General features: G+C 60.5%; 54 protein-coding genes, 1 other RNA gene and 1 pseudogene (2 of these 56 cut by a window edge). 27 read left to right on the top strand and 29 right to left on the bottom strand.

Going from position 1 to position 57,383, the window contains the following annotated elements:
* A protein-coding gene (locus LQ220_RS03860) for a phospholipase D-like domain-containing protein (RefSeq protein WP_230186941.1) crosses the window boundary here: on the bottom strand, positions 1-819 show its 5' portion. Its footprint begins 708 nt before the window's first position; 819 of the gene's 1,527 nt are visible here — the first part of the coding sequence; it begins with the start codon at positions 817-819; its stop codon lies beyond the left edge, outside the window.
* Between the two features lie 147 nt (positions 820-966).
* Here LQ220_RS03860 and LQ220_RS03855 point away from each other — a divergent pair, with 147 nt between their 5' ends.
* From LQ220_RS03855 to LQ220_RS03845, 3 genes are all read left to right on the top strand, one after another.
* On the top strand, positions 967-3,465 hold the full coding sequence (locus LQ220_RS03855) for a zinc-dependent metalloprotease (protein ID WP_230186940.1): 2,499 nt from the start codon (positions 967-969) through the stop codon (positions 3,463-3,465).
* A 102-nt stretch (positions 3,466-3,567) separates the two neighbouring features.
* Positions 3,568-5,907, top strand: coding sequence for a hypothetical protein (locus LQ220_RS03850; RefSeq protein WP_230186939.1), 2,340 nt, complete (start codon positions 3,568-3,570; stop codon positions 5,905-5,907).
* Between the two features lie 3 nt (positions 5,908-5,910).
* The gene (locus tag LQ220_RS03845; RefSeq protein WP_230186938.1) at positions 5,911-7,260 is read left to right on the top strand and encodes an O-antigen ligase family protein; all 1,350 of its coding nucleotides are present in this window, start codon (positions 5,911-5,913) and stop codon (positions 7,258-7,260) included.
* On the opposite strand, the gene LQ220_RS03840 is transcribed toward LQ220_RS03845, so the two are convergent.
* From LQ220_RS03840 to LQ220_RS03820, 5 genes are all read right to left on the bottom strand, one after another.
* Positions 7,257-7,967: a hypothetical protein gene (locus LQ220_RS03840; RefSeq protein ID WP_230186937.1), complete on the bottom strand. Its 711-nt coding sequence runs from the start codon at positions 7,965-7,967 to the stop codon at positions 7,257-7,259. The two genes, LQ220_RS03845 and LQ220_RS03840, sit on opposite strands and share 4 nt — an antisense overlap.
* 54 nt (positions 7,968-8,021) lie before the next feature.
* Positions 8,022-10,151, bottom strand: a complete 2,130-nt coding sequence (locus LQ220_RS03835) for a Wzz/FepE/Etk N-terminal domain-containing protein (RefSeq protein WP_230186936.1) — start codon at positions 10,149-10,151, stop codon at positions 8,022-8,024.
* Positions 10,152-10,213: 62 nt separating this feature from the next.
* The gene (locus tag LQ220_RS03830; protein WP_230186935.1) at positions 10,214-11,575 is read right to left on the bottom strand and encodes an outer membrane beta-barrel protein; all 1,362 of its coding nucleotides are present in this window, start codon (positions 11,573-11,575) and stop codon (positions 10,214-10,216) included.
* Entirely contained in the window at positions 11,565-11,975 is a 411-nt protein-coding gene (locus LQ220_RS03825) for a hypothetical protein (RefSeq protein ID WP_230186934.1), read from the bottom strand. Before LQ220_RS03825 ends, LQ220_RS03830 begins: the two co-directional genes overlap by 11 nt.
* A 146-nt stretch (positions 11,976-12,121) precedes the next feature.
* Positions 12,122-12,601, bottom strand: a complete 480-nt coding sequence (locus LQ220_RS03820; RefSeq protein WP_230186933.1) for a polysaccharide biosynthesis/export family protein — start codon at positions 12,599-12,601, stop codon at positions 12,122-12,124.
* Positions 12,602-13,575: 974 nt separating this feature from the next.
* Here LQ220_RS03820 and LQ220_RS03815 point away from each other — a divergent pair.
* On the top strand, positions 13,576-13,731 hold the full coding sequence (locus LQ220_RS03815) for a hypothetical protein (RefSeq protein WP_230186932.1): 156 nt from the start codon (positions 13,576-13,578) through the stop codon (positions 13,729-13,731).
* Positions 13,732-13,774: 43 nt separating this feature from the next.
* On the opposite strand, the gene LQ220_RS03810 is transcribed toward LQ220_RS03815, so the two are convergent.
* Entirely contained in the window at positions 13,775-15,022 is a 1,248-nt protein-coding gene (locus LQ220_RS03810; protein WP_230186931.1) for a threonine ammonia-lyase, read from the bottom strand.
* Positions 15,023-15,129: 107 nt separating this feature from the next.
* On the opposite strand from LQ220_RS03810, the gene LQ220_RS03805 reads away from it, so the two are divergent.
* From LQ220_RS03805 to LQ220_RS03795, 3 genes are read left to right on the top strand one after another with little or no spacing between them, the layout of a single operon-like run.
* Positions 15,130-15,999, top strand: coding sequence for an NAD(P)-dependent oxidoreductase (locus LQ220_RS03805; RefSeq protein WP_230186930.1), 870 nt, complete (start codon positions 15,130-15,132; stop codon positions 15,997-15,999).
* Positions 15,996-17,660 (top strand): amidohydrolase, encoded by a 1,665-nt coding sequence (locus LQ220_RS03800; RefSeq protein WP_230186929.1) that lies wholly within the window; start codon positions 15,996-15,998, stop codon positions 17,658-17,660. Before LQ220_RS03805 ends, LQ220_RS03800 begins: the two co-directional genes overlap by 4 nt.
* Positions 17,657-18,484 carry a class I mannose-6-phosphate isomerase gene (locus LQ220_RS03795; protein ID WP_230186928.1) on the top strand — a complete coding sequence of 276 codons (828 nt, stop codon included), beginning with the start codon at positions 17,657-17,659 and terminating at the stop codon, positions 18,482-18,484. Before LQ220_RS03800 ends, LQ220_RS03795 begins: the two co-directional genes overlap by 4 nt.
* 80 nt (positions 18,485-18,564) lie before the next feature.
* Here LQ220_RS03795 and LQ220_RS03790 read toward each other — a convergent pair whose 3' ends face one another.
* From LQ220_RS03790 to mscL, 4 genes are all read right to left on the bottom strand, one after another.
* Entirely contained in the window at positions 18,565-18,951 is a 387-nt protein-coding gene (locus tag LQ220_RS03790) for a tetratricopeptide repeat protein (RefSeq protein WP_230186927.1), read from the bottom strand.
* Positions 18,952-19,266: 315 nt separating this feature from the next.
* Positions 19,267-19,617, bottom strand: a transfer-messenger RNA (tmRNA) gene (ssrA, locus tag LQ220_RS03785).
* A gap of 105 nt (positions 19,618-19,722) precedes the next feature.
* Complete coding sequence (locus LQ220_RS03780; RefSeq protein WP_230186926.1) at positions 19,723-19,992, bottom strand: hypothetical protein; 270 nt, start codon at positions 19,990-19,992, stop codon at positions 19,723-19,725.
* 148 nt (positions 19,993-20,140) lie between these two features.
* On the bottom strand, positions 20,141-20,596 hold the full coding sequence (gene mscL, locus LQ220_RS03775) for a large conductance mechanosensitive channel protein MscL (protein ID WP_230186925.1): 456 nt from the start codon (positions 20,594-20,596) through the stop codon (positions 20,141-20,143).
* A 172-nt stretch (positions 20,597-20,768) separates the two neighbouring features.
* Between mscL and LQ220_RS03770 the strand changes: the two genes are divergently transcribed.
* From LQ220_RS03770 to LQ220_RS03755, 4 genes are read left to right on the top strand one after another with little or no spacing between them, the layout of a single operon-like run.
* Positions 20,769-21,332 (top strand): LemA family protein, encoded by a 564-nt coding sequence (locus tag LQ220_RS03770; protein WP_230187257.1) that lies wholly within the window; start codon positions 20,769-20,771, stop codon positions 21,330-21,332.
* A gap of 10 nt (positions 21,333-21,342) precedes the next feature.
* Positions 21,343-22,140: a YgcG family protein gene (locus tag LQ220_RS03765; protein WP_230186924.1), complete on the top strand. Its 798-nt coding sequence runs from the start codon at positions 21,343-21,345 to the stop codon at positions 22,138-22,140.
* Positions 22,140-22,823 (top strand): hypothetical protein, encoded by a 684-nt coding sequence (locus tag LQ220_RS03760; protein WP_230186923.1) that lies wholly within the window; start codon positions 22,140-22,142, stop codon positions 22,821-22,823. Before LQ220_RS03765 ends, LQ220_RS03760 begins: the two co-directional genes overlap by 1 nt.
* Positions 22,820-23,371: an NUDIX hydrolase gene (locus tag LQ220_RS03755; protein WP_230186922.1), complete on the top strand. Its 552-nt coding sequence runs from the start codon at positions 22,820-22,822 to the stop codon at positions 23,369-23,371. Before LQ220_RS03760 ends, LQ220_RS03755 begins: the two co-directional genes overlap by 4 nt.
* A gap of 3 nt (positions 23,372-23,374) precedes the next feature.
* Here LQ220_RS03755 and LQ220_RS03750 read toward each other — a convergent pair whose 3' ends face one another.
* From LQ220_RS03750 to LQ220_RS03735, 4 genes are all read right to left on the bottom strand, one after another.
* The gene (locus LQ220_RS03750; RefSeq protein ID WP_230186921.1) at positions 23,375-23,653 is read right to left on the bottom strand and encodes an ETC complex I subunit; all 279 of its coding nucleotides are present in this window, start codon (positions 23,651-23,653) and stop codon (positions 23,375-23,377) included.
* A gap of 56 nt (positions 23,654-23,709) precedes the next feature.
* On the bottom strand, positions 23,710-26,154 hold the full coding sequence (hrpB, locus tag LQ220_RS03745) for an ATP-dependent helicase HrpB (RefSeq protein ID WP_230186920.1): 2,445 nt from the start codon (positions 26,152-26,154) through the stop codon (positions 23,710-23,712).
* Between the two features lie 47 nt (positions 26,155-26,201).
* On the bottom strand, positions 26,202-26,597 hold the full coding sequence (locus tag LQ220_RS03740) for a hypothetical protein (protein WP_230186919.1): 396 nt from the start codon (positions 26,595-26,597) through the stop codon (positions 26,202-26,204).
* 80 nt (positions 26,598-26,677) lie between these two features.
* Positions 26,678-27,703, bottom strand: coding sequence for a polyprenyl synthetase family protein (locus LQ220_RS03735; protein WP_230186918.1), 1,026 nt, complete (start codon positions 27,701-27,703; stop codon positions 26,678-26,680).
* Between the two features lie 133 nt (positions 27,704-27,836).
* Between LQ220_RS03735 and LQ220_RS03730 the strand changes: the two genes are divergently transcribed.
* Together LQ220_RS03730 and LQ220_RS03725 are read left to right on the top strand one after the other, a co-directional pair.
* On the top strand, positions 27,837-28,115 hold the full coding sequence (locus LQ220_RS03730; RefSeq protein ID WP_230186917.1) for a chorismate mutase: 279 nt from the start codon (positions 27,837-27,839) through the stop codon (positions 28,113-28,115).
* Entirely contained in the window at positions 28,112-29,017 is a 906-nt protein-coding gene (locus tag LQ220_RS03725) for a DMT family transporter (RefSeq protein WP_230186916.1), read from the top strand. Before LQ220_RS03730 ends, LQ220_RS03725 begins: the two co-directional genes overlap by 4 nt.
* Before the next feature lie 195 nt (positions 29,018-29,212).
* Here LQ220_RS03725 and LQ220_RS03720 read toward each other — a convergent pair whose 3' ends face one another.
* The 5 genes from LQ220_RS03720 to LQ220_RS03700 all read right to left on the bottom strand — a co-directional run bounded on the left by LQ220_RS03720 (position 29,213) and on the right by LQ220_RS03700 (position 33,307).
* Positions 29,213-29,797, bottom strand: a complete 585-nt coding sequence (locus tag LQ220_RS03720; RefSeq protein ID WP_230186915.1) for a GNAT family protein — start codon at positions 29,795-29,797, stop codon at positions 29,213-29,215.
* A 166-nt stretch (positions 29,798-29,963) separates the two neighbouring features.
* On the bottom strand, positions 29,964-31,271 hold the full coding sequence (locus LQ220_RS03715) for a HAMP domain-containing sensor histidine kinase (protein WP_354957075.1): 1,308 nt from the start codon (positions 31,269-31,271) through the stop codon (positions 29,964-29,966).
* A gap of 197 nt (positions 31,272-31,468) precedes the next feature.
* On the bottom strand, positions 31,469-32,134 hold the full coding sequence (locus LQ220_RS03710; RefSeq protein WP_230186913.1) for a response regulator transcription factor: 666 nt from the start codon (positions 32,132-32,134) through the stop codon (positions 31,469-31,471).
* Between the two features lie 39 nt (positions 32,135-32,173).
* Positions 32,174-32,488 (bottom strand): PepSY domain-containing protein, encoded by a 315-nt coding sequence (locus LQ220_RS03705; protein WP_230186912.1) that lies wholly within the window; start codon positions 32,486-32,488, stop codon positions 32,174-32,176.
* A gap of 93 nt (positions 32,489-32,581) precedes the next feature.
* Positions 32,582-33,307, bottom strand: a complete 726-nt coding sequence (locus LQ220_RS03700) for an SIMPL domain-containing protein (RefSeq protein ID WP_230186911.1) — start codon at positions 33,305-33,307, stop codon at positions 32,582-32,584.
* Between the two features lie 149 nt (positions 33,308-33,456).
* On the opposite strand from LQ220_RS03700, the gene LQ220_RS03695 reads away from it, so the two are divergent.
* Both LQ220_RS03695 and LQ220_RS03690 read left to right on the top strand, forming a co-directional pair.
* Positions 33,457-33,846 (top strand): MerC domain-containing protein, encoded by a 390-nt coding sequence (locus tag LQ220_RS03695; RefSeq protein ID WP_230186910.1) that lies wholly within the window; start codon positions 33,457-33,459, stop codon positions 33,844-33,846.
* Between the two features lie 46 nt (positions 33,847-33,892).
* Complete coding sequence (locus tag LQ220_RS03690) at positions 33,893-35,683, top strand: ATP-binding cassette domain-containing protein (protein WP_230186909.1); 1,791 nt, start codon at positions 33,893-33,895, stop codon at positions 35,681-35,683.
* 124 nt (positions 35,684-35,807) lie between these two features.
* Here LQ220_RS03690 and LQ220_RS03685 read toward each other — a convergent pair whose 3' ends face one another.
* The 8 genes from LQ220_RS03685 to LQ220_RS03650 form a co-directional block, all read right to left on the bottom strand.
* Entirely contained in the window at positions 35,808-36,338 is a 531-nt protein-coding gene (locus LQ220_RS03685; RefSeq protein WP_230186908.1) for a GNAT family N-acetyltransferase, read from the bottom strand.
* Entirely contained in the window at positions 36,335-37,156 is an 822-nt protein-coding gene (locus LQ220_RS03680; protein ID WP_230186907.1) for a LysR family transcriptional regulator, read from the bottom strand. Before LQ220_RS03680 ends, LQ220_RS03685 begins: the two co-directional genes overlap by 4 nt.
* Positions 37,153-37,551, bottom strand: a complete 399-nt coding sequence (gene apaG, locus LQ220_RS03675) for a Co2+/Mg2+ efflux protein ApaG (protein ID WP_230186906.1) — start codon at positions 37,549-37,551, stop codon at positions 37,153-37,155. The genes LQ220_RS03680 and apaG overlap by 4 nt, the downstream gene beginning before the upstream one ends.
* Before the next feature lie 31 nt (positions 37,552-37,582).
* A complete protein-coding gene (gene metZ / locus LQ220_RS03670) occupies positions 37,583-38,791 on the bottom strand; it encodes an O-succinylhomoserine sulfhydrylase (protein ID WP_230186905.1) in 1,209 nt (402 codons plus the stop codon).
* A 163-nt stretch (positions 38,792-38,954) separates the two neighbouring features.
* Positions 38,955-39,362, bottom strand: a complete 408-nt coding sequence (locus LQ220_RS03665; protein WP_230186904.1) for a hypothetical protein — start codon at positions 39,360-39,362, stop codon at positions 38,955-38,957.
* Positions 39,363-39,463: 101 nt separating this feature from the next.
* A complete protein-coding gene (gene leuB, locus LQ220_RS03660) occupies positions 39,464-40,522 on the bottom strand; it encodes a 3-isopropylmalate dehydrogenase (RefSeq protein WP_230186903.1) in 1,059 nt (352 codons plus the stop codon).
* A 56-nt stretch (positions 40,523-40,578) separates the two neighbouring features.
* A complete protein-coding gene (gene recO / locus LQ220_RS03655) occupies positions 40,579-41,313 on the bottom strand; it encodes a DNA repair protein RecO (RefSeq protein ID WP_230187256.1) in 735 nt (244 codons plus the stop codon).
* 128 nt (positions 41,314-41,441) lie between these two features.
* Complete coding sequence (locus LQ220_RS03650) at positions 41,442-41,666, bottom strand: hypothetical protein (RefSeq protein ID WP_230186902.1); 225 nt, start codon at positions 41,664-41,666, stop codon at positions 41,442-41,444.
* A gap of 163 nt (positions 41,667-41,829) precedes the next feature.
* Between LQ220_RS03650 and LQ220_RS03645 the strand changes: the two genes are divergently transcribed.
* Positions 41,830-42,816 (top strand): M48 family metallopeptidase, encoded by a 987-nt coding sequence (locus tag LQ220_RS03645; protein ID WP_230186901.1) that lies wholly within the window; start codon positions 41,830-41,832, stop codon positions 42,814-42,816.
* Between the two features lie 382 nt (positions 42,817-43,198).
* Positions 43,199-44,512 carry an EAL domain-containing protein gene (locus tag LQ220_RS03640; RefSeq protein ID WP_230186900.1) on the top strand — a complete coding sequence of 438 codons (1,314 nt, stop codon included), beginning with the start codon at positions 43,199-43,201 and terminating at the stop codon, positions 44,510-44,512.
* A 59-nt stretch (positions 44,513-44,571) separates the two neighbouring features.
* On the opposite strand, the gene LQ220_RS03635 is transcribed toward LQ220_RS03640, so the two are convergent.
* Positions 44,572-44,868 carry a hypothetical protein gene (locus LQ220_RS03635; protein ID WP_230186899.1) on the bottom strand — a complete coding sequence of 99 codons (297 nt, stop codon included), beginning with the start codon at positions 44,866-44,868 and terminating at the stop codon, positions 44,572-44,574.
* Between the two features lie 208 nt (positions 44,869-45,076).
* Here LQ220_RS03635 and LQ220_RS03630 point away from each other — a divergent pair, with 208 nt between their 5' ends.
* From LQ220_RS03630 to LQ220_RS24985, 10 genes and pseudogenes are all read left to right on the top strand, one after another.
* Positions 45,077-46,495: a sugar transferase gene (locus tag LQ220_RS03630; RefSeq protein ID WP_230186898.1), complete on the top strand. Its 1,419-nt coding sequence runs from the start codon at positions 45,077-45,079 to the stop codon at positions 46,493-46,495.
* 132 nt (positions 46,496-46,627) lie between these two features.
* Positions 46,628-47,893 (top strand): nucleotide sugar dehydrogenase, encoded by a 1,266-nt coding sequence (locus LQ220_RS03625; RefSeq protein ID WP_230186897.1) that lies wholly within the window; start codon positions 46,628-46,630, stop codon positions 47,891-47,893.
* A gap of 47 nt (positions 47,894-47,940) precedes the next feature.
* Positions 47,941-49,290 carry a glycosyltransferase gene (locus tag LQ220_RS03620; RefSeq protein ID WP_230186896.1) on the top strand — a complete coding sequence of 450 codons (1,350 nt, stop codon included), beginning with the start codon at positions 47,941-47,943 and terminating at the stop codon, positions 49,288-49,290.
* 5 nt (positions 49,291-49,295) lie between these two features.
* Positions 49,296-50,597 (top strand): hypothetical protein, encoded by a 1,302-nt coding sequence (locus LQ220_RS03615; protein WP_230186895.1) that lies wholly within the window; start codon positions 49,296-49,298, stop codon positions 50,595-50,597.
* A complete protein-coding gene (locus tag LQ220_RS03610) occupies positions 50,590-51,948 on the top strand; it encodes a hypothetical protein (RefSeq protein ID WP_230186894.1) in 1,359 nt (452 codons plus the stop codon). Before LQ220_RS03615 ends, LQ220_RS03610 begins: the two co-directional genes overlap by 8 nt.
* Positions 51,945-53,024, top strand: coding sequence for an acyltransferase (locus LQ220_RS03605; protein WP_230186893.1), 1,080 nt, complete (start codon positions 51,945-51,947; stop codon positions 53,022-53,024). Before LQ220_RS03610 ends, LQ220_RS03605 begins: the two co-directional genes overlap by 4 nt.
* 45 nt (positions 53,025-53,069) lie before the next feature.
* Positions 53,070-53,789 (top strand): polysaccharide biosynthesis/export family protein, encoded by a 720-nt coding sequence (locus LQ220_RS03600; RefSeq protein WP_230186892.1) that lies wholly within the window; start codon positions 53,070-53,072, stop codon positions 53,787-53,789.
* Positions 53,790-53,826: 37 nt separating this feature from the next.
* Positions 53,827-56,049: a polysaccharide biosynthesis tyrosine autokinase gene (locus LQ220_RS03595; RefSeq protein ID WP_230186891.1), complete on the top strand. Its 2,223-nt coding sequence runs from the start codon at positions 53,827-53,829 to the stop codon at positions 56,047-56,049.
* Between the two features lie 2 nt (positions 56,050-56,051).
* Positions 56,052-57,140, top strand: coding sequence for a hypothetical protein (locus tag LQ220_RS03590; protein WP_230186890.1), 1,089 nt, complete (start codon positions 56,052-56,054; stop codon positions 57,138-57,140).
* A pseudogene (locus LQ220_RS24985) lies at positions 57,137-57,383 on the top strand (O-antigen ligase family protein) (its annotated part continues 857 nt past the right edge of the window); the annotation flags it as partial. The gene LQ220_RS03590 and the pseudogene LQ220_RS24985, both read left to right, overlap by 4 nt.

The raw sequence follows: 57,383 nt of genomic DNA, 5'->3' as shown, positions 1-57,383 counted from the left end.
CGCAATCAGCGTCTCGTACAGCCGCTCGATCTCTAGGACAGCGGGGCGCTTTTTCATCTCCGGATAGCTCCGGGCGATGGCCAGATTTACCTTTTCGAGTGTCGGCTTAACCGATGCAGGCCATTGCGACGTGATGGTGTCGAGCGGCTTCAGCGTCTGCCCGCAGGCTGCCTTCCAGCGCTCCCGTGTCAGTTCGCCGATTGCGGCGGCGGCCTTGCCATCGAACAGGCTGGTGGCGTCGTGCCAGGGTTTGTACGGCGTCTTGCTGCCCGGCAAAGTGCGGTCAGGATTATCGTCGGCGTGATCGCGCGTGTCCCAGCGTTCGCTGGTCATGTCGATGCCGCCGCAAAAGGCCAGGCTGTCGTCGATCGACACGACTTTCTGATGATGCGACGCGGCGAAAGGGTGCACGCTGTCGATCCGCGCCGTGATCCGTTTGTGCGCTTTCCAACGAAGAAGTGTCGCCAGCGTGTTGCCTCTAAAAACGGCCTTCACCATGCCCACGTCCCAGCGGAGAAGATAGATTTGCAGGTCCGGGTTGCGGTCCACAAGCCAGATGATGAAGTCCGACAATTGTGTCGGCCCTTCATCCGTCTCGCCGGGATGGCACAGGTTGATCCGTGCGTCGAAATCCCAGCCGATCAGCATGATGCGTTTTTTTGCGCCGAGCATCGCCTGACGCGCGGCGGCAAAATAGTCGTCGGCATCGACGATCAGTGAAAAATGGTCGGCTGGCTCGATCCGCCAGCAATTGTCGCCGGGGGTCAGCAATTGCGTGGTCGCGAAGGCGCCTGCCCGTCCGTCGTTCGCCCGCGTCATCACACCCCCAAAATCGAACCTTCTGCGTAACGACCGGATGGCCCGTTCGTTCCGTATTGTCCCATCGCCGTGAATGACAAATAGGGATAGCGGATTGCGATAGACTCAACCGTTCCCCAGAGCGACTGAACAATTGGAGATGGGCAAATGGCAGCGGTCATGGCGGCAGAGCGAAGCAACAGAGCGCGGATACGCAGATTATGTGGCGTAGCGTTGATTGCGCTGGCGTTTTCCAGTGCCGCCCCCTCCCCCCTTTCGGCTGCGCCCGGTGCAGCGGCAACGGCCCCTGCGGCTCGGATGGACGGGTTCATTCCCTTCACCTTCGAGGCGGCGCGCGGGAAAGTGTTGATGGAAATCTCCGCCTTCGACACCGATGTGCTGTATTATGTGTCTGCGGCGACGGGCGGCGGTTCGGTCGAGCTCCCGCTCGATCGGGGAGTGCTGGACAGCGCCGTCATCCATTTTCAGCGGGCGGGCGGCAAGGTTCTGGTCGTCGAACAGAACCTCAAATACCGGTCGCTCAATGGTGACGACGCCCATAAACAGGGCGTTGCGGATTCCTTCCCCACTTCGGTGCTTGCGGCATTGCCGGTGGAGTCCAGCACCGGGGGTCGAGTAGTTGTCGACGCGACATCCTTGTTCATGCGGGATGCGGCGAACATCGAAGCGGCGATGAAGCGCGCCAATCAGGGCAGCTTCAAATTCGATGCGGCCCGCAGCAGCTTTTATCCCGCGCGCATGAAAGCGTTCCCGGAAAACACCGAGATCGAGACGGTGGCAACCTTTGCCGCCGATGCGCCCGGCAATCTGGTGCGCAATGTCACGCCCGACCCGCGCAGTTTCACGATCCGTATCCATCACAGTTTCCTGAAAGCACCGACCGGTTACGTCCCGCGCGAGTCCGATCCGCGGATCGGGATATTCGGCCCCAGCTTCCACGACTACTCCAAACCGATCAGCGAAGGACCGGAAGAACGCTGGATATCGCGCTGGCGGCTGGAGAAAAAAGACCCGTCCGCCGCGATGAGTGAGCCGATCAAACCCATCGTTTATTATTTCGACCCCGCGATCCCCGCCGACACCCGGCAGGCGATGAAGGAAGGACTGTTGTGGTGGAACAAGGCGTTCGAAGCCGCTGGTTTCATTAACGCTATACAGGCGAAAGACGCGCCGCCGGACATGGACCCGATGGACATCCGCTACGCCTATGTCCTGTGGATCAATCGCGACGAGCGCGGCTTTTCCAGCAGCGGCAACTACAGCGATCCGCGCACCGGCGAAGTGCTGGGGTCGAAGACGCATATGGACACGCACCGTATCCGCAGCATCGGCAATTACTGGGATGCCTATAGCGGCGGGCTGCCAGAGGACGGCAGCGGGATAACGGTTGCGGACCCCAATTTGCTGACGCCCGATGGCATGGCCAATATGCCGAAGGGCCAGCGTGACATGGCGCTGTTGCGGCAGGCATTGCTGACGGCGCATGAACTGGGTCACACTCTGGGCTTTGGACATAATTTCGCGTCCAGCCTGAACGATCGCGCGTCGGTGATGGAATATCCCACGCCGCGCGTGAAAGTGACCAACGGCAAACTGGACCTGTCGGAATCCTTCCAGAAGGCCATCGGTGCGTATGATGTCTACATGACACGCTATTCCTACACGCCATTGCCAGCCGCGCAGGAGAAGCAGGGGCTCGATGCGATCATCGCCAATATGCGTGCGGATGGTATAATTTATGTGCCGGACAGCGACCCCCGCTGGACATGGTATGACGACCGCGCGACCCCGGTCGAAAACCTGACAGAGAGCATGGCCGCGCGAAAAATCATGCTCGCCAATTACGGGCCGCAAATGTTGCAGCCGGGCGAAGCCATCGGATCGTTGCGCAATATCCGGTTGTGGATGGCCTATCTGCATCAGCGTTACGCCATAGAATCGGCGGTCAAATATATTGGCGGGCAATTCCAGAACATCGTGGTGAAGGGCGAAACGCTTCCCCCAACGCAGTTCATTCCCGGCAAGGAGCAGCGCGATGTCCTGCGGCTGTTGATGGAAGCCATCGAGCCGGACAATCTGGCCCTGCCGGAAACGCTGCTGGCACAACTGACGCCCGATCCGGGCGACAATCTGGAAGACCTGTCCAACGACGATATGTTCGACCAATTGCGTGCGGCGCGAATTTTGGCGGCGCTGGTTATCGAGCCGCTGTTCGCGCCGGATCGCGGCGCGCGGCTGGTATCGCTTGGCGTTCGTCAGGCCGATGCCGTGACCTTGCCGGAAATGGTCGATGCCGTGATGGCGCATACGTGGAATGCATCGGGAGACGGCAGTGCTTCGTCTCGCGCGTTGCGTCGCGTGACGCAGAAAGTCGCACTCGATTCGATGATGGTGCTGGGGGCCAGTACCGAAACGGCGCCTGAAGCACGCGCCTATATCCTTGATCGGCTTGCTCTTCTGGCCGATGCACTGAAGGGACGGAAGGACAGCGATCCGCTGACCGCCGCGCACTACCGCCAGTCGGCACGTGACATCGCGCACTATCTGGACGATCCGGAAAAGAACGCGCCCAAGGCCGTGTCGCCCGGCTGGGGCAAGGGGCCGCGGTCACGCTTCCCCATGCCGCCGGGGCCGCCATTGGGGTGATATAAGCGCGATAATTCACAGGCTCTGCACCCTGCATCTGTGCTAAGCCTATCGAATGAAGTGCTTTCATGGGCGATTGGCTAAGCGTGGGCTATGGGCCGGATGAAGGCGACTGCTATGGTGCCGCTGTCGGCTATAGCGGTGGTTGCATCGTTGCTATCGCTTTCGGCATTACTGGCGAAGGGCGACACGCCCTTCGCACCGTTGGCGGCCTCCCCTCGCGCCGATTCACCTGTTGCGGGTGAACGGTATCGCTGGCGTCCGGTCGCTGTCGGTGGCGGGGGATTTATCACTGGCCTGTCGAGCGACGACCGCGGCCTGATGCGCGTGATCCGCACGGACGTCTATGGGGCGTATCGCTGGGACGCAGCGGAGGATCGCTGGGTGCAACTGGTGACGGCGCAGGCCATGCCAAAGGGTGCGCGCGTGCAGGATGGCATGGCCGAAGGCGTGTACGAAATTGTTGTCGCGCCATCCGATCCGCAACGTCTGTACATGGCGATCCGGGGTGCGGTCTATCGATCGCATGATGGTAGCAAAAGCTGGCAGGGGCCGGATGTCGGTGCGCCCTTATTTCAGTTCGACGCCAATTCCGAATTTCGCTTTCATGGGCCTTTCATGGCTGTCAGCCCAACCGACCCGGATCATGTGCTGTTCGGAACGGCGGCGCAGGGTCTTTGGCAATCGCACGATGGCGGGGGGACATGGGCAGTCGTTCCGTCCGTTCCGAAGCCCGCAGACATGCGCCCTGCACCGGGGCAGCAATCGCCGGGCGTCATGATCTGGTTTCAGCCGCAGGCAAAGGGCGCGCGCATCTGGGCAGTGTCGCCGGGGCACGGCATGTTGGTGTCGGACGATGGCGGCGCGACGTTCCGCCCCCTGCCCAACCGCCAGACCACCGGGCCTGTATTCATTACGCAGGGCAGCTTTGCGCACGATGGCAGTTTCATCGCCACCGATTCGGAAAAGCAGACGATGTGGCGTTATAGCGATGGGGGCTGGACGAACCTGAACGTGGCGGGCGCCATCGGCAAGGCGCCCTTTGTCGGCGTTGCGACCAGTCCGCAGGACGGGCGCATCGTGGCGATGAGCCAGGCAGGCCAAAGCTGGTGCTCGACCGACAATGGCCGTCGCTGGCAGGCCATGACGCGCAACGTGTCGGCCGGTAAAGGCGATGTGCCTTGGTTGCGCGTCGCCAATCAGAATTTCTTTGCGTCAGGCCCAATCCGGTTCGACGCGGCGAAACCAGGGCGGCTTTGGCTGGCACAAGGTCAGGGGCCGTTTTTCGCCGATCTGGGCAAAGGTTGCGGACGGGCCGACTGGCAAGGGCAAGCGCGCGGGGTCGAGGAAATCGTCACCACCGATATCGTTCAGGCACCGGGGCAGGCACCGCTGTTCGCGGGGTTCGATTTCGGCATCCATGTGAAACCCGATCTCAATGCCTATTCGACGACTTACGGTCCCAAAGAGCGCGTCATCATTGCCGCTCCGCAAGTGGCGTGGACTCCAGCCAGAGCAGGTTTCTACGTCACTAACGCATCGGACACGCGCGATTGCTGCGCGGAGGATGGCGATGCGGTCCTCGCGGGATACAGCATGGATGGCGGGAAAAGCTGGAGCAAATTTGCCACCCTACCCCAACCGCCCGGTACAAAAGCCGATGATCCCTGGCGCATGTCCTTTGGCACCATTGCCGTGGCCGCCGACACCATCGACAACATCATATGGGCACCGGCGTATAACCGGGCGCCCTTCTACACACTGGATCGAGGGAAAAGCTGGCGGCGGGTCGTGTTGAAAGGCGAAAAGCTGCCGCATACCGGATCCTATGCGCAGAAATGGACGCAGCGGAAGACACTGGCCGCCGACAGGGTAAGGGCTGGCACATTCTATCTGGTGCATAGCGGCGAAGGCGATAACGCCGCGCTGGTCGGATTGTGGCGCACGAGCGATGGTGGAAGAAGCTGGACGCGGCGGTTCCGCGGGGAAATTGCGCCCGCCAGCCAATATTCTGCAAAATTACGGGCCGTTCCGGGCAAGGCAGGGCAACTTTTCTTCACCAGCGGCGTATCTGGTGACGGCGATACTGCATTGCGGCGGTCGACCGACGGGGGAGACCATTGGCAAGTGTTACGGCATATTAACAGGGTAGACGATATAGCGTTCGGCAAGGCTGCGCGCGGGCAAAGCTATCCGGCGATATACATCTCCGGCCGCGTTGACGGTCGATACGGTCTTTGGCGGTCGGTCGACAATGCCACGCACTGGCAACGGTTGGTCGACTTTCCGCTGGGGCGACTGGATCAGGTGACAGCGATCGAAGCGGACAAGGATGTGTTCGGCAGAGTCTATGCCGGTTACAAGGGATCAGGCTGGATTTATGGAGAACCCGGTGCATGCACAGCCAAGGCAAGCCACGCCACCTGCAGCGCTGTTGACTGAACTATGAACACACACGGCGTTAGCCTGTCCGCTGCTGTCGCGCCTGAAACGTCAGCGCCCTTTTTCGATTATGCTCTCGCACGGTCCCTGTTGCCGATCGTCGTTCCGATCGGCCTGGCGTCCGGCTTGCTATTCCGTGGCTTCGACAGCGCACAGGGGGCTGCGGCCTGCTCCATCATCAATGGGATGATGGTGATGGCAATGTTGCTGTTGCGCCCCCCGATATTGTCGTTCTGGACAGGCGTAGCGCCGATCCTGACGCTGGCCGGCGGTGCGGCCTTGTGGCTGATCCTCATTCAAGTCGGGATTCCGGTCGTTCCCTTCGCCGACCGCCCCGTTGCCTTCGCACCGGATATGTTTGCGCCGGAATTTGCCGGGTGGATGGCCGGGCTCTATGCATTCATGATCGGTGCGTTGATGGCCGCCAATCGTCGCGACGCGCGTTGGGCGATGAACACAGTGCTGTTCGCCATGTGCGGCATCCTGTTGATCGGCCTGATCGTGCGGAGCGTTGGCGGACAGGGTGCGCTCGATTATTGGTCGTTGTCGCGGCAGGGGCGCTTTGCGGGTACGATAGGCAATGCGAATGTGACCGCGGTGGTTGCCGGGATGGTCGCGCTGCTGGCGACGGGCCGCTTGTTGAGCCTGATGCGCCGCGAACCGGGGAAAAAACCCGATACACGGACGACCGTCAACATGCTGTGCCATGCAGGCGCATGGCTGATCGCGGTGGTGGCGCTGGCGTCCACGGCATCCCGTGTGCCGATCATCCTGACAACTGCGCTGGTCCTGTTGCTGACGGCGCGCACGCTGAGCCGGGGCAGGATAAACTGGACCCGATTGGCGGTATATGCCGCGCCCGCCATCATCTTGGTGATCGTCATCGCACAGGCTGAGCTTTTTCAGGCGCGGCTCGACGGCACATCATATGAATGGGGCGCGCGGCTCGGGTTATGGAGCCAGTATTGGGATATTGCGATGACCTCACCCGTCTACGGTTATGGCCTGGGTGGATTTCAGAGCATCAACGTGTTTGCCATGTCGGGCGTGCGCTTTGCCGAAGGGGCGTGGATCGTCAATTCGGCGCACAGCTTACTGCTGCAGATACTGCTGGTGGGCGGTGTACCTTATCTGCTGTTGATGACTGCGCTGGGGTGGCGCGTGGCGCGCGATATCGTGCGCGACTATGCGGGGTCGCCCTGGTCGACCCGGCGCTGGTCAGTCGCACTGGCGATCCTGCTGATAGTGCTTTGCGCAATGGTCGACATTGTAATGGACGTGCCATCGACAATTACGCTGGCGCTGTTTCTGACAGGGTTGTTGTGGGGTCGTGGGGTGTTCGTAGAGCACTAAGGGAAAGCGAGACTGCTTCTGCCATTGGCGAGATAGTTGCCGTCGGCCAGACGCAATTCACGCCAGCGCAGAACCAGAGGCTCATAGGCTCGCGTCGCGCGCGCCGCTCCGAAGATAGCGCGGCGTACATCCGGATCGACGCGCGACAGCCATAGGGCTTCCTCGATCACGCGGTTACGTACGAAGCCATCCAACGACTCCCACTGGGCCATGCCGTATGTCACTCGCCAACCCGATGCATCGCGCAGAAACGGAGCATCGCTGTACGATCGTGACAACGCAGCCAGCGACGCCTGAAGATGGCTGGAGCGGGGGCGTAAGGATTCGATGTAGGCCTTTACAACCCAAGCCTGCGCCCAATGAGGACGTGCATCGATCGCCAGGTCGACCTGACGCGAAAGCGACGCGAGGTCATTATCTCGCCCCATAACTCCTGTCGACTGGATGGCGCGCGCCCGGTAGATCGCATCGCTCAGCAGCAATCGGGGCTGAGACCCCGCATCGACTGCAATGGACGAACGTTCCGTCACACTGTCGCCTCGGGCAAGCGCAAGTTCCTGCGTTTTCAAGCCCGCATCGGCGGTTGCAACCGCATGCTCCCGCATCCACAGGCCGAGGGAAAGCAGCGTCGACAGCCCCAGAAAAATGACGGCAATCACCGTCAGATGTCGGGCGCGGTGGACGGGATCGTTGGATCGGCGCGCCATAGCTAACTCTGGATGCGTAAAGCGGTCGTCGGGTGAAGCCGACGACCCTTAGGCTCAGTTCGGCTGCTGATAATAAGCGGAATATTTCTTCGAATAATAAAGGCCGCCAATCGCCTCCGCCGAGGAATCGACCATAGTGTAGATCGCCCCGACAGGGTTGGCGCCGTCGGACTTGAGCCAGCCCAAAGCGGAGACTGCCGCGGCGGCGGGCGTATCGTTCCAACGAACGATCAACACGGTCACGTCAGCGAGCACCGAAAGGAAACGGCCATCGGCCAGGCCCACCAGCGGCGGCAAATCGAGTACGATATGATCGTACCGCGTACGCAGCTTATCCAGCAGGTTCTTCATGTTATCCGCGCCGAACAGATCTTCCGAACTGAAATAGGGCGCGCGGACGAGAAGATGATCCAAGCCCGGAACATCCCCCGGAACGATGACTTCTTCTGCCGTAGCCTTGCCGTGAAGGATTTCCACGATGCCCGGTCCCGTGGGCGGATTCGAAACCAGCGCGCGCATTGCAGCACGACGCACGTCGCATTCCAGCAGAAGCGTTCTGGAGTTGTTGGAAGCAAGGGTGCGCGCGAACGACAAGGATGTCGTGGTCTTGCCTTCGCTCGGCAGTGCGGAGGTAAAGGCAATCACCTTTGGCGGCGTGCTGGAGCGCACGCCCAGAATACCCGCCCGCGCGATGCGGAGCGATTCGGCAAAGAGCGACGTGGGCTTTTCCAACAGGAGGTCCGCCGGGTTGACCGACTTGGGCACCTTGGGAATGGCGGCGAGAACGGGAATACCAAGCTGGTTTTCCAATTCTTCGACCGTTTGCATGCCCGTCACCAGCATTTCCTGGACGGCAATGGTGCCCGCGCCCGCAGCGAATGCGGCAACCAGCGCCAGTGCAAGGATCAACGGCTTGTTAGGCGACGTGGGCTTCGAAGGCGGCTGCGCGCGATCCACGATCACGGCCTGCGAAATGCGATTCTGGGCAGCCTGTGTGCTTTCCAACGCAAGTTGCGAGGCGCGGTCGAAGGCGGCACGCTTTGCCACGGCTTCGCGTTCCAGGCTTTCGGCCATGACCGAAGCCTGCGTGTTGGACGCACGTTCCACTTCGAGACGGCCCATCGAGCCGCGCAAGCTGGCCGCGCGTGCATCTGCGGCCGTCGCATTGGCGCGGAGCGAACCGATCACGCGGAGCGCTTCATCCTTGATTTGCTGATCGATGGAAGAAAGCTGATCGCGGACGCGCGCATATTCGGGATGCTTTTCGCCATAGCGCGCCTGAACTTCACCGACTGCGCGCAATACCAAGGCGCGCTGACGACGCAGTTCTGCGACCACTTCGGAGCTGCGCACTTCGGCAACGGCATCCAGACCGCCACAGGCAACTTGACCTTCCGCAGCAGCGAGACTGGCGCGAGCGGCGGCAGCTTCCGATTCTGCCGTGGCGAGCTGGTTCGAAAGCGGTGCTACCTGCTGATCGACGATCGTACCGCCGCTGCCATTACCATCGCCGCTGACTGTCAATCCAGCGCGTGCGCGATACGCAGCCACGGCGGCGTCAGCACTGCGCACTTCCGCACCGAGCTCTGCGGCCTGTCGCTTAAGTTGCTCGGACTGCTTCTCAGCCGCACCGGCATTGGTGCCGACACGGGTGTCGAGATAAGTTTCAGCAAAAGTGTTCGCGATGCGGGCCGATTTTACAGGATCGCGCGATGTGAAGCTCACTGCGAGAAGATATGTAAGCTTGTCGCGCTCAACCGAGAGATTGGCAAGCAACGCCTGCGCAACCGCTGTCTCCCGGTCTGTCTGACCAAGTGTGGCGGCGTCGGGGCGATTGGCCAGACCGGCGGTGAACTCCGGATCATTCGTCAGCTTCAGCCGACTCACGACTTCGCGTGCGAGGTCGAGGGAGTTAAGGACCGCCACTTCGGTTTCGATGGCTTCGGGGTTGAGGGCTGTGCTGCCCCCGCTGTTCTGCGCCACGCTTTGCGCGGGATCGATGCGGATACGAGCGGTCGTTTCATATTTCGGCGTCATCATGAACATCAGCACGACGCCCAACGCCAATACAGCGGCCGCCACCAGCACCAGCGTCAGCCAGCGCCGCCGGATTACATCACGAACAGTCTGCAGCAAGTCCGATAACTGGCCGTCATAGTCAGTCATCTGCTTCGAAATTTCCATGATGTAATCCGTATTTAGAGATTGAACTTCACACGGCCCGCAGGCGTAATTCAGAGATTACCTCAGCGCTGGACAACCAGCGTAAGTTGCCCGCGGAACTCGTCGAATGTCTGGCCCAGATCTTCGCCTGTCGTGTCGCGCTTGATGTACGACATTTGCAGTTGAAGCCCGAGCAGCCGGTTGATGAAATATCGTGCGCCGCCCGATCCCCGATAGAAGGTCGTCTTGCGCGCACTGCCGATGAAATCCTGCTGCGCATATTCACCGATTGCGTTGAGAACCAGATTGCGGAGCAGTTCGTGATCGACGCGAAGCGAAAAGCGATTGTCGAAATAGGCATTGATATTGCCGATATTCGAATCCTCGATCACGCGGCGGGCATTGACGCCCAACGTCGTCAGTTCCGTCGGGAAATATTCGACCTTGGCCTCGACCGACAGGCCGTCGACATCCTTATACAACGGGCTGTTGAAGTTCCGCTTGGCATAGCCGACGCCCAGCGTACCACGGACCAATCCCGACAGATCGAAGTTCGTCCCTGCGATCGCACGATAGCTGTCCGAATCGCGATTGGCGATGCCGGGCAGAAAATTCGTGTCGTAATTGGTGTCGGTGTAATTGACCTGACCGTAGAATGACACGCTAGGCGTCACCGCATATTCGGCCTGTCCCGTGACGCGATGCAAGGTCCGATCGCGGTTTTCCTGATCGATAACCGTGCCGCTCGGCAGCTTGATGGGATCGAAGGAGAAATGGCTGCGATCCGCCGCCAGAATCAGGCGCCCCTGACCGACGCCATATTGCCCGCGAAGCGACAGGAAATCACGTTCATATTGCGAGAGCACGGCCAGGTTGGAGGCCACGTCGCCCGTGATCGGTGTTTCGAACTGCTGCGCATATTGCGCTTCGCCGGTGACAGAGAGGGCATTGCCCACATCCAGTCGTCCCAACGCGCCAAGGTTGAACGCGTCTTCGTTACGGACCGAGTTGTTGAAGAAGCGCCGGAACGCGCCCGCTGCCTGCAACTGCACCTGATGCCGATCCCATTCGGACCGCAAGCGCGCCGAAGGATTGAAGACGGCGAAACCGTCCCCTTCCTTATTACCGTTGGTCAGATAGACGTTGTCGCTATAGCCGACGCCGGTTTCAACCTTCGGAAACAGCTTGAACCCGCCAAGGTTGACACCGAGCGGATCATATTCCGGGCGGGGCCGTTCGGTAACGCTGACATTGCGCCCCTTGTCGAAACCGTCAGGAAGAAACGCAGGCACCAGCGGACTTGCTTCGATCTGCGCGTGCGCCATGGTCGGCACCGTCGCGATGCAACCCAACAACAGGCCGGACAGCAAGCGCTTGGCGGATTTGCCCTTAACGGCGGACGGACGCTTAAGCAGCAGCGTGCTGCGCGAGAACCTAGTTACCATAGTTCGCGCCTCCGCCACCGATGGCAATTACCGGAGCGGAGAATCCGCTGCCGCCGCCATCGCCAGCGCCGCCGGGGATAGCCGCCGTACCGCGACGGAACTTGCGACGCAGGGCAAGACGCACGTTAGCGATGGCTTTCTTCAGCGTAGGGGTAACATTCGGCCCCGCTTCCACGACATCGAGCGCCGCTTCCATTGTTTCGAGCGAATATTCGCCCTGACCAAGAACGAACATCATGGATGCTTCCATGTCTTCGACTGACGCCGTCGGAGCCAGCTTCGACAAATCCGCCTGCAGAGCGGCAGCGATCATACCGACCTGTTCGGGATCCACCGGGGCCGGTGCGGCGGCTACTTCAGCCTCCTGAGGCGCGACAAGCGCGAAAGAACTGGTCGTCATCGCCAGAACCGCCAGCAGCGGGGCCGCGAATAGGCGACTGAAACGCACTGAAGCGATCGGCATCGATTGAGCGTTCAAAGCAATATTGTCCCTGTTAACATTTATCATTTTTCAGCATCCTCATGTATTTCGCGGCACTAAGGCCGTTAAAAATAGCGTTCCCCGACCCGAATGGTATCGCCGGGACGGACGCTGAGATCGGGGGTAAGCCGATAGGTTTCTTCGGCGGTCGAGCCCGACCGACGTATGTAGACGACCTTACGGCTCGCGCGCGGCGTGAACCCCTGCGCTGTTGCCACGGCGTTCAGCACAGTCAGTCCGCTGGCATAAGGATATTGGCCGGGTGCGGTAACTTCACCAAGGATGAAGAACGGTCGATAAGCCGTCACCTCCACGCTGACCTTCGGCTCGCGAATGTAGCCATCCGACAAGCGCGTCTGCACGATCTTGGCGATTTCGACGGGCGACTTGCCCACGGCCTGAACGTCGCCCAGCAACGGCAGGGACAGCGCACCGTCGGCGCTGACCGAGAATTCGCCGGACAAGGTAGGCTCATTGAAGACCGTCATGCGGACCTTGTCGCCTGCGCCAAGCTTGTAATCCTCAACGGCGACGGATTGCGACATATAACGATCGCCTGCTTCAACCATCGGCGTCGACGACGATGTCGCACAGCCATGCAGGAAGATGCTTGCCAGGAGGCACAGCAAAAATCTCAAATTCACGCGCAAAACCACAACATCGAAAGATTAGATACAGCTCCAGATTAGTCCTGTTTCGCGGATGCAGCAAGAGCGGTAACCAATTAACGCGCTAAAGTAGAATAAGTTGTATAGCGTTTCATGATTTATTGATGAGATTTTTGCGTTATAGCTATATTACGCTTTTGTATTTGCGTTATCGCACTTTCTTTTGCCCTTATTTCCCCGATTTTCAATTTACGATGCCAGATTCTCAATATGCATTTTTGCACATAATAAAATTTACACCTTGTCTTGAGACCTTGAAACATATGCCCCCAAGCGCTGGCAGGCGATTTCCGCCCCTGGAACCCTTCCCGTCACGCGCGAGTCCACGAGAAATGATGGTTAATGCTGCAATGGCGAACCTGCGCGCGACCATCAAAAAAGTTCTCGCAGCCATGTCGATTAAATAGTTTCATTTACGAACGTATCTAGTGCATGGGGCAATTGTTCGGCGCGGCAAACAGAGTTAATTCCGCGCCGAACGGAGGGATCGCGGCGATTTAAGAGTAACCCTTTTGATATTTACTTTGAAAATGATGCCGATTTTATAGAATGCAGTTCGTAAAGATCATCAATAATTTTGATGTAATATAATATTACTTAGAATATTATATAGTTAATTATCACTTTCACCAGATATCTTAGAATTATTCATGTGTTCATCGAGGAAAGGCGATGTGCTGCGCTGCAAAATTTAACGATTTTTTCTACGGTTTAACAAATATATATTGTCAACACCCCTTCAAACCATTAGATATATTAGCGGTAAGAACATAAAAATATCGAATGAGAGAGATGCAAATGACATGCGCGCAGGGGGCGTTCATGTGAACGTTGTTTCAAGGGCGCAGAAAATGAATTATTCCACCATGCAAGATATGACGTCGCCACGGGACATGACGTGGAACGAATCGCGTGCAGAAAACCTGATCAGCACCGTTTCCCGCATATCGGGCGTCTTTGTGATGGCGATCAGCGTTCTCGGACTGGCGCTGTGGATCGTCACCTGATCCTGTAAACGCCGCACCGTTCCCACGGTGCGACAATTACATCTCAGGCGAGTTCGACCGGGGACACTTCATAACCCGCATCCGCAATAGCGGCGAGCAATCGATCGAGATGGGCAGCGTCTCGCGTTTCGCATTCGACGTCCAGGCTTAAGCCCTTTGCCGGGAGATTGGTGAAGATACGCTGGTGCGATAGCTCCAGGATATTCACGCCCACTTGATCGAAGATGCGCGCCACGGCGAAGAGCGTGCCGGGCCGATCCTGTAAAATGATGCGCAGGCGCGCGAGCCGACCCGAGCGGGCCAGATCGCGGAGCAATACGTTAGCCAGCAGCCGCGTATCAATGTTACCGCCACACAATACCAGCCCAACGGTCCGCCCGGCAAACTTATCCTTGTGCGATAGCAATGCGGCAAGGCCAGCAGCCCCCGCGCCTTCCACCACAGTCTTTTCGATTTGCAGCAGCAGGCTGACGGCTTGCTCAAGTGTGCGTTCGCTCACCAGGACGATATCGTCCGCCAGTCGCTCAACGAAGCGGCGCGTAAGCATACCCGGCTGCTTGACGGCGATGCCCTCGGCAAGTGTGTCGCCATCGCATGCCAGATCGGCATTGTTCATCAGGCTATACATCGAAGGATAGAGTTCGGCCTGCACGCCGATCAGCCGCATATCGGGCTTCATGGCCCGTGCCGCCGTGCCCATGCCCGAGAACAAGCCGCCCCCGCCGATGGGTATGACCAACGTATCGATGTCCGGCGCATCCTCCAGCATTTCCAGCGCGATCGTACCCTGCCCGGCGATGATGTCGGGTTCGTCGAAAGGATGGACGAAGGTCAGCCCGCGCTCCTGCTCCAGCGTGCGGGCGTGCGCATAGGCGTCGTCGAACTTTTCACCATAGAGGACAACGGTCGCGCCATGGCCTTCGGTCTGCATAACCTTCACGGTAGGCGTGGTCGTCGGCATCACGATGGTAACGGGAACACCTAGCCGCGCGCCGTGATAGGCCAGCCCCTGCGCATGATTGCCTGCGGATGCGGCAATGACGCCCTTGGCCCGCGCTGCATCGTCCAGCAGCAGCAAACGATTGAGCGCACCGCGCTCCTTATAGGCTGCCGTGAACTGCAGATTTTCGAACTTCAGATAGACGGTCGCGCCGACCATGTTCGACAAGGTGCGGCTGATCAACGTGGGCGTTCGCACGATCGATCCGGAAATGCGGGCGCGCGCGGCCAGTATGTCGTCCACGGTTACGGGCAGCGGCAGCGCGCCCTCGATCTTGGTCAGCGTGTTCATGGCGCTCGCCCCTACCCTATCGGCGCTCAAGAAGAAACTGGCTCTTGCCCAAATCTGCCCTTATGCCGGACCGAACCTTCAATCAGCCTTTTTCTAAAGCGGGTGCAATGGCAAATATAGCGTTTATCGGCCTGGGCGTGATGGGCGGCCCTGTGGCAGGACATCTGGCCCGCGCAGGGCATCAGCTCCATGTGTTCAATCGGTCCATTGGCAAGGCGAAGGCGTGGGCGGAGGCCTATGGCGGCACGGTGGCGGTCAGTCCGATGCAGGCTGCGCAAGACGCCGATGTCGTCATCACCTGCGTCGGCAATGACGACGATCTGGCCGCGGTAACACTGGGTCGCGATGGCGCATTCCGATCGATGAAGAAGGGCAGCCTGTTCATCGACCATACGACCGTATCGGCCCGGATTGCGCGGCAATTGTTCGTGGAGGGCGAAAGCAAGTCCATCCATTGCGTCGATGCGCCAGTATCGGGCGGGCAGGCAGGCGCGGAGAATGGCAAGCTGTCGATCATGTGCGGCGGGACCGGCCCGGCGGTCGAGGCGGCGCGGATCGTGATGCAAAGCTATGCCGCGCGCATTGTCCATGTCGGCGTCGCGGGCGCTGGACAGACGACGAAGATGGTGAACCAAATCTGCATTGCAGGCGTTCTGGAAGGCCTATCGGAAGCGCTTCGTTTCGCGCAGGCAGCCGATCTCGATCTCGACAAGGTGTTCGAGGCGATTTCAGGCGGTGCTGCGCAAAGCTGGCAAATGGAAAATCGCTGGAAGACTATGGCGCAAGACAGTTTCGATTTCGGCTTTGCAGTCGACTGGATGCGCAAGGATCTGGGGCTGACGCTGGAGGAAGCGCGATCCAATGGCGCAACCTTGCCGATGACGGCGCAGGTCGACCAATTTTTTGCCGACATTCAGGCGATGGGCGGCGGGCGGCAGGATACCAGCGCACTGGTGCGTCGGATCACGCGCGTATGAAGGGTCGGATCGGGTTTACGGTCGCACTGCTCGGAGCATCCCTATCACTTCCGGCCTTTGCATCTTCCCTCGTCGATAACGTGAATGGCGTTGCGTTGGATGACAAGGGCAAGCTGATTTCGTTCGACGGAATGATCGTCGGCGACGATGGCAAGGTCGAGAAGCTCCTGCAGAGCATGGACAAGCGGCCCGAGCGACCGACGTTCAAGTTGGATGGCAGGGGCCGGACGATGATCCCCGGCATGATCGACGGTCACGGGCATGTCATGGGGCTGGGCATGGCGCTGCTGACACTCGACTTGTCGGACACCCGATCGCTCGCGGAGGCGCAGGCGAAGATACAGGCCTATGCCCGCGAAAATGCCGGCCGGAAATGGATATTGGGGACGGGCTGGAATCAGGAGCTTTGGGGTCTGGGCCGCTTTCCGACTGCGGCGGAACTCGACGCTGCCGTTGCCGACATTCCGGTGTGGCTGGAACGGGTCGATGGCCATGCGGGCTGGGCCAATAGTGCTGCGCTGAAGGCTGCGGGTATTACTGCTGCGACCAAGGCACCCCCTGGTGGCCGCATCGAAATGGCGGCTGGCAAGCCGTCAGGCGTTTTCGTCGATGCTGCCAAGAGCCTCGTTGAGCGGGTAGTGCCGCCGCCCGCGCCGAAAGACCGGGATCTGGCCTTTGCCAAGGCACAGGAAAAGCTGCTGTCGGTCGGCATAACGGCCATCGCCGACATGGGCACGACCATGGACGACTGGCAGACGTTCCGCCGTGCGGGGGATCGCGACACATTGCGCGTCCGGATCATGTCCTATGCATCGGGTATCGACCAGATGATCGCCATCGCTGGGCCGGGACCGACGCCGTGGCTGTATGGCGACCGACTGCGCATGGGCGGGGTCAAACTGTATCTGGACGGAGCGCTGGGATCGCGCGGGGCGTGGCTGAAGGCGGATTATAGCGACGCAGCGGGACAGCGCGGTTTGCCGCTGACGGGGTCGACGCAGTTGCGCAATCAGATGAGCCGCGCCGCGATGGATAATTTCCAGATTGCCGTCCACGCCATCGGCGATCAGGCCAATGCCGAAGTTCTCGATGCCATTGATGAGCTATCGGACACCTATAAGGGCGACCGTCGCTGGCGCGTCGAACATGCGCAAATTGTCGATCCTGTCGACCTGCCCCGCTTTGCCGCGCATGGCACGATTGCGTCGATGCAGCCGGTCCATGAATCCTCAGATTGGCGGATGGCGACGACCCGTATGGGCGAGGCGAGGCTGAAAGGCGCATATGCCTGGCGCACAATGTTAAACAACAAAGTGCCGCTGGCGTTCGGTTCCGATGTGCCGGTGGAATCGCCCAATCCCTTCCCCAGCATTGCGGTTGCGATGACGCGCGAAGATGCCAAGGGGGAACCGTTCGGCGGATGGCTGCCGCAGGAACGGGTCAAGTTGGAGGAAGCTCTGATGGCCTTCACGCAAGGCGCAGCCTATGCCGGTTTTGCCGAAAAGCGGTTTGGCACCTTGGCGCCGGGTCAGCAGGCCGATTTTTTACTGATCGACCGCGACATTACACTGTCACGTCCCGCCGATATTCGTGACACGCAGGTGCTGGAAACATGGGTCGGCGGCAAGCGCGTATATGTTAAGGGAAGCGTTGAGAAATGACGACTGTGCAGAAGACGGGTGCCATCCAGTTGACGCAAAAGACCGTGGAAAAACCTTGGGGCCGCTACGATCTGCCTGCCATCTTTCCCAATCCCGATGGCCAGAAGATCGGGGAAATCTGGTTCGATGGACCGGAGGGCCGTCATCCGCCGTTGCTGGTCAAATATATCTTCACCAGCGAGAAGCTGTCGATTCAGGTGCATCCCAATGACAGCGAAGCCGCCGAGCGCGGCCTTGCGGGTGGGAAGTCCGAATGCTGGTATGTGCTGGATGCGGAACCCGATGCGCGGCTTGGCATCGGCACGACGCAGCCTTTGGATGCCGATGCATTGCGCGCCGCCGCGCTGGACGGATCGATCGAAGCGTTGATGGACTGGAAAGCTGTTCACCCGGGCAGCTTCTTCTATATTCCTGCCGGGACCGTTCATGCCATCGGCGCTGGCATAACGCTCGTCGAAATTCAGCAGAACAACGATGTGACCTATCGCCTGTTCGATTATGGGCGGCCGCGTGAATTGCATCTCGATGACGGCGTTACAGTGAGCAAGGCGAAGCCATTTCCCGTCGGTGACCGTGTTTTACCCCTTGGTACGGAAACGCGGGTGGTGGATGGAACGGACGCCCCGTTCACCATGGATATGATCGCATGGAAAGCAGGGGACAGCCCCGTGCTGCCAGACAGCCTGCCCTGCTGGTTCGTCCCGATCACGGGATCGGGAACGATCGATGGCAAGAATTGGTCGGCCAACGAGTGCTGGTTGATCGATAGTGCAGTGAACCTGTCCGTAGCGCAGGACACCACAGGCTTCGTCGCCTTCCAGTAACGCCCAATTGCATGGAACAAATCGGGCGGCTGGCACAGATTAGCGCCGCCGCCCTATGAGAAACCTATGCGAACGCGCGCTTATCGGGAAGCGTATGTCGTGCGCGGCAGTCGGCTCATGGCTTCGCGCGCGATGGCGCGAGAGGACTTGATCGACCCATCGGCCAGCATCAGGTCGACCGGCATCGCTTTGATGGCCGAACGGTACGCAGCGTCCGCATCGGTAATACGCCCCATACCGGCATAGGCATTCCCAAGATTGATAAGGCGGGCGGGATCGCCGACTGTGGCGCCGTCCAAGCTGGTGAGGCGTGACGCAGCTGCGTCATAATCGCCTTGCATCAGCGCTGCCACGCCAAGCGCACCGGGCGTATAACCTATTTCTGCCTGTGGCGCCGCCACAGCGGATGTCGAAACGCCCGCCGCCAGAAGCGCCGCGCCCAATATCATGACAGACCGCTTGATCATCACATCCTCCAAAAAATCTTCTTACTATAACGATGAGTATTTCACTTTTATGACGTTACAGCAATATAGATGGACGATGCGGCTATAAGATTTATTCGTTTGTAATCAGTGGCCTACAAAGACCCTTTGGCGAGCGTGCTATTATGACAGATTTTGTCATTAAACTGCAACAAACATCTCTCGCCAAAATGGAAAGATGATTCGCGCCAAAAAGAGGGCGGGCGCCAAATGCCCACGCGGACTGACGCGCAGCTCAAGATTTGAGAGAGGGGGGAAGGGTCCGGGAGATTCTGTTGCCCGGCTCTCCCGGAAGCCGCTGTGACCCTTCTGTTGCCCGGTGGGTTCGACCGCGTTCTTTTAGAATAATCTCAGCCGTGAGGCCTTAATTATGCTGCGAGAGCGAGTGCTTCGTTATCGTTGGCACTTATGGTTGTTGAACAGTTTCACGGCTTACTCGGGCCGGGCAAAAATACCGTCTTTTAACACACGTCGATCCTGGTTCGGCCCCGTCAGGCAACCCATGGCCTGAAAGGCTATGGGGCATCTGGTGGAGCCGGCGGGTACTGCCCCCGCGTCCGCTGCGTCTATTACACGGCACAATTTATCGCCATAGTCGGGCGAACCCGACAATTTGCATATAGGCGCTATTGCCTGAATTAAAAGTGACTAACCGCGGATCGACGGCGAGAACTGCCCGGACGCATGAAAAAGGGAGCCGAACCTTGCGGTGCGGCTCCCCATTCATGTTCGACATAGGTCGAACATCCAAGATTACATCTTGTTTTCGACCGCATCGCCAGCGGCTTCGCCTGCTTCGCGGGTCGCATCGGCCTTTTCTTCAAGCGCATCGGCCTTGTTTTCACCAGCGACTTCAGCGTTGTCAGCCATGTTTTCCGTGCTGTCCCTTACCGCGTCAGCCTGGTTCTCCAGAGCATCGGCCTGGTTTTCGTAAGCATTTTCAACTTTGTTTTCCTGCTTGGAATCGCAAGCGGCAAGGCTGACAAGGCTGACAAGGCCGAGCACTTTGACAAAGGTTTTCACGGATCATTCTCCTGTTGGGCCCCCAGGGGCAGATATGCACATTTGGGCAATCGCGCGGAATGTGCGGCAATCATCCAAGTCGCTTCAACCGGTTTCCACCGCGAAGGTTCCACCGCTCGTCGCATCCGAAACTTTACACCCGCACTTTTTACAGGGGCTTGGTGCCGCCTTTCTGGAGGGAATCGCGAATTTCACGCAGGAGAACGATGTCTTCCGGCGTGGGAGCGGCTGCCGCTTCGGCTGGCTTTTCAGCGACCAAAAGCCTGTTCACGCCCTTCATCAGCAGAAAAATGATGAACGCCAGGATCAGGAAATTGACGACGACCGTAAGGAAAGCTCCCCATCCGAGCATCGCGACTCCTGCGGTTTTCAAGTCGGCATAGCTCTCGGGCGACCCTTTGAAGCCTTCGGGTATCGCACCGAGCCGGATGAAGTAGCTCGAAAAATCGACACCGCCGAACAGCCAGCCAACCACAGGCATGATGAGATCGTCCGTCACGGACTTGGTTATCGTGGCAAAGGCGCCGCCGATGATCACGCCGATCGCCAGATCCAGCACATTGCCTCGCGCCACGAAAGCCTTGAATTCAGAAACTATCGTCATCTCTCATCCCCATGTCGTCCAGTTCAACTGCGTCGTAACGATGCAGAAGGATAAAGATGTTGTCCAGTTGCGGAGGACCGTCGGACCCCTTACTTGTGCGCTAACCTGTTCCTTGGGGAGAGTTTCGATGTTGCCTAAGACGATACGCCGTTTGGCCCCCGCCCTGTTCACGATGGTTGCCGCGCTGACGCTGGCGTCCTGCGGCATCAACAGTGTGCCGGCGGCAGAAGAAGTTGCAAAGGCGAAGTGGGCCGACGTTCAGACCCAATATCAGCGCCGGTCGAACCTGATCGGCAATCTCGTCGCCACCGTGAAGGCGGCTGGCAAGCAAGAGCAGGATACACTCGTCCGCGTAACCGAAGCCCGCGCCAAGGCGACGTCGGTTCAGGTGAGCGCCGACGATCTGTCCGATCCGGCCAAGGTGGCCCAGTTCCAGCAGGCGCAGGGTCAGCTTTCGCAGGGCCTTGGCCGTTTGCTTGCCAATGTCGAAGCCTATCCGGACCTGAAGACCAACGCCAACTTCCTCGAACTGCAATCGCAGCTTGAAGGGACGGAAAACCGCATTGCCGTCGCGACGCGCGATTATAACGAAGCGGTGCGGGCCTATAACACACGCATCCGCACGTTCCCTGACGCCATTGGTGCGAAGCTGATCCACGGCGCAAAGCCGATGACTCCGTATCAGGCGACGACACCGGGAGCCGAAGAAGCGCCCAAGGTCGATTTCGGCAACTGATATCCCAACCGTGAAAACAGTCCTGCGCCTCTGCCTGCTCTGGGTGCTGATAGCACTCGCCCCGAGCGCATGGGCGCAGGAGTTTCCCAAGCTGACGGGTCGTGTGGTCGATGCGGCCAATCTGCTCGATCCGGCCCGTGAGAAGGCGCTGACCGACAAGCTCGCTGCGCTGGAACAGCAGAGCGGACGGCAACTGGTGGTCGTCACGATCCCCAGCCTGCAGGATTATGACATTGCCGATTATGGATACCAGCTCGGCCGCAACTGGGGCATCGGCGAAAAGGACAAGAATACCGGCGCATTGCTGATCGTCGCGCCCAATGAACGGAAGGTGCGGATCGAAGTTGGCTACGGTCTGGAAGGCATTCTGACCGATGCCCTTTCTTCGCGCATCATTCGCGAGAACGTAGTGCCGTACTTCAAAGCGAACGACTATCCCGGCGGGATAGAGGCAGGCGCGAGTGCAATCGCGACCCTCCTGACATTGCCGCCCGAGGAAGCGCGGGCGCAGGCCGTTGCTGCTGAGCAGGGACAGAAGAGCGACCGCGACAGCGGCGGCGGCTTCATGGTGATTTTCTGGATCGTCATTCTGCTGTTCTTCGTACTGCCTGCGATATTCGGACGGCGCGGGGGGAAACGGCATCGTCGCAGTGGGATGCCTATCGTGATCTGGGGACCAAGCGTCGGCGGTTCGAGTTGGGGCGATAGTGGAGGTTCCGGCTGGGGTGGCGGCGGATTTGGCGGCGGTGGTGGCTTTTCGGGCGGCGGCGGCAGCTTTGGCGGCGGTGGCGCATCGGGGGACTGGTGATGGTGAGTTTCAAGCGCCTTTCCGAAGCCGATCATGACCTCGTGACGGGCGCCGTCGGGCGCGCGGAAGCGAGCAGCGATGGCGAAATCGTGACGATCGTGGCGCGCCGATCCGACAGTTATCACGATGCTGGCCTGCATTGGGCGGTGGCGGCTATGCTGCTGACGGTATCGTTGGTCGCAGCGTTCCCGAAATGGTTCGAACATGTCGTGCTGACCCTGCTGGGCAGTTGGGAGCATGAACTGGCCGACTGGAAATTCCTGACGGCTTTACTCTGCCTGCTGATCGTCAAGTTACTGGCTGTCCGTTACCTGCTGGCGATCATGCCGTTACGGATGATGCTGACGCCGAAGTCCACCAAGGCGCGACGGGTAAGGCGGCGCGCGATCACCCTGTTCCGTGCCGCTGTCGAAGCGCGCACGCGGGCCAAGACCGGCGTGCTGATCTACCTCTCGCTGGACGAGCACCGTTCCGAAATCGTGGCCGACGCTGCCATCAATGACAAGGTTGCGCCTGAAGTGTGGGGCGACGCGATGGCAGCGCTGATCGCCGAGGTGCGCGCAGGCCATCCGGGCAAAGGTATGGCATTGGCCGTCGAACAAGTCGGCGTCGTACTGGCTCAACATTTCCCGCGCAGCGCGGACGACCGCAATGAATTACCGGACCGACTGATCGAACTATGACCCTGCCCATTCCCGACGACATGCAGCAGCCTGAAGAGACTATGTGGCAAGGCCGCTTCATCACGGCCAAGCGGCGCGGAAAGTGGGAATATGTCGGGCGGGCGCGCGGCATTCAGGCAGCGGTGATCGTGGCAGTGGATGACGGCCATATCCTGCTGGTCGATCAATATCGCGTGCCTTTGGCGCGGCGGTGCATCGAATTGCCCGCTGGCCTTGTGGGCGATGGCGATGCGCCCGACGAAGACAATGCCGTCGCCGCCAGCCGTGAGCTGGAAGAAGAGACAGGCTATCGTGCCGAAACCATGACGAAGCTGGGGGAGTTTTTCAGTTCGCCGGGCATGGTATCGGAAAGCTTCACGCTGTTCCGTGCAAACGGACTGACTAAGGTCAGCGAAGGCGGCGGGGTGGAAGGCGAGGACATTATCGTCCACCGTGTCCCCCTCGATACCCTGCCGCGCTATGTCGAGGATCTGCGCGCCAGGGGTTACGCCATCGACGTCAAGATGCTGTTGTTGCTCGGCGGCAGCTTTCTAAAAGCCGACACGTAAAACTTAGCGGAAGTTATCCGCATAAGCCTGGAGCTTCAGCGTCTTGGGCGGTGTGATGACGACGGTGTAGTCGATGCCTTCGCGTTCGGCATAGGCCTTTGCCGCGTCCTGCGAAGGGAACTTCAGGATCACCTGTTCCTCGGTGTAACCCGAGCCAGCCCAGCCCGTCAGCGGATCGGGCAGCTTGGGTTCGGTCGGCTTGAATTCCAGCACCCAGATGCCGGTCTTCGCCTTGCCCGATTGCATCGCATTTTTGGGCGTCTGATAAATACGTGCCGTCACGATGGTCTCCGGGAGTCGATGTGCGGTTTGGCCTTGCCCCGAAAAGCGCCGGTCCGTCAAGATTTCCCGCGTGCGTTGGCGCGTTTCGTGCGGAGCGTGGCGGCTGCGGCGGCAGGATCGTCGGGCCAGGGGTGGCGCGGATAGCGGCCGCGCATTTCCTTGGCCACCGCAGACCAGCTTCCTGCCCAGAACCCCGGCAGATCGCGCGTCGTCTGAATGGGGCGTCCGGGCGGCGATGTAAGGCTGAATACCAGCGGCACCTGCATGTCGCCGACGCAGGGGTGCGTCGCCAGCCCGAACAGCGCCTGCACGCGCAATTCGACGCGCGGGCCGCCCTCCGCCATGTAATCGATGGCGTGGCGGCTGCCTGCGGGCGAGACGAAATCGGGCGGGGCAAGGCGCTCGATCCGCTGCTTGCCGTCCCAGCCGATGATGTTTTCCAGCGTTTGGGAGAGCGCGGAGCGGTCGACATCGGACAAGCGGCGGCGTCCGATCAGAAGCGGCGGGAGCCAGTCGTCGAGCGTTTCCAGCAATGCCGCATCCGAGAGGGCGTCCACCCCGGCAAAGGCCGCGCGCATCCGCAGCGACTGTGCAGCCTCCGACCATGGTAATAAGTCGACACCTCCAGCACGGACTCCGTCCAGCAAAGCGGTGGCGACCGCCTGCGGATCGGGCTTGTCATCCGAACCCGATGTCAGTCGCAGTGCGCCCAGTCGGCGTTCACGCAAGGCTTCGATGCCGCCCGTCTCCGCCTTAAAGCGCACTGTGCGATGTTCGGCCACGCGGTCGCCGAACAGCGCCAGCACATCGGCTTCGGTTATCGGTGCGGCGGAGAGGATGCGGGCACCGGCGGCGTTGCCCTGCACTTCGCCAATTGCCAGCCATTCCTCGCGTGCCAGCGGGTTGAGCGGATCGAGCTTGAAAGCGCGACCGCCTACGCTTGCCCATTGCGCGCCATCGGCGGAGCGACGCTTTGCCACGCGGTCGGGGAAGGCCAGCGCGAGGCATAAGCCGACGGCATCGCCATCACTGCGGCCCGGTTTGCCTCCCACTAAGCCGATCCATCGTTTGACGAGCTTGCGACCTGCCTCTGCGCGCGGTCCACCTTCGCGGCGCCACCGCATAAGTCGATGCGCGACATCCGTATCCGTGCCGCCCAGCCCGCGCTCACCCAGCAGCAGCGCGATCTCAGCCGCGGTCTGCGCAAGGTCGCGTTCCGCTGCGCGGACCAGCATATGGGCGATGCGCGGGGCGAGCGGCAGCGTGGCGATCTGACGCCCATGCGGCGTGATCCGCCCGTCGGCATCGAGGGCATCGAGCGCCTGTAAGCGTATGCGCGCTTCGGACAGCGCCGCGGCGGGTGGCGTGTCGATCCAACGCATCGTCGCGGGATCGCTCACGCCCCACAGTGCGCAGTCGAGGAGCAAGGCGGACAAGTCGCTTTCGAGTATCTCGGGCGGATCGAAAGGGGGCATCCCCGCCATCGCTGCCGCTTCCCAAAGCCGATACGCGACGCCGGGTGTCTGTCGCGCGGCGCGGCCTGCACGTTGGGTTGCGGAGGCCTGACTGGCCTTTTCCGTCACGAGCCGCGTGACGCCTGCCGCTCGGTCATAGCGCGGGCGGCGCGCGAGGCCGCTGTCGATGACGATGCGGACGCCGTCGATGGTCAGGCTGGTCTCCGCAATGCTGGTGGCGAGGATGACCTTGCGCTCCCCTGCCCCGGCCGGTTTGAGCGCCGCGCGTTGCTGCGCCGGTTCGAGCGATCCGTGCAGGCGATGCACGCGGATGGCGTCCGACAATCCGGCCAACCGCTCTGCCGTGCGTTCGATTTCCATGACGCCGGGCAGGAAGGCCAAGATGTCGCCTTGCGCTTCCTCGGTCAGTGCGCGTTTCACCGCCGCCGCCATTTCGTCCTCGATCCGTTTTTCGGTGGCGCGGCCGATGTGGCGCAGGTCGAGCGGGAACATCCGCCCTTCGCTCTCGATCACCGGGCAACCGTCCATCAGCGCCGCGAAACGCGCGCCATCCAGCGTGGCCGACATCGCCAGCAGCCGCAGATCGGGGCGCAATGCCTCTTGCGCATCCAGCGCGAGGGCGAGGCCGAAATCGCTGTCCAGACTGCGCTCATGCACTTCGTCGAACAGCACGGCGGAGACGCCGGAAAGCTCCGGGTCGTCCTGTATCCGGTTGCGGAAGATGCCTTCTGTCAGGACAAGCAAGCGGGTGCGGGCCGACTGGCGACTGTCCATACGCGTCGCATAGCCGACGATGCCGCCGGGTGCCTCGCCCAGCATTTCCGAGATACGCTCCGCTGCGGCGCGGGCTGCCAAACGGCGGGGGGAGAGGAGCAGGATTTGGCCAGTGCACCACGGTTCAGTGAGCAATGCAGGGGCGACTGCTGTCGTTTTGCCTGCGCCGGGAGGGGCGACCAGCACGGCGTTGCTGCCGTTGCGCAAGGTAGCGAGAAGGTCCGGTAGGACGACTTGGATCGGAAGTATCACCCGAAAAGCCGTACTGGTGACACCTCATGCAAACAAGGAAGAACCGCCTATGACACTGGGCAGCTTGTCATCACCGACCCCGCGTAAGGCTGCATTCCGGCATAACGAATATCCATGCGCAGCTTTCCGCCATCTTTGAAGAAAGACGTCAACCCGCGGCCAGCGACGCAGACGCTGTTGAGCATCAGGCGGTCCATTTCTGCTTCATTTAGAGAAGATGAGGGCGCGTAAGGCAACGCCACTTCGAAGACCAGGATGTCGCCTTCGGACCTTGGCGCCTGAACTGTCACACCGCCTTCCAGCGTCTTGGGGAGCACACCTGTATAGATTTTCGCCATGCGCGCAGCGGCTGACTCAGTTGGTTTGAAATGAGAAGTTGGCCAATTGAAAATCGCGATACCGAGTGCGATGGGCGCGCCAATCAACTTCGGAATGTCTGACATGATAGCTCCCAGCATATTATGGCCAAGCTAGGTCGCCAAACCTAATTATATGTTAAACTCAAGTAACTTGCATCGCCTGCTTAATATGCCCGCGCAATCGCGAATTCGACGGCTTCGGTAAGAGCGGCTTTCGCCTGACCGTTGGAGAAGGGGCCGAGGGCGTCGATGGCGCGTTGGCCGTAGTGACGGGCGCGGGCCATGGTGTCGGCGATCGCACCGGTTGTGCGTAGCAGACCCGTCGCGTGGGCAAGATCTTCGTCGGATATGCGATGGCCCGCGATAGCGGCTTTCCAGAAGGCGCGGGCTTCTGCATCGCCGCGTGCGTAAGCGAGGATGACGGGCAGCGTGACTTTACCGTCGCGGAAGTCGTCGCCTGCGTCCTTGCCCATGGTCGCGCCATCCGATTCGTAATCGATCGCGTCGTCGACCAACTGGAACGCAATGCCCAGATTACGACCATAGGCGTCGAGCGCCATTTCCTGCGCTTCGTCACGTTCCGCCACGACCGCGGAAATGCGGCAGGCAGCGGCGAACAGCGCCGCCGTCTTTGCGCCGATGATATCGAGATAGTGATTCTCGTCGGTTTCGATCCTGCGCTGCGCGGTCAACTGGCTGACTTCGCCTTCCGCGATGACGGCGGAGGCGTTGGACAGAATCTTCAATACCTTGAGCGAGCCATCCTCGACCATCAGTTCGAAGGAACGGCTGAAAAGGAAGTCGCCGACAAGCACGCTGGCGCTGTTGCCCCAGATAATGTTCGCGGTGCGACGGCCCCGGCGCAAACCCGATCCGTCGACGACGTCGTCATGCAGCAATGTCGCCGTGTGGATAAACTCCACCGCTGCCGCCAGCTTGTGATGGCGCGTGCCGGGATATTGCAGCAATTCAGCACAGGCCAAAGTCAGCATCGGGCGCATCCGCTTGCCGCCGCCCGCGATCAGATGTCCGGCCAGTTCGGGAATCAGCGGAATGCGCGATTGCATACGGTCCAGAATAACGCTGTTGACGCTATTCATGCCATTGGCGACCAGCGCCATGATGGGGTCCAGCGAAGGGGCGCTCTCGCGGCCCAATCGCACTACATTTCCGGGGGTCGTTGCGGTCATGACAGGGCGTAAGTGGCGATCCGCAATGCATTACGCAACAGCTAAATGGTCCGATTGCCTTCCTTTCGCGCTGGCGGGGCTTGCCTTGGCAGAGCGATCCGGCAAAAAGCGCGCCTGAACTTGGGAGATAAGCATGGACGAGACGCTGCAACGCTATCGGCAAAGCATCGACAATATCGACGCGGCGCTGGTGTTCATGCTGGCCGAGCGGTTCAAGGTGACGCAGGCCGTGGGCGAACACAAGGCGCGCAACAGCCTGCCCCCCGCAGATCCGGGCCGCGAGGAGCGTCAGGTGGCGCGGCTGCGCCAGCTTGCCATCGACGCCAACCTCGACCCCGATTTCACCGAGAAGTTTCTGCGCTTCATCATCGACGAAGTCATCCGCCATCACGAGCGCGCGCGGGACCAGTGATCGCCTTGCGCGCCCTGGCTGCCCGTCTGTGGCAGCAACCTTATCTGTTGTTGAGCATCACGATCCTGACATGGGCGGGAAACAGCATCGTGGGACGCGCCGTCCGCGACAGCATTCCGCCCATGACGCTGACCGCGTGTCGATGGGTGGGCGCGAGCCTGGTGGTGATGCCCTTTGCGATGCACCATATCCGCAGGGATTGGCCCGTGCTGAAAGCGCATTGGCGCATGGTGCTGCTGCTGGGCCTGCTGGGTGTCGCGGCCTTTAATACCTTCCTCTATCTGGGCGTGCATTACACGACCGCCAGCAACGCCCTGCTGATTCAGGCTTCGACACCGCCGCTGATCCTGATCATAGGATGGATGCTCAACGGCGAACGCACGACAACGCAGCGCCTGTTCGGCACCCTATTATCGATGGCCGGTGTTGGCGTGGTCGTTGCGCAGGGCAGCCTGCAGACGTTGCTGCACATGAAGCTCAACATGGGCGACATCCTTGTCCTGATCGCGTCGATTGCCTGGGCGAGCTATACAGTATTGCTGCCGCGCCGCCCGGATGTGCATCCCCTCGCCTTCCTGACGGTGACGTTCCTGATTGCAGCGGCGTGCGTCGCGCCGCTCGCCGCGTGGGAGATTGCCGAAGGCGCACGGATCGTCTGGAGCCCGGGCGCAGTGGGGGCGATAGCCTATGTGGCGCTGGTCCCCTCGGTGATCGGCTACATCTGCTACACGCGCGGCGTGGCGCTGGTGGGGAGCGCGGTTTCCGGGCAGTTCATCAATGCCATGCCGCTGGTCGGCGCGTTTCTTGCGGTGCTACTGCTGGGCGAGAAACTGGCGCTGTATCATTTTATCGGGATGGCGATGATCCTTGCCGGGATCGTATGGTTCACGCGGGGGCGCTAATCCGCAGCCACGCGGTTATCCGGCGCAATGGACGTGTGCGGGGCAGGTAAATACCATGGGAAGTCGAAGCGTGAGGATAGGGGATGCGTGCGTTAGCGGAACGACCGGGCTGTAGGACAGGGGAAATGCAAGGCCACCGGACGCGACAGGCGAACGGTCGGGAAATTGCCTCCCCCGCCTTCCAGCCAGATGGCGTTACGCGCCGCCCGTCTGAACAGGCTGGGCTGTATCCTCGGGCCGCTTCGTGTCCCCGCCCCGCCATTCTTTCTTCAGAATCGCGAACTGAAGTGTGTCGACATAGATCGGCGCCCCTGCCTCATCCGCTTCAAATGAAATGAACTCTCTAAACAGGCCTTCCTGCCTCATGCCGAGACGCACGCAGAGGCGTTGCGAAGCAAGGTTGTCAGTCTCGACATACGCATAGATGCGACGGATACCGTGCCTCTCGAACAGGTCATCGATTACCGCTCGGGCTGCCTCCAAGGCGAAGCCCTGGCGCGCGAAATCCGTGTTCACCTGCCACGCGATGGAGAATGTATCTGGCGGCTCAAGGTGGCCGAATACCTCCCCGATAACGCGACCGCTCTGGCGATGCTCGATTGCAAAAACGTCATCGGAAACTGCACGCTTAATGGCCTCGGCACGGGCCGCCGCGAGGGTCTCAAGCTTCATCGACAGGAAGCAACTCGCACCGGGATGATGGAGGAAGGCGAAGAGATCCTCCGCATCGCCTTCGCGGAAGCCTCTTAGAATAAGCCGATCGGTCTCGATCGTGATCATGCAGGACTCCTGTCGATTGTCCGCCTGCCTCTAGTGCCGCAGGATGGAAGCTCCAAGAGGGCTAATGCCGAAGCCGCCGATAGCGCCATCGTTCAGGCGCAAAAGTCGATCCGTCGAAAGCCAACTGACATTCATGCCCTTCGAATCGCATGCGTTGGCCATCCCGCTAGACCGCTGCAGGTAACCTCAGGCGCACCAGAAGCCCACCCAGATCCTCGCTCTCTTCCAGAGTGACGGTGCCGCCGTAGATTTCCGCTACGTCGCGGACGATGGCGAGGCCGAGGCCGGTGCCGGGTTTGCCGGAATCGAGGCGGACGCCTCTGTCGAAGATGCGTTCGCGGTCGGCTTCGGCGATGCCGCGACCGTCGTCTTCCACCAATATGTCGACGGTATCCATGTTGCGTTCGACCGTGGCGAAGACGCTGCCGCCGCCATATTTGGCGGCGTTCTCTATGAGGTTGCCGAGCAGTTCGTCGAGATCCTGCCGCTCGACGCGCACCGCCGCCGTCTTGTCGCCATCCATGTCGATGCGGACATAGGGGTAAAGGCGCGCGACGGCGCGTTCGACGGCTTGCAGGCTGGCCCAGACTTCGGCGCGGCTTTGCGCGGAGCCGCGACGGCCCACGGCGCGGGCGCGGGCGAGGTGGTGATCGACTTGCCGCCGCATGGTGGTGGCTTCGCGGATCACGGTGTCGCCAAGATCGGGCGCTTTGGCGGTGGCGGCGTTCATGATGACGGTGAGTGGCGTCTTGAGCGCGTGGGCGAGGTTGCCGGCATGGGTGCGCGCTTCCTCCGCCTGACGCTCGTTATGGGCCAGCAGCGCATTGAGTTCCTCGACCATGGGGCGGACTTCGGCGGGCATGGCGGCGGTAACGCGGCTTTTTTCTCCAGCGCGCATGGCGATGATTTCCAGCCGCACCCGGCGCAGCGGCAACAGGCCGTAGAACGTTTGAAGCGCGACCATGATGATCAGGCCCATGCCCAGCAGCGCGAAGCTCTTTATCAGGGTGGAGCGCAGCGTCTTGATCTGCGCGTCGAGGCCGGATCGCGCCTGCGCCACCATGAACATCCAGCGGACATTGGAGCCGGGCAGGACCACGCCCCGTTCCATGACGCGCAGATCCTCGCCGGGAAACTGCTTGCTGTTGTACACATGGAAGTCCCGATCGCCATGCGTCAGATCGACCGCGAGCGCGCGATCCCACAGCGAGCGCGACCGCCAGTCTTCGCGGTCCGGCGCGCTGATCTGGTAATAAAGGCCGCTATTGGGTTCGAGAAACCGCTGATCGGCGAGCGGCCGGTTGAACAGCACTTCGCCATCGGGACCGATTTCCGCCGAGGCGATCATCGCGGTCAGCACATAATTCATGCCGTCGTCGAAATTGCGCGTGACGGCGTCCGCCAGCACCCGATCCAGCGCGACGCCCCCGCCCAAGAGCAGAACCACGATCCACAGGGACGCAATGCCGATGATTCGGCGGCTGAGCGAGCCGGTGGATCGGGTCCCGAGAAGCTTCACGAAACGTACACGCGAATTTCAGTCATTCCCGCGAAGGCGGGAATCCAGCTCCGGACCGTGCGTCAAGGACGGATGGTGGGAGAGGGATTCCCGCCTGCGCGGCAATGACGAAAACAGGATAAATCACCGCACGCGATTGGGCGGGGATGTCCTCACGCAACCGGCTCATCCAGACTGTAGCCCAGGCCGCGGATCGTGGTGATGACGTCGGCGCCCAGTTTCTTGCGGATGCGGGTGACGAACACTTCGATAGTATTGGAGTCGCGGTCGAAATCCTGATCGTAGATATGCTCGATCAGTTCGGTGCGGCTGACGACCTTCCCCTTGTGGTGGATAAGGTAGGACAGCAGCTTATATTCCTGCGCAGTGAGCTTCACCGGCTCTCCGTTCAGCGTGACCTTGCCCGAGCGGGTGTCGAGGCGGACGTCACCGGCGATCAGTTCGCTGGAGGCATTACCCGATGCACGGCGGATGAGCGCGCGCAGGCGGGCGATCAGTTCTTCGCTCTGGAACGGCTTGGCGAGATAATCGTCGGCACCGGCATCGAGCCCGGCCACCTTGTCCGACCAGCTATCGCGCGCCGTCAGCACCAGCACCGGGAAAGTCTTGCCATCCTTGCGCCAGCGGTCGAGCACCGTCAGTCCGTCGATCTCTGGCAAGCCCAAGTCGAGGACGATGGCGTCATAGGCTTCGGTCGAACCAAGGAAATGGCCGTCCTCACCATCGGTGGCAAGGTCGACGGCATAGCCTGCGCCTTCCAGCGTATTCTTGAGTTGCTGGCCCAGGCTGGGCTCATCCTCAACGATCAACAGACGCATAAAGCCCCTTTTCTTGTCTTGCGGCAGGTGCCGGTAAAATTATCGTGCCCAGCCGCGTATATCGCCGGTCCTGCCATCGACGTCCACCCAGACGACCTTGCCGTCCTTCACATATTTCAGACGATAGATGTTCGAACCCGGATTGAATTCCGACCCCAGATAGGTCGCATCGCCCATTTCGGCTTCGACCCGGCGCTTGATAATCGAGAAGGGCATGACATGCCCGTCCAGCATCGCGCGGCGTGCCGCGTCCTGTTCGTCTCGACGCCCCATGGCGTCAACGGTCGGCACGGAAAAGGTGACGAAGGTGGCGGCGAGCGCGAGGGACAGGAACGACTTGGCAAGCATGGACATGGGTCATGGCATAGCAGCCACGCATTGAACAGGTGGTGAATAAGGCGCGATATGTGGAACTTCTCTAAGGTCGCCCATATCGCGCCTATTCGCTTACCGCTCCAGCGCGTACTGGACCGTCAGGCTTACGGAAGCGGAAACCTGACCTGGCTCGATCGGTGTAGGCGCCGCTTTCGCGACCATCATGCGGTCCATCATCGGCATGGGCTGACCGCCGCCGCTGTTACTTTCGCTGATCGAGACCAGCCGCGCGGTGCGGAAACCGGCCTGTTGCGCGTAAAAATCAGCCTGGGTCTTGGCGGATTTCAGCGCTGCGCCGCGCGCCTGCACCAGCAAGGGCTTAGGATCGGCAATCGAAAATGTCGGGCCGCTGATGCTGTTTGCACCCGCCGCGACCATCCGGTCGAGCAGATCGCCGACCTTCGCCACGTCGCGCAGGGTGACGCTCAACTGATTGGCGGCTTCGTAGCCGACGAATTTTGCCGGTGCCTGCGACCCGTCGGGATTGCGCGCGCTGTAATCATATTGAGCGCTCAAGCGGAGGCCGCTGGTCTGAATATCCTTTTTGGCGATTCCCGCTTTGGAAAGCGCGGCGATCAGATTCGTCATCTGCGCGGCGTTGTCGGCCATGGCCTGCTTTGCGGTAGGCGCGCGGGTTTCGACGCCGGTGCCGACCATGGCGATGTCAGGCGAAGCCTCGACCGCTTCGGAGACGTTCAGCGTCACCACTGGCGCGGTTTCGGTGATGTTCACCTGCGTCTGGGCGAAAGCGGATGTGGAGAGGAGCAATGCGGGAAGCATCAGGGCGGCGATTTTCATGGGGGGTCTCTCCGAAATAAAGTCTGACCGCTAACGCAGGGGGATCGTAGCGGTTCCGAAACCACATATGACGAAGCGTGCTGAACGGGGGATGAGCGGCATCAGCCCTTGAACAATGATATACTGTTACATAGATGGAGCGCTCCTCCATGAAAGCCTGTGCAATGCGCGATTCCTCTGCCCCAGCCCCCGTGTCGCGTCTCGATCGACTGGGGTTTGCCCTTTCCGGGCTGTGCCTGATCCATTGCCTGCTGTTACCGATAATCATTGCGATATTGCCGGTGATGAGCAGCATCATACCCGAGCATGAGGTGGTGCATTTCGTGATGATCGCGATCGCAATCCCCATCAGCGGAACGGCAATATTCAAGGGCTATCTCCACCATCGTGTCGCCGCGATACCGTTGATCGGGGCCACGGGGCTGCTGTTCCTGCTGATCGGCGCGCTTCTGGGCGGTGCCTTCGACGTGCCGGTGACCGTCACGGGCAGCCTGTTGCTGGCGACAGCGCATCTGCGCAACTGGCGTCATATGCACTGACGCTCGCCCCTTGCCTCGCGGCTGTCCAACGCCTAGCTGCACCGGCATGGCGGCACCTATTCTCAGCTTCGAAAATCTCGGCATCAATCAGGGCAGCGACTGGCTGTTCAAGGGACTGGACATTCAGGTCGGCCAGCGCGACCGGCTTGCGCTGATCGGGCGCAATGGCGCGGGCAAGACGACGCTGCTCAAATTGCTGGCGGGCAGCATCGAAGCGGATCAGGGCATAAGGTCCATCGCGCCGGGCAAACATATCGTGATGCTGGAGCAAGATCCGGACGTCAGCGCCTTTGCGACGCTGCATGATTTCGCCTTGTCGGGGGACCGTTCACCCGAACCGCATGAAGTCGAAGCGATTGCCGACCAACTGGGCGTGGACCTGTCGCGCGAGGCGAAGACCGCGAGTGGCGGTGAGCGGCGGCGGGCGGCGATCTGTCGCGCATTGGCGAGCGAGCCGGACCTGCTGTTGCTGGACGAACCGACCAACCATCTGGACATTTCGGCGATCGACTGGCTGGAAAGCTGGCTCAATCGATACAATGGCGCGTTCGTGGTCATTAGCCATGACCGCGCGTTCCTGACCAAATTGACCAAGCAGACGCTGTGGCTGGATCGCGGCAATATCCGCCGGGCCGAGATCGGCTTTGGCGGATTCGATGCGTGGATGGAGCAAATCTACGCCGAGGAAACCCGCGCGGCGGAAAAACTGGACGCGAAGCTGAAGATCGAAGCGCACTGGCTGGAACGCGGCGTGACGGCGCGGCGCAAGCGCAATCAGGGGCGCTTGTCCAAGCTGTATGAAATGCGCGAACAGCGCGCGGCGATGGTGGGGCCGCAGGGGATAGCGAAGCTGGCGATGGCCAGCGACGGCAGCAAGACCAAGAGCGTCATCACGACATCGCATGCGACCAAGAACTTTGGCGAGCGGACCATCATCAAGGATTTTTCGATCCGCATCCAGCGCGGCGACCGGATCGGCATCGTGGGCGGCAATGGCGCGGGGAAGACGACGCTGCTCAAGCTGCTGACCGGCGAAATGGAGCCGGATAGCGGCACAGTGACGCTGTCGAAGACGCTCGACATGATCTTCATCGATCAGCAGCGCAGTTTGATGGCGCCCGAAAAGCGCGTGCGCGAAGTGCTGGCCGAAGGGGGCGACTGGATCGATGTGCGCGGGGTGCGCAAGCATGTGCATGGCTATCTGAAGGAGTTTCTGTTCGATCCGTCGCTGGCGGAAGCGAAGGTGGGGACGCTCTCAGGGGGCGAGCGGTCGCGGCTGTTGCTGGCGCGGGAATTTGCGCGCGAATCGAATCTGCTGGTGCTCGACGAGCCGACCAACGACCTCGATCTGGAAACCATGGACCTGTTGCAGGAAGTGATCGCCGATTATGATGGCACCGTCCTGATCGTCAGCCATGACCGTGACTTTCTCGACAAGACCGTGACGCTGACGCTGGGTCTCGACGGGACAGGCGAGATCGACATCGTCGTGGGCGGCTATCAGGACTGGGTGAAGCAGCGCAAGGCGCGGATGGCGCCCAAGGCTTTCAAGAAAGCCGAAGCCTCGCGCACCCCCGATGCGCCGCCTCCGCCAGTGAAGGCCGTGAAGCTGTCGTATAAGGATCAGCGGGATTATGAATTGCTGCCGCGGCGGATCGAGGAAATCGAAGCGGCGATTGCGCGGGACGAAGCGTTGCTCGCGGACCCGGAACTGTATGTGAAGCATCCGAAGAAGTTCGCGGCTTTGACGAAAGCCATCGATCTGGCGCGGGCGGAGAAGGATGCGGCGGAAGAGCGGTGGCTGGAACTGGCGGAGAAGGCCGAGGGGTTGGGGTAGAATTTCCTCTCTCCTTTAGGGGAGAGGACGGCGAGCGTAGCGATGCCAGGAGAGGGGGACTCACGGGAAGGTTCCAGTGACTCCCCCTCTCCCCGGCCCTCTCCCCTGAAGGGGAGAGGGAGGGTTAGGCGTTCCACTCGTCCTTCAGCAATCCGAAGATCAGGCTGTCCCGCACACCCAGATGCGTTTCCCATTCGCCGCGCAGGCGGCCTTCTTCGCGGAAGCCAAGGCGGCGGAGCAAGCCGATGGAGAGGACATTGTCGGGATCGACATCGGCGAAGATGCGGCGGGCGTCCTTTTCCGCGAACAGATGATCGACGATGCCGGACACGGCTTCGCGGGCATAGCCCCTGCCCCACAGATCGCGGCGCAGGAGATAGCCGATTTCCCATACGTTGGCGCGACGCATCCCCGCACCGACGCGGCCCAGTGCTTCGCCGCCGCGCAGCGTGATTGCCCAGGCGAACCAGTCTTCTGCATAACCGCCATCGGGGGCGATATAGGCGCGGGTTTCCTCGACGCTGGCATGGGGACCGCTGGACCACCAGGTCATCAATTCGGGATCGGAGAAAGCCGGAAACAATGCTTCCGCATCGCTGGCCAACAAAGGGCGGAGCGTCAGGCGATCGGTCGCGACAAGCTCCGGCGCGATCATGTCGGGTTGCCGCCCTTGAGCGCTTCCACCAGCGCCTTCACCTTCTTCTGCCGCCACTGGGGCAGCGGCGCGACGAGCCAGTAGCCGCGCGCGGAGTCGACAGGCTCGCCGATCTGGCGGACGCGGCCATCGGCCAGATCGCGCTGGGCCAGCAGCAGCGGCACGGTGGCGCGGCCGAAACCATTGGCTGCCGCTTCGATCGCAAGACCGGCATCGGCGACGCGCATCAGCGCATCCCCGCCTTCGGTTTCCATCGGGCAACCCGGCCAATCGATCAGATGATCGTTCCCGTTCTGCGGCCCATTTTGCGGTGCAGTGACAGTAACGAACGCCGCATCGCCGACCCGCACTCCTTCATGGTCGCCGGGGCCGTCGGTGAGGCGCAAGGCGATGTCGAGATTGGCTTCGGTGAAGTCGAGCGTATCGTCGGCGGCGACCAGCGCGAAATGCAGATCGGGCTGATTGGCGGCATAGAGCGCAAGCTGACGCTGCAGCCATTTCGCGGTGATGTCGCGCGGGGCGGCGATGGTGAGCGACTGGCTCGATTGGCCGACCTGCATCGCGCGGACCGATTCCTCGAACATCAGGAAGCCGGACCGCAGCGCGTCGAGACCCGCTTCGGTCTCCGGCGTCAGTTCCAGCCCCTTGGGCGTGCGGCGGAACAGGACGACGCCCAGCATATCCTCCAGCGCGCGGATCTGCTGACCCACGGCAGCCGGCGTCACCGCCAGCTCATCCGCGGCGCGCGTGAAGCTCAGGTGCCGCGCGGCGGCGTCCAGCACGCGCAGGCCGTTCAAAGGCAGATGCGTGCGTTTCATTCGGCGATGGCAGGCGCGATCAGGGGAAATTCGGGAATGGCGATGTCGAACATCTCACCATCCGCGCCGAGCATGTGATAGCTACCCTTCATCGCGCCCGTGGGCGTCTGCAGCGGGCAGCCGGAGACATAGTCATAGGACTTGCCTGGGTGCAGCACCGGCTGCTCGCCGACGACGCCCTCGCCCTCGACATGATGCTGCGCGCCGCGCCCGTCGGTGATGAGCCAGCGGCGCGTGAGCAACTGGACCGGAGCGGCACCCTCATTCTCCAGGCGGATGTGATAGGCCCAGAACCAGCGACCCCGATCCGGCTCAGACTGTTCAGGCAGAAAGCTGACCGAGACGCGCACGGTGATATCCCGCGTAGTCAAGGCAAAGGGGAAAAGCGATTTCACGCGGCCAAAATCACCCAGCGGCCCCGGACAGTCAACGGCCAATCGACGAAAGCGCCTGATCGAGATCGGCGATCAGGTCTTCGGGGTCTTCCAGACCCACATTGATACGCAGCATATCCTCGGTAATGCCGACTTCCAGCCGCGCTTCCTCCGCCATGCCGAAATGGGTGGTGGAGGCCGGATGCGTCATCAGGCTGCGCGAATCGCCGATGTTGTTGCTGATGTCGATGAGGCCGAGGCCGTTGAGCAGGCCGTGCGCCTCCGCCCGACCGCCGCCGACATAGAGCGAGAAGATCGGACCGGCCATCGCCATCTGCCGCATGGCAAGGTCGTGCTGCGGATGGCTGGGGATGCCGGGATAGACGACGCGCGCGACGCGGCTTTCGAGGAAATTGGCGACCAGAATCGCATTCTCGCTCTGGCGGCGGATGCGCAGGTCGAGCGTTTCCAGGCCTTTGAGCACGACCCAGGCGTTGAAGGCGCTGAGCGTCGGGCCGGTGTTGCGGTGGAAGGGGAGCAGCGTGTTGACGATGAAATCCTCGGTGCCGCAGATCGCACCGGCAAGGACGCGGCCCTGCCCGTCCATCATCTTGGTCGCGCTGTAGGCGACGACATCCGCGCCGAAATCCATCGGGCGTTGCAGCGCAGGCGTGGCGAAGGCGTTGTCGACGACCGAAACGATATCATGCGCCTTGGCCAGACCGCACACGGCGGCGAGATCGACCACGTCCATCGTCGGGTTGGCGGGGGTTTCGAAGAAGAAGACCTTCGTATTGGGGCGGATCGCGGCTTCCCATGCGGACAGGTCGCGGGCGTCCACGGTGGTCGTCTCGATCCCGAATTTGGGGAGCAGCGTATCGGTGAGCCAGCGGCACGAACCGAACAGCGCCTTGCCGGCGACGACATGATCGCCCGCCGAAAGCTGACACAGCAGCGCGGCGGTCATGGCCGCCATGCCGGTGGCAGTGGCGCGGCAGGCCTCTGCCCCTTCCAGCAGCGCGATACGCTTTTCGAGCATTTCGACCGTGGGGTTTTGCAGGCGGCTGTAAGTCATGCCCTGCTGATCGCCTGCAAAACGCGCAGCCGCGTCTTCGGCACGGTCGTAGCAATAGCCAGACGTCAGGAAGAGCGCTTCGGACGTTTCGCCAAATTCCGAGCGTGCCGTCCCGCCGCGCACGGCGAGAGTCGCGGGGCGCCAGTTGGCGGTGATGCTGGGGTCTTGCCCGGTCTTTCTCTTCATACGCTCTATGCCCTTGTCGCCGTCGCTGGACGTTGCATGTGCCAATACCGCGCATACGCAGAACCGCAAGCTGGATGCGCATGTATCGCGCGATCACGATGAAGGATAGAACCAGCCTGCGCCAATTGGCCCTATGATGGCAGAGGAAGCGTCGCGGGGCGCTTCAGGCCGCTTCGACCGTAGCCACAGCGAGCGGGTGGAGCGTCGTTTCCTCCCACTCCAGCCGTTCGTTCAGTTGCCGTTGCAGGCTAAGAACGGCAGTGCGATAGCCTGGCCAATCGCCCGCGATGCGGTCGGGCGTCCACACCTTGATATGCGCGTTATATTGCAGGAAAAGATCGCGTGTCCCGTCCGCATGGGCGCGCAACGTGTTTTCGACCTGCACAGATGTTGTCTTTAGGCGTACGGTGGCGACAAGTTCCTGCTTCCGTATCAGATACTGCCGAAAAAGCTGCGAAAAGGCGATACGGCGGCGGGATATGTCCGCCATATCGGGATTGGCAGCATTCATCGCGCGCGCAAATTCGCGGGTTAACCGCCGTAAATCGTCATGGTCTTGATTTAGTTGCATTTGGTACGCCCGCTGATGTGCATTTTTTGCAAACCACGCCTACGATGCATCCGTTAACGAGCGGTTCTCGGATGTTACATTTCCGGTTCCGCGCGTTACATTTACAGCGCGGCGAGTACCGCATCCCCGATCTGCACCGTCGACATGCTGCCGCCCAGATCGGCACCGCGCGCGCCACCCGCCAACGCCTTGGCCACCGCCGCTTCGATCCGGTCCGCCTGGGCAGGCAGGTTCAACGAATAGCGCAGCATCATCGCGGCGGAGAGAATCGTGGCGAGCGGATTAGCCTTGTTCTGTCCGGCGATATCCGGCGCACTGCCGTGGATCGGTTCGTACAGACCCTTGCCGTTGCTATCGAGCGAAGCGGACGCCAGCATCCCGATGGAGCCCACGCACATGCTCGCCTGATCGGACAGGATGTCACCGAAGAGATTGCCGGTGACGATGACGTCGAACTGGCCGGGATTGCGGACAAGCTGCATTGCGGCGTTGTCGACATACATGTGAGTCAGGGTAACGTCAGGATATTCGGCAGCGGTTTCGATCACCACGTCGCGCCACAGTTGCGAGGTTTCGAGGACGTTGGCCTTGTCCACCGAGCAGAGTTTGCCCCCCCCTCCGTTTTTGGCGCGCGCTTGGGCCGTGCGGAAGGCGACATGCGCGATGCGACGCACTTCGCTTTCGCTGTAGCACATGACGTCATAGCCTTCGCGCTGACCGTCGGCGGTCTTGCGCATGCCTTTTTCGCCGAAATAGACGTCGCCGGTCAACTCGCGCACAATCATCAGGTCGATGGCAGCAGCGACTTCGGGACGGAGGGTGGAAGCGTCCGCCAGTTCGGGGAACATCTTGGCCGGGCGCAGATTGGCGAAGAGCGTGAGTTCCTTGCGGAGACCCAGGATCGCCTGTTCGGGACGGAGGTGGCGTTCGAGCGCGTCGCAATCCGGGTCGCCAACTGCGCCGAACAGAATCGCGTCCGCGCGGCGGGCGATGTCGAGCGTTTCGGCAGGGAGCGGATGGCCGACCGCTTTATAGGCTGCGCCGCCGACCAAGCCTTCTTCATAAACGAGGCCGTCGATGGCGAGTGCGTCCAGCACGCGGCGTGCCTGCGCGATGACTTCCGGCCCGATCCCGTCCCCCGGCAACAGCGCGATAAGCATAGTCAGTATCCCCAATAGACGGAAAATGTGGGCGACGCTTATGGGGATGGCTTCCGTTACGCAACCGCTCTTTTCAGCCGATCCACCAGTCGTTCCCGCGCGGCTAGCACATCGCGGCGGCGGTCGGTGAGGATCGAGCGTTCGAGGAAGTGACCGGTGAGGCGCAGGCCGTCGATAATGTCCGGCCACCCCGCCTCCCCGCCCGTCACAAGGAAGGACGGCAACGGGAGCAGCCGCGTTTCATAGCCGGTGGCAGCCGCCGTGCTGACGGCAGCCGCGCTTTTGGGGCTGACATAATGGAGATCCTCGCGCGATCCGGTGACGGCGCACTGGTCGAGATCGAGGCCGAACCCCAGCTCGTTCAATAGCAACAACTCGTAGCGCACCAGCGCCACTGCCCATCCCCGCGCCGCCGGTGCCGCCTCCACCGCCGCCAGCACCGCGTCGAGCGCCTGATGGAGAACGGGATAGCCATTCTCCTCCGGCAGTGCAGCGGCGGTCAGCGCGCAGGTCCAGTCGATCGCGGCGGCGGGCAATGGCTCGGCAAGGAGCGGCGCGCGGCTGTGGATCATCTCGACCGTCAGGCTGGCGAGTTGGTCCTGCGTCCGCGCCCGAAACTCGGCCTGCACGATGTTGCCGGGTTGCAGGATAGGCCGCACCTGCCGCGAACGCCCACCCCGCACATAGCCGGAGACGAGGCCGTCGTTGGGCGTCATCGCTCGCACGATGGCGCCATGTTCGCCATGATGGCGCACGGCGCAGATTATCGCGGGGGTGGTGAGGTGCGGCATTGTGGGTGGGGTGTAGCGCAGTTGCGGGGTGCGGGTAATGGGGTGGGATAGACGGAGCGGTATTTCCGGCTTCATCCCGCCCGCGCCGGAGGCCCCAGCCTTCGCTGGGGCGACGATCTTAGCCATCGTCATGCCAGCGAACCCTGAGCCACCTTTGTCGTAACAATGGCGGTGTGTTGAGGGGTGTCCTTTGCAAAGTCGAGGATGCCCATCAGAGCACCCTGTAGCGTGGCATGCATTTCGCCGCGCTTTTCGCCGGGATGCAGGACAATCCGGTGAATGAGCGAACGAATGGCGTCGAAGGCGTCGAGCCGGGTTTCGGAGTCTTCGAGTGCTTGTGTGAACCGCTCCATTTGGCGTCGGTAGATTTCGGCGATACCGGGATGAACATCCGAACCGAATGTTCGAGCACCACACCCTGGTTTGAAGGGTTGACGAATTGCGCACGCGACTTGCAGTTGCGGGTTTATGCTGATTTGCTTCCGCGCCGCTAGTCGTTTCCGCAACTTGCAAAGGGTGATTTTTGTTTGCCTTGCGGCCTTTAGCACACCGACCGTTCATGGCGAGAGTCCGCTCGAAGATAGCCTGAAAGCCCTGCGCATTGCCGATATCCGCGTCGCCAGCGTGGGGGAGCGCCTCGCCATGGCCAATGTACGGTTGTGCAGCCAGACGCTCGCCCGCACCGGGCTGGTTCTGCACGATATCCGGCAATACTCCGCCCGAGGGCAAATGGCCGCTCGCTCCGCGTTTCGGTTCGAGCGCGAAATCTCAGTGGAAGGTGTGGTGCCCGGTAGCCCCGCAGATCGTGCTGGGATTAGAGCAGACAGCGCGCTTCTCGCTCTGGATGGGGTCGCAGTAAATTCACTGCCCGTAACCAGATCTGAAAATTCGTTCGGACGCATGGCCGCCATACTTGATGAAGAAGAACGCAAGGCCGCAGACGGCTTGCTGATCGTCGATGTGTTGGAAGACGGGGTCGAGCACAGGCGGAAAATTGCCGCCGAGAGCGGCTGCAGCGGACGCTTTCAAATTGTCCTTGAAGGTTCGCGAAACGCCTTCTCCGATGGGAAATATGCTCAGATCGACGGCAGCATGATGGACTTCGTTCGCAACGACGAGGAACTATCGGCCGTACTCGCACACGAGTTGGCTCATGTTATCCTCGATCATCGCCAGAGATTGTATCTTGCGTCCAATGGACGGAAAGTCATACGGCCCAGCCGGGCGATGATCCGCGCCAGTGAGAATGAGGCAGACAGGCTCTCGCTCTACCTGATGGCAAATGCCGGGTACGATCCCACTGTTGCGCCGCGGTTTTGGGATCGCCTCGAAAAGGCAGTGGGACCAAGCATATTCGCGGACGGAACACATGCAGGCCGAAAGGTACGCGTTGCGCAAATGAAAGAAGAACTAGGAAATCTCGCTCGCCTCCGGGAAGAGACCGGCCCTGGAATGCCGCTATTTCCTACTTTGGCCCGCCGGCCTTTTCGGGCGTTGCCTTGAGATACCTGACGGACGTGTTCAATCGCGACCGCGTCTGAACCGTTGGCTCACCAAGATCGGCAAGACTCATGGTCATTACCCATTATGCGAAGCGCTGCGCCACAGCGGTTGTGCGCTCCGAAAGCGCAAACAAGCGGGATTTCCATGGTAAACGTCAGGCGAGACTTTGTGCTCCGATCCGTGGTCTGGAGCATTGATTGAAGACAAACTTCACCTAATTAAGTGGAATTTTGGAACGATCATCTGGCGTTAATACACATAAGGTTAATTCGCCAAGCATTATACAAATATAATGGAATTTTACCTAATTTTTAGGTAGTTACAATTTACCTAAAACGGTCTCACGGCGGCAATCAGGGCTACGCCGGAACAGGGACTGCGCATGGCAACATTGACCAGAAATGCAGTGAAATCAGGGCACTTAGGCGCTGATTTTGACGATGCCGCCGAAGCGCCGATCGACGGCATCGCCCATGTTCGCGCGTTCATTAGAATGGAGAATTATTTCCATGTTGTAACAGCCTACGGCCAAATAGTTGCCGATGAGTTGCTGAAGGAGGTCTATGCTTCTTTCAATGCGTCGTTGGGAGGCGAGATCGGCGCCATTCCTGGCAGCGGCAGTAGCGGGTTCGCGGTGAATCTGATTCGTGCCGCCGGCGAAAGCGCCCATTCACTCGGCAAGCATTTTGCCACGCTGCTGCAAACGCTCTGCGTGACGACCATGAGCCAATCGTTCAATTGTGCGGACGAGTTGGTGCATCCGATACTTTCCTGCTCCCGCGTAGCAGTGAATGGCAAACGCTGCTCCGCTGATGACCAACTGTTACGCTTCGACGGCGAGGCGCCACGGCAAGGCGCCACATGGGCAATCGGCTATCATAATGACATGGCTGCCGCCACCGGGTTGCTGGCAGAACTTGCCGAAAACCGTCTGTGCGTTCGCTGGCAACCAATTGCTCCTACAGACGAGAGCGGTGGCTTTCTCTTTCAGGAAGCATCCATCTGTTCGGTAGACTTGCTCCATGAGCGCGTTTCGCAGCAGGCCGAGATCGAAGCGGCGGAGCGTGTCGGCCTTAGCAGAATAATCGACCGATGGTCGGTTGAGCAGGTATTGGAATCGCTCCGTTCCCGACCCTTCGCACAATTGGGCGTGCGCATCTCGGCGCCAAGTGCTGTGGTCGATGGCTGGTGGTCGGATATCTTCGACCATCTGGGCCGAAATGTCGACCACGCTCAGCGGCTCACCTTCGTCGTCTCGGGGGCCACGCCTTTTACCACCATCAGCGTTACTCAAGCCTTCATTCAGCGAGTACGTAGCCTAGGTTGCAGGATCGCGCTGGACAATTTCGGCGTGGGCTTCGCATCACTTCGCCACCTGATCAGTTTATCGCCCGATGTGGTCAAGATCGACTGCCTTTTCGTTCATTGGGCGGAGCAGTCGGATCGTGGCGCCTCCATTCTCGAGCATGGGATCAAGCTAGCCGGGGCAACGGGCGCTGCGGTGGTGGTTAACGGCATTTCTGCGGAGCGCCAACGCGCCCTGGCGGTTCGCGCCGGTGCGCAGTGGGTGCAGGGGGATCTCATCGCCGAAGCGAGATTTGGCCTGTCCTGTGCCTCCGAAACAAATGTGCGGTCACCTGCCGCGGGGCAGCGTCACGCGGATTATCGACATATGCATGGAGGTATATCGCTGTGAGAAAGATCGGCCAATATGACGTGCATGGCACTGAATTTATGCGAGGTCTTCTTTGGGCTTCAGCAATAAGTCTTGGCGGATATGCCGGCATAGCAGCGCTCATTCTTGTCATTTACTAAAAAAAGATAATCATCTTCATGGCCTGGAAATGATGGTGAGCGCCCACAACTAAGGAGAATCGAAATGATCAATAGATCATCTATTTTAACGATCGGAAGTATTGCTTCCATAGCCTCATTATTACTCGTCTCCCCTAGCATGGCTGCCGCGAAGTCGTCTGAACAAGCCGGTGCACGTATCGGCAACAATGTCGGCTTGCGAACTGGCGCAGCTTCCGTGAAGCGGAGCAAGGCCATCGGAGGAGCCCCGCTAGCACTGATATTACTGACGGCCGCTTCCGTTACCACGGCTGTCGCCGTCGCAGCGGCCGATGACCATGATGGACCCGCAAGCCCGGCATCCTGACACTTAGATCTGCTGGGCTGCAAGTTGACCCTTTACTCTGACGTGGATGTCAACTTCGGGCCGATGCGCAGGCGGCCGACATTTTTCTGGAGAACCAGCGTGCCAGTTCCAAATGCTGAACTCGCCCTCGCGACCACGGGGGTGACCGTCCTCGATCGCCCCGAGCTTCCGAACTACATCGCGCGGGGACATCGACGCCTGCGGGCGCATATGCAGCTCCGTTTGATCGATATTCTGGGCATGACAGGCGGGTATGCGCTCACCCTGCTGCTGCCTGCGGACACCTCTCCGCAAGCGCTGGACGCTGGGGTCCTTCTGGGACTGATGACCATGTATCTTGTCATAGCGAGCCATTTTGGCGCCTATGCGGTGGATGCATTCCAGGGCAGCAAGGCAGGGATCGGGCGAGCCATATTGTCGTTTCTGATCCCGCTTAACCTAGCAGGTCTTCTGGCGATGCACCTCGGCGCGGATTCCCAGCCTATCGAAGTCCTTCTCCTTCGCGTTTCCCCCGCAGTATGCCTGGGACTGGCCACGGCGCGCGTGCTCTTTGCTATTCATGCCAACAGCCGGGGCGACCTCGACAACTGGCCCGTAACGCTGGTTTTGAAAGACGGCGCGGACGATGTGGAGATGCCGCATGGAGCGACGGTGATCGATGCAAAAAGATATGACCTGAGGCCCGACATAACGGACCCTGATGCGCTGGATGCCCTCGGCACCATCGTGAACCGGGCAGACCGCGTGATCGTCGCCTGCCCGGCCGACCGCCGCGAAAGCTGGGCGGTCGCGCTGAAGGGTGCCAATGTGGATGCGGAAATAATTACGGCGGAGATTGCGACACTTGGGCCGATCGGCGCGGGTAACTTCTTTGGCCACACAACTATCAAGGTATCGACCGGCCCGCTTGCCCTTCGGGATCGCGCACTCAAGCGACTGTTCGATATTGTCGTCGGGACGGCAGCTATCCTGTGCCTCTTCCCGATCATGCTGGTGACGGCGATTGCCGTCCGGCTCGACAGCCCCGGTCCGATTATATTCAAACAGAAAAGGATCGGCCGGGGTAATCGCATTTTTTACATGCAGAAGTTCCGCAGCATGCATGTCGCAAAACAGGATGCAGACGGAAGCCGCCTTACGACCGGCAAGGACGATGATCGTATAACGCGTGTGGGACGCTTTATTCGGGCGACCAGCATCGACGAACTTCCGCAGCTCTTCGATGTCATCCGCGGCGAAATGAGCATTGTCGGCCCCCGTCCCCATGCACTCGGAGCAAAGGCCGGGGACACGCTCTACTGGCATGTGGACCCCCGCTATTGGCATCGCCATGCCGTAAAGCCCGGGATGACGGGCCTGGCGCAGGTCCGGGGCTTTCGCGGAACAACCTTCACCCATTCTGACCTTACAGATCGGTTACAAGCCGACCTTGAATATCTCTCGGGTTGGACGCTCCTGCGCGACATCTTGATCACTGCGCTGACAGTGAAGGTGCTCGTGGGGAGCAAGACTTTCTAACACACGCAGCCCCCTGGGAAAGCGCATAGGCCGCCCCCTTCCTCGCGCTCCCGCCCCTTTTTCCTGGCCTACCGCCCACGTGCTCAAATGCGCGCCGGTCGTCTGCGGCCTAAATTTTTTGAGGTGCACATCATGCAGATCGCCATTTTCGGACTTGGTTATGTTGGACTTACCGCTGCCGCCTGCCTTGCAAAAACCGGCCACAAAGTGATCGGCATAGAAGTCAGCGAGGCGAAGGTCGCGGAGTTGAAAGCGGGAGGCTGCCCGATCAGCGAGCCGGGCCTCCACGAACTTCTCCGGGAAGGCATAGCGAACGAACGCTTCGATGTGATGCAAAGCGCGGGCGGCATCATCAACGAGTGCGACATGGCCATCGTCTGTGTCGGCACGCCAAGCGGTCCGGACGGATCGCACAATATGACATATATCAGCGAGGTCAGTCGCCAGATTGCCGCTGCCATCAGCACCAACCGGCCGCATCCGCTTACCGTCGTATATCGCTCGACGATCCGCCCCGGAACCATCGAAGGCCTCGTGACGCCGATCTTCAAGGCGGAACTGAACGGCCGGTTCTCCGATGCGGTCGAACTGGTCTACAATCCCGAATTCCTGCGCGAGGCCACGGCCATCGCCGATTATTTCATGCCGCCGAAGATCGTCATCGGAACGGCAAACGGCGAACCATCGCGCAATATGGACCTTCTGTACGAGGGTATCGATGCGCCCATCTTCTACACGCCCTATCGCGAGTCCGAGTTCACGAAGTTCGTTGATAATACCTGGCACGCCGTGAAGGTCGCCTTTGCGAACGAGATCGGCCGCACGTCGGTCAAGCTCGGTATCAGCGCACGCAAGGTGCATGAGATATTCGTCTCCGATACCAAGCTCAACATATCCCCCTATTACATGAGGCCTGGCGGAGCATTTGGCGGGTCTTGCCTGCCGAAGGACGTCCGCGCCCTTCAGTATATCGCCGCCGATGTCGGGGCCCATACCGTATTGGTGGACTCGCTCCTGCGGTCTAACGACAGCCACAAGCATTTCCTGCTGGAGCATGTCACTCAAGGCATAGCACCCGGTGCCCGCGTGCTGATGGCGGGCCTGTCTTTCAAAGCGAACAGCGACGACCTTCGCGAGAGCGCTAATGTGGACCTTGCCCGCAAGCTGCTGGAAGCCGGCTACCGCCTGTCGGTCTACGACCCAAGCCTCGTGCCGTCCAAGCTGATCGGCGCCAATCTGGGCTATGCCTATACGCAGCTTCCCGCGCTCAATCAGCTCTTCGTGACGCGGGACGTGGCGGAGGAGGAGACCTGGGATCTCGCGGTCGACTCCATCGGCATCCTCGACACCCTCAACATCAAGGCGGACCGCAAGGTCAGCACCAACGCGCTTCCCTGACAAGCAGCCGTCTCCGCCCGTTTCGTCAACAGAGCCTGGAACCAGCCTTGACCAAAGCCGCCCATGACTTGCCCAAACGGATGGACTGCGCCCCCGCGGAACGCCAGCTGCGGATCGCGCTGGTCTACAGCCGCCTGCCCTTTCCCATGATGCGCGGTGACCAGTTGACCGTCGCGCATTTGCTAAGCTTTTTCGCCGCGAGGGGCCATGAGGTGGACTTCTACACACTCGACATGCAGGGCGCGCTGACTCCGGTGCAGCGGGAATGGCTGAATGAGGCCTGTAACGAAGTGCGCATCTACAGCCAGGGTTGGTGGAACCGGCTGACTGGACTGGCGCGAGGTTTGCTGAAAGGGCAACCCCTGCAGGTCGGCCTGTTCCAAAACGCACGGCTATCGCGCGATTTGCTCCGGGCAACGCAAGCCGGTGCATATGACGTGGTCTACAGCTACTATATGCGTAGCGCGCCGGCCATCCCGACGCATCTTGGGCGCGTGCGAAAGCAGAGAGCGTCGAGGCATGTAAACGCGCCCGCCACATTCGTGGCGCTTCAACTCTCCCAGTCCCTGAACACCCGGCGGATATGGAAGAACGAGAAAAATCGCATCAAGCGATTATTTTATCGCATCGAGACGCGGCTTTGCGAGAATTTCGAAGCCACAGTGTGGCAGAGTTTTACCAGATCCGTCCTTATCGGGCCAGCAGACGTCGCGGCAATCAAGGCTGTTTGCGCCATCCGTGACCAACCGGCCATCGACAACTGGGTCTATGGCGCGCACGGCACCGACATCGGCCGCTATCCGCCTGCGATGGAACAGGAAATTGTGCCTGGTCGGGTCGTTTTTTCCGGCTCCATGCTTTACCAGCCCAATGTCCAGGCCGTGCATTGGTTCGTCGACAATTGCTGGCCGAGAGTTCGTGCGTGCTTTCCCGACGCAGAGCTTTTCATCCAGGGCCGCGATCCGCTTGCCTCGATACATGCGCTGGACGGCGTGAACGGTATCACCGTTACCGGCACCGTACCTGATATCGGGGCAATCGTTCGCTCGGCCGCCGTCTGCATCAACCCCATGGGCGCAGCGGGTGGAATGCAAAACAAACTCATCGAATATATGGCAAACGCCAAGGCTGTGGTCGCGACGGACATCGCCAATGAAGGGATCATGGCGCCCTCTGAAACGTTGCGCCTTGCCGCCGATGCTCCGACATTTGCAGCCGCCGTCATCGACCTGCTTGAGAACCCGGACGAAGCCTTGGCGCTGGGCCGCAAAGCGCGGGACTATGTCGTCGAGCACTGGACCTGGGAAGCGCATTTCCTGAAGCTGGAAGCGGCGTTTCTCGAAGCCCTGGGCCACGTCGATCAGTCCCGCCCGCTTGTGTTGACAGGTGCAGATTGAAGGGCATGGCAAAACTCTCAGGCCCGGTCGTGGCGGTCGGTTTGCGCTATACGGCGATCGCAATCCAGTTCCTTATCCTCAGCCTTATCGCCCATCATTTCTCCCGACACGACTATGGGCTCTACATTCTCGCGCTGAGCGCAGTGCTCCCCGTTTTCCCACTGCTGGGGCTCGGCGCGAGCGAGTATGTCGTGCGGGAGATGCCGCGGCTAGACGCGATTCATGACCGCCACGCGCGACAGGACATGGCGGGCACGATGCTTGGGGTCATGATACTGAGTGTCGGCATCGCTCTGGGAGCGGCCCTGCTGGCCGCCGCGATCCTCCCCTTGGACAACCAGCAAAGAACGATGCTGTGGTTTGCCACAGGCTTCTTCATCGCAAACGGCGTTATGTTCAACTGTGCGCAGCTGCTGCTGGCGCTGGATCGCCACGGCCTTGGCGCATTTTTCAACTATCCGGCAATCAATATCGGACTCATTGCCGTCTCCGCGCCCTATATGTTGCTGACGTCGGCCCCGAATTTCACTGGACTGGCTGCCGCAACTGTCAGCGGTGCTTCCGCGATGGCTTTGTGGGCGCTGGTCCTGACACTTCGTTCTGGCGGTCGCCCGCGTTTCAGGCTCTCACCCGCACTCCGCCAAGTGGCCATAGGTATCCGGCTCGCTATCGCGCGGACGTTGTACGGCGTCGGCCTTTGGCTTCCTACCTTTTTAGCTGGCATCCTCCTCAATCCAGCCGATGCAGGCATATTGGGTACGGCAGGTCGGCTCTCGGTTGCCGTATCGGCCGCCATGGCCGCAGTCCGCTTTTCGATCCGCCCAGCGATCGTGCGCGCGGCGCAGCGCGATGACATGGACGCGATTGCGGCGCTGTGCGGCCGACTTGGCACTATCAGCCTCGCGCTTTGCATTGTTGCGATGACAGCGACATTGCTGGTCGGACGCCCGGCAATCGCCTTAGCGTTCGGCCCCGGCTTCGATGCCGTCGTCCCGGTCCTGGCAATCCTCCTTCTCGCCGTGGCCATCGAATGTTTCGGCGGCCCGGTGGACGAAGTGCTCAAGATGACCGGTACGCAGGACGGGGCACTGGCAATATTGGCTGCCGGCATCGTCTTACTGACTTGCGCCTCATGGTTGCTGTCCACATCAGGCCTTTTCGCGCTGGCCAGCGCGCAAGTACTCTATTCACTCTTCGTCTTTGGGCTAATGCTGCTGCTAGCACGCAAGCGCCTGGGCATTTGGCTGAGGCCGCGCCTTACATCGCTCGCTGCGGTATCCAACCCTGGAAGTCGCGGAAATGCGTGAGGCAAGCTGGCGGGAAGCCCGCCACCCAATTACGGCGCAGGCAGTCGATAATTCCGCATCGGTTGGACTGCTGACGATCGCAGCGCTGTTATGCTGTCTGCCTTATCTCGTCTTTGGACCTCTGGCTGCGCCATCACAGGTGCAGCCTTGGGCGGCGCTCGTCTGCTGGCTGTTCCTGGCTCAGCGATTGCTGACGCAGGATCTGCGCATCAACCGCTTGCAGATGATACTCGCCGCGTTTGCGTTCTGGTTCATGGTTTATGTCTATCGCCCGGATCAGGTGAGCCTGGACTATTATTTTCGCCGATCGGCGTCCTTCCTCTTGTCGTGGGGCATCGTCATGGCGATGCAGTATCTCTCGCCCGCCCTCCTTTGGCGGCTGTTGAAGATCACCTTGCCGCTATGGACCGCCTTCGGCATCCTCGGCTACGTCAGCACGTCGCTTTACTTCAAGATCACGGCGCCGCTGGTGCCCACCATCGTGGGCGTTGCGGGCGGTCGGGGCACGACGAGCCTCGCCCCCGAAGCGACGGATTTCGGCTTCACCATGGCGTTCATGCTGCTGCTGTGCATGGTAACGCGCAGCGCCTTGAGAAACAGGGGCGCGACGGTCGAACGGTGGCCGCTCTGGCTCGCCGTTTTCAACATCGCGCTTTCCCAGTCCGGTTCGGGTTTCTTCGCTGCCGTCGCGATCGGCATCCTGTATGCCCTCGTAAGCCAGACCGGCGCGGGGCGAGCACCGGTCATGCGGTATCTGGGGGTTGGTGCTTTCGCCGCCGTAATGCTGATAGGCCTCTCGGCCTTAGCCGTTCTGCCTGAAACCGGCATTCGCGGCATCGACCTTATGGCCACGGCGCTCAAGTCGCCTGAGGCGCTGTTCAACACTACCTTCTCCTATCGCGTCGTACATAATTATGTCGGCATCTTGGGGATCATCGATTCCCGCTTCGCCGGGTTCGGCGCAGGTGCGTTTATCGCGGAAGGCCCGCGACTGTATGCCGAATATGGACTCGGGCGACTATTCGGTCTGACCGGCTGGTACGCGACCAATGTTCCCGCGACACTCAGCGTATCGCCCACTGCCTTCTTTCCGGTGATCCTGCTCGAATATGGGATTGTCGGGCTTATCTATATCGTCGTCCTGTTCCGCGGCGTTGGCATTTCGCGCATTCCATACAAGCCGATCTGCATCGCCATGATGTTCATGACTTGGGCACAGAGCTTCCCCGCGGCTTACCCACCCTTTTGGCTGCTCGTAGGCCTGGCGATGAACCCCAGCTTTCGCGACGCTCGGAAAACAGCGGCCAGCCCTCCCTATCCCTTGCCACAAAACCGGAGACTTGCCGCATGACGGCGGAGCAAAATCAGACAACAGCCGCTTTCGGCTATGTCAGCGGTCTCGACGGGCTGCGTCTGGCTGCGGTCGCAATCGTGATCGTTCGCCATTATGAAATCGTGCCCATGCTGCCGGGGGGCTTTGGCGTTTCACTGTTCTTCTTCATCAGCGGCTTCCTCATTAGCCGCCTGCTCATTGCCGAAGAGAAGCGGAACGGAGCCATCGCCCTTGGCAAATTCTACATCCGTCGCTTCATCCGGCTGCTGCCCCCGTTGCTGCTGATGGGGATCGTGGCAGTGCCCCTGCTCTATCTGATTGAGCCCGAGAACTTCTCGCCCGCACAAATCGCGCTATCCTTCCTCTATCTAGGCAACATCGTAAAATTCGGAGCGCCAATCTTCGGCTGGAAGGAAGGCTATCAAGCCATCGAACCGCTTTGGAGCCTTGCTGTCGAAGAGCATTTCTATCTGTTGCTTCCCCCGCTGCTGTTCCTGCTGCGCAGCCAGAGCTCCCGCATTTGGCTGATGGTTGCCGCCATCGTCGGCGCGCTGCTGTTGCGGATGTTCGTTGCATGGGCGGACCCGGCAAATGCGGACCAGATCAACTATCATTTCACCTTCACGCGCCTGGATGCAATGGCCTGGGGTGTACTGCTTACCCTGCTCCTCGATGCAGGACGGATCACGCAATCCGCAATCGACCGGGTCGGACATCTGCTCGTCTGGATCGGCGGGATCGCGATGCTTGCGTCAATGATCCACTGGACACCCTATTACGAAGAAGTTCTGAAATATACGCCGCAAAGCCTGGCGATCGGCATCTTCTTTACTGGGGTAATCTTTGCCGACCAATATTCAGCAGTGCGCCGTATCGCTGAGTTCCCGCTCATCTCGCACCTTGGTCGGATCAGCTATGAACTCTATCTCTGGCACTTCCCAATCTTGGCAGCAGTCTCGCATTTCGTAGTCGGGTTTGTTCCTGCGGTCACGCTCTCCCTCATTCTTACGCTGCTAGTCGCAGACGTCGCCTACCGCCTCACCACAAAGCGGCTGGGAGCGATGCGAAGGAAGTTTGGCGGACACCCGGTATGATCCGCGATCCTGCATCTTACTGTCTTATTTAGTCAGGGAAATTCCATGTCCTTCTCCAATTTCTCCCTTCACGCGGCAAAGAGCACGGTCCGCTTCACGCCGGCCTTGCTCGCATCGAGTCTCTGCCTCGTCGGATGTGCAACTGCCGATCTCCCGCGTGGGCAGGAAGCCTATTCCGTCATTCCCCCAGCCACCGTGGGTGTCGATGGCGACGGTATACTTGGCCCATCAGACGTCATCAGCCTCACGGTGTTAGGAGAACCGGAACTCAGTCTGAAAGAAGTCCAGATCACCAGTGACGGCAATATTTCAATGCCCCTTGTTGGCAGCGTCAGGGCTGCGGGGCTGACGGCCGATGCACTGGCAAGGGCAATCGCCACGCGGTTGGCCGCCAATATGCTGATCGACCCGGATGTCTCGGTAAACGTCAACAGCGCGACATCTCAGAAAGTGACCGTCGAAGGCTCCGTGACCAAACCGGGCATCTATCAGCTTGCCGGTCCCACCACGCTGTTGGGCGCGCTGGCAATGGCGGAGGGAACCACCAGAGTCTCCGCTTTGAGCGAAGTGGTGATTTTTCGCACCATAAACGGGCAACCCATGGGTGCGGTCTTCGACGTTGGGATGATCCGCCGGGGCGAACTGCCCGATCCTCAGATTCACGGCAGCGACACGGTCGTCGTCGGCTTTTCCGCCCTCAAGGGCGGTTGGCGAGACGTACTGAGTCTCGCGCCGATCATCGCCGCGTTTCGCGCTTACCGGTGATGCAGTGCATTCCCCCGATCTTGCTCAGGCTCTTTTTATGAAAACATCACCTGCATCGCCGCCGACCCTCAACTCCTATATCGAGCCGTCGGCAGAATTACAGGGCAATGAGAGCTGGGCATTTACCAGTTCGCAGATCGACCTCGCCACGTTGCGCCGTATTGTGCATCGCAACGGCTGGATCATTCTTGCGATCTGTGGCGTCGGGCTGGCGCTGGGTCTGACGATCACGCTGCTGATCACGCCAACCTATCGCGCCCAATCCAGCATTCAGATCGAGCAACAGGCATCGCGCGTCCTCGACGCCCCCGATATCCAGCCTGCCGAAGCGATCCAGGATGCGGATCGCTTTCTCCAGACCCAGCTTGAGATAATGCAAAGTCGCTCCCTCGCTACCCGTGTCGGGGAAGCCCTGCGGCTGTTTTCCGGCGATACATTCTTCAAGGCGATGCGCGTAAAGCCTGACGAAAAGCCGACCGGGGCGCAATCATTACAGGAAGTTCGGCGCGAACAGACTATCGCCTTGTTGCAGGACAATCTGAAGGTCAGCCTCACACAAAACTCGCGCATCGTCCAAATTACCTTTGACAGTCCGGACCCTACGCTGGCGGCGCGGATCGCGAATGCCTTTGCGGACAACATGATAGGCAGCAATCTCAGCCGTAAATTCGACACGTCCTCCTACGCACGCCGCTTCCTTCAGGAACAACTGACCGAAACAAAAGAACGGCTGGAAAATTCGGAGCGCGCGATGAACGTCTACGCCCGTTCCAGTGGAATTATCGACACCAGTTCGGGGATGCCGGCGCAGACGGGTTCGTCCAGCGGTAACTCGCTGACCGTCTCCAGCCTCGTTCAGGCGAACGATGCCCTCGTCGCCGCGATCGCCCGCCGCATCGATGCCGAACAGCTTTGGAACAACGCACGCAGCTCAAAATTGGACAGCCTTCCCGAAGTCCTTTCGAACCCTGCCGTGCAGATGATGCAACATCAGCGCGCGACGCTCGAAGCCAAGCTTGCCGAACAGCAGGAGCGGCGACAGGCCGATCATCCAGAGGTCCGCCGCACCAACAGCGAAATTGCGGCCATAGACCGCCAGATCGAAGGCATAGCTGCAGATGCGCGCCGCTCAGTCCTCAATCGGTATCAAGTTGCAAAACAGCAGGAAGCACAACTCGAAGCGGTGGTAAGCAGCCTCAAGAACGAGACGCTTACAGAGCAGGATCGCCGGGTCGGCTACAATATCCTGCGCCGAGAAGTGAATACCAACCGTGAACTCTACGACGGGCTGCTCCAACGCTTCAAGGAAGTCAGCGCGGCGGCAGGCATGAGCAACAACAACATCTCCATCATAGATGTCGCGCGTGTGCCGGGAAAACCAGTATCCCCCAATTTGCTGGTCAATCTTGGCCTTGCCCTGCTTATCAGCTTCATGGCGGCGACAGGCTGCGTCTATGCGAGGGAGCAACTCGACGATGTCGTGCGCACGCCTGACGAGGCAGAGCGCAAGCTCGGTCTTCCGGCCATTGGGATGGTGCCGGCGCTCACTAAAAGTACCACACCCACTGACGCACTGGACCAACCGAAATCGGCATTCAACGAAGCATTCCATGCACTTCGGTCTGCATTGGAACTGTCCCAGGCCGGAGGCGCTCCCGCCTCGTTGCTCATCACCAGCAGCCGGAAGGCAGAAGGCAAATCGACCATAGCGCACGCCATCGCGCGCGATTTCGCGCGCTCGGGCGGACGTCGCGTACTCCTTGTCGATGCCGATCTGCGTCGCCCGAGTCTGCACCATATACTGAGCATGTCCAACGTGCCGGGTCTGACCAGTCTGCTGGTCCGCAAATGTGCGATGGATCAAGCGATCCAACGCACATCCATCGATGGGCTGGACTTTATAGGAAGCGGCCCAACCGCGCCCAATCCGGGGGAGTTGCTTGGCTCCCCCATACTTCCGGAGTTGATCGCCCAGTTTACCGCCCACTATGATCTTGTGATCATCGACGCCCCACCGGTCGTTGGGCTGGCGGACGCACCCAGCATCGCCGCACACATGGATGCGACGCTGTTCGTGGTAAGCGCCAACGGCTCACACAGAGGTGTTGTGAAGGCCGCTATTCGCCGCTTGCGTCTGGCGCGGGCGCGGTTGCTGGGCGTCGTTCTCAACCGTGTCGATATTCTTTCGCTCGGCTATGGCTACGAGCAGTATTATACTTACGGCGATCAAGACACCCGGTCCGAAAAGATCGAGAGCTGAAGGTGATCGAGACTGCCTCCATCCGTCGAGCATCGCCACGCCGGGTCGTGGGAACGGCCGCGCTCATGGCGATACTCAGTTGGGCGGTCGTAGTCTCGTACCCCGGGAACGTGTCGCCGTTCGGGGTTTCCGTTTTGGACAGCAGGCAGTTGCGGAACCGGGCGCTTCGCGCACGACAGGACGGGCGCGCCGATGCGGCAAACCTGGTCCATCTGTCTGCGCGCCTTGGGTGGCGGGACAGCCAAATCCAATATTGGCTGCTGGAAGAAGCGTTGCAGAAGCAGGACTATCGGAGCGCCGTCGAGCGGATCGACGCGGTACTCCGCCGCAAGCCCGTACAGGCCGCACGGCTGTTCCCGATCTTGCATGCTCTGGTCATGGACGCAGAGGGACGCGACGCCCTGCTCGGCCGCTTCCGTGATGCGCCACCTTGGCGCCTCGCCTTCTTGCAGGACGTGACGAAGCTGGATGGCAACGCCGCGAACGGACATGAGGCATTGCTGGACGGAATGATCGTCGGCGGGATCGCCTCAGCACGCGATGAAGTGCTTCCCTATGTGCGGAGACTGCTCGTCCTAGGAGAATATGGGCACGCTAAAGACCTCTGGTCTCGCGCAATTCGAGACCGCTCCACTCCGGACAATCTCGCCGGAACACTTGCCGAAATCGACACCTCGCTGTCGGATGATCGCATTTCTCCTTTTGAGTGGCGTGCGCGCCGTGTGGCTGGCGCAGAACTTCGGGCGGAAGCCGTCGGGGTGCGGATTATCATGGACGGGAGCACCTTCGGTACGCTGGCGGAGCGAACGCTTGTGCTCAAACCCGGCACCTATCGGATCAGCGTCGGTAATTCCAACAGGAGCGCCTTTCGCGATGGCCGGATCGGCTGGTCGCTGTCCTGCCTACCCGGCCGGGGAAAATTGCCACTCAGGTCAATGGATGGGCAATTTGCCATTCCGACATCGTCTTGCCCGGCACAACAAATTTCGCTCAATGCCCGACGCGCTGTCCAAAGTGCCCCTGCGGATATTATCCTGTCATCGGTGCGGATAGTGCCCGTCGCTATGTCGCCGATGAGCCCATCCAAATGAAGGCTAATGCGACATTCAGTCGGTCCGCCGTGATGAAGACTGCGCCATCTGGCCTGCTCCTCATTCTGTGCTGCTTCCTGAGCGGGGGAGGCAGCGACTATGCCATGAACGAGGCGGTTCTGAAGCTGGCCGCCTTACTGGTCGCAGGCTATTATTGTGCAGGTTTCTCCCGCGCGATACCTGATCGCACGGCATGGCAGCCTCTTGCTCTACTCGCACTGGCGTGTGCCATTCCCTTGATCC

This window comes from Sphingobium sp. CECT 9361 (assembly GCF_918741285.1).
Lineage (GTDB): Bacteria > Pseudomonadota > Alphaproteobacteria > Sphingomonadales > Sphingomonadaceae > Sphingobium.
Note: the sequence above shows the minus strand (reverse complement) of the source record. Positions and strands in the feature narration are given on the sequence as shown.

Bases quoted from the DNA above. Each gene is read 5' to 3' on its own strand.
- LQ220_RS03730 (WP_230186917.1), top strand. From the start codon at position 27,837: ATGGACGAGACGCTGCAACGCTATCGGCAAAGCATCGACAATATCGAC.
- metZ (WP_230186905.1), bottom strand. From the start codon at position 38,791: ATGAAGAGAAAGACCGGGCAAGACCCCAGCATCACCGCCAACTGGCGC.
- LQ220_RS03760 (WP_230186923.1), top strand. From the start codon at position 22,140: ATGGTGAGTTTCAAGCGCCTTTCCGAAGCCGATCATGACCTCGTGACG.
- LQ220_RS03700 (WP_230186911.1), bottom strand. From the start codon at position 33,307: ATGAAAATCGCCGCCCTGATGCTTCCCGCATTGCTCCTCTCCACATCC.
- LQ220_RS03610 (WP_230186894.1), top strand. From the start codon at position 50,590: ATGCGTGAGGCAAGCTGGCGGGAAGCCCGCCACCCAATTACGGCGCAG.
- LQ220_RS03825 (WP_230186934.1), bottom strand. From the start codon at position 11,975: ATGACGACCAGTTCTTTCGCGCTTGTCGCGCCTCAGGAGGCTGAAGTA.
- LQ220_RS03705 (WP_230186912.1), bottom strand. From the start codon at position 32,488: ATGTCCATGCTTGCCAAGTCGTTCCTGTCCCTCGCGCTCGCCGCCACC.
- LQ220_RS03835 (WP_230186936.1), bottom strand. From the start codon at position 10,151: ATGGAAATTTCGAAGCAGATGACTGACTATGACGGCCAGTTATCGGAC.
- LQ220_RS03605 (WP_230186893.1), top strand. From the start codon at position 51,945: ATGACGGCGGAGCAAAATCAGACAACAGCCGCTTTCGGCTATGTCAGC.
- LQ220_RS03815 (WP_230186932.1), top strand. From the start codon at position 13,576: ATGAATTATTCCACCATGCAAGATATGACGTCGCCACGGGACATGACG.
- LQ220_RS03740 (WP_230186919.1), bottom strand. From the start codon at position 26,597: ATGTCAGACATTCCGAAGTTGATTGGCGCGCCCATCGCACTCGGTATC.
- LQ220_RS03755 (WP_230186922.1), top strand. From the start codon at position 22,820: ATGACCCTGCCCATTCCCGACGACATGCAGCAGCCTGAAGAGACTATG.
- LQ220_RS03850 (WP_230186939.1), top strand. From the start codon at position 3,568: ATGAAGGCGACTGCTATGGTGCCGCTGTCGGCTATAGCGGTGGTTGCA.
- LQ220_RS03855 (WP_230186940.1), top strand. From the start codon at position 967: ATGGCAGCGGTCATGGCGGCAGAGCGAAGCAACAGAGCGCGGATACGC.
- LQ220_RS03640 (WP_230186900.1), top strand. From the start codon at position 43,199: ATGGCAACATTGACCAGAAATGCAGTGAAATCAGGGCACTTAGGCGCT.
- LQ220_RS03805 (WP_230186930.1), top strand. From the start codon at position 15,130: ATGGCAAATATAGCGTTTATCGGCCTGGGCGTGATGGGCGGCCCTGTG.
- LQ220_RS03790 (WP_230186927.1), bottom strand. From the start codon at position 18,951: ATGATCAAGCGGTCTGTCATGATATTGGGCGCGGCGCTTCTGGCGGCG.
- LQ220_RS03695 (WP_230186910.1), top strand. From the start codon at position 33,457: ATGAAAGCCTGTGCAATGCGCGATTCCTCTGCCCCAGCCCCCGTGTCG.
- recO (WP_230187256.1), bottom strand. From the start codon at position 41,313: ATGCCGCACCTCACCACCCCCGCGATAATCTGCGCCGTGCGCCATCAT.
- LQ220_RS03685 (WP_230186908.1), bottom strand. From the start codon at position 36,338: ATGATCGCGCCGGAGCTTGTCGCGACCGATCGCCTGACGCTCCGCCCT.
- LQ220_RS03595 (WP_230186891.1), top strand. From the start codon at position 53,827: ATGAAAACATCACCTGCATCGCCGCCGACCCTCAACTCCTATATCGAG.
- LQ220_RS03635 (WP_230186899.1), bottom strand. From the start codon at position 44,868: ATGGCCTTGCTCCGCTTCACGGAAGCTGCGCCAGTTCGCAAGCCGACA.
- LQ220_RS03770 (WP_230187257.1), top strand. From the start codon at position 20,769: ATGGTTGCCGCGCTGACGCTGGCGTCCTGCGGCATCAACAGTGTGCCG.
- LQ220_RS03735 (WP_230186918.1), bottom strand. From the start codon at position 27,703: ATGACCGCAACGACCCCCGGAAATGTAGTGCGATTGGGCCGCGAGAGC.
- LQ220_RS03680 (WP_230186907.1), bottom strand. From the start codon at position 37,156: ATGAAACGCACGCATCTGCCTTTGAACGGCCTGCGCGTGCTGGACGCC.
- LQ220_RS03795 (WP_230186928.1), top strand. From the start codon at position 17,657: ATGACGACTGTGCAGAAGACGGGTGCCATCCAGTTGACGCAAAAGACC.
- LQ220_RS03665 (WP_230186904.1), bottom strand. From the start codon at position 39,362: ATGCAACTAAATCAAGACCATGACGATTTACGGCGGTTAACCCGCGAA.
- LQ220_RS03800 (WP_230186929.1), top strand. From the start codon at position 15,996: ATGAAGGGTCGGATCGGGTTTACGGTCGCACTGCTCGGAGCATCCCTA.
- LQ220_RS03690 (WP_230186909.1), top strand. From the start codon at position 33,893: ATGGCGGCACCTATTCTCAGCTTCGAAAATCTCGGCATCAATCAGGGC.
- LQ220_RS03820 (WP_230186933.1), bottom strand. From the start codon at position 12,601: ATGTCGCAATCCGTCGCCGTTGAGGATTACAAGCTTGGCGCAGGCGAC.
- LQ220_RS03615 (WP_230186895.1), top strand. From the start codon at position 49,296: ATGGCAAAACTCTCAGGCCCGGTCGTGGCGGTCGGTTTGCGCTATACG.
- LQ220_RS03830 (WP_230186935.1), bottom strand. From the start codon at position 11,575: ATGGTAACTAGGTTCTCGCGCAGCACGCTGCTGCTTAAGCGTCCGTCC.
- LQ220_RS03625 (WP_230186897.1), top strand. From the start codon at position 46,628: ATGCAGATCGCCATTTTCGGACTTGGTTATGTTGGACTTACCGCTGCC.
- LQ220_RS03720 (WP_230186915.1), bottom strand. From the start codon at position 29,797: ATGATCACGATCGAGACCGATCGGCTTATTCTAAGAGGCTTCCGCGAA.
- LQ220_RS03845 (WP_230186938.1), top strand. From the start codon at position 5,911: ATGAACACACACGGCGTTAGCCTGTCCGCTGCTGTCGCGCCTGAAACG.
- leuB (WP_230186903.1), bottom strand. From the start codon at position 40,522: ATGCTTATCGCGCTGTTGCCGGGGGACGGGATCGGGCCGGAAGTCATC.
- mscL (WP_230186925.1), bottom strand. From the start codon at position 20,596: ATGACGATAGTTTCTGAATTCAAGGCTTTCGTGGCGCGAGGCAATGTG.
- LQ220_RS03600 (WP_230186892.1), top strand. From the start codon at position 53,070: ATGTCCTTCTCCAATTTCTCCCTTCACGCGGCAAAGAGCACGGTCCGC.
- LQ220_RS03650 (WP_230186902.1), bottom strand. From the start codon at position 41,666: ATGGAGCGGTTCACACAAGCACTCGAAGACTCCGAAACCCGGCTCGAC.
- LQ220_RS03840 (WP_230186937.1), bottom strand. From the start codon at position 7,967: ATGGCGCGCCGATCCAACGATCCCGTCCACCGCGCCCGACATCTGACG.
- LQ220_RS03710 (WP_230186913.1), bottom strand. From the start codon at position 32,134: ATGCGTCTGTTGATCGTTGAGGATGAGCCCAGCCTGGGCCAGCAACTC.
- LQ220_RS03810 (WP_230186931.1), bottom strand. From the start codon at position 15,022: ATGAACACGCTGACCAAGATCGAGGGCGCGCTGCCGCTGCCCGTAACC.